Annotated in this window: 52 protein-coding genes and 3 pseudogenes (2 of these 55 running past the window's edge); 49 read left to right on the forward strand and 6 right to left on the reverse strand. The window is 48.5% G+C overall.

Annotated elements, in window-relative coordinates; all coding sequences use genetic code 11:
- The 9 genes and pseudogenes from EXW96_RS03065 to EXW96_RS03105 all read left to right on the forward strand — a co-directional run.
- Window positions 1-161, forward strand: the 3' portion of a protein-coding gene (locus EXW96_RS03065; protein WP_174349842.1) for an SDR family NAD(P)-dependent oxidoreductase. Its footprint begins 613 nt before the window's first position; 161 of the gene's 774 nt are visible here — the last part of the coding sequence; the start codon falls outside the window, past its left edge; the stop codon is at window positions 159-161.
- Between the two features lie 26 nt (window positions 162-187).
- Window positions 188-991: an inositol monophosphatase family protein gene (locus tag EXW96_RS03070; RefSeq protein ID WP_062408215.1), complete on the forward strand. Its 804-nt coding sequence runs from the start codon at window positions 188-190 to the stop codon at window positions 989-991.
- 312 nt (window positions 992-1,303) lie between these two features.
- Complete coding sequence (locus EXW96_RS03075; protein WP_174349843.1) at window positions 1,304-2,599, forward strand: FAD-binding oxidoreductase; 1,296 nt, start codon at window positions 1,304-1,306, stop codon at window positions 2,597-2,599.
- The gene (locus EXW96_RS03080) at window positions 2,583-3,905 is read left to right on the forward strand and encodes a (Fe-S)-binding protein (RefSeq protein ID WP_174349844.1); all 1,323 of its coding nucleotides are present in this window, start codon (window positions 2,583-2,585) and stop codon (window positions 3,903-3,905) included. Before EXW96_RS03075 ends, EXW96_RS03080 begins: the two co-directional genes overlap by 17 nt.
- Window positions 3,902-5,326: an FAD-binding oxidoreductase gene (locus EXW96_RS03085; RefSeq protein WP_174349845.1), complete on the forward strand. Its 1,425-nt coding sequence runs from the start codon at window positions 3,902-3,904 to the stop codon at window positions 5,324-5,326. Before EXW96_RS03080 ends, EXW96_RS03085 begins: the two co-directional genes overlap by 4 nt.
- A gap of 247 nt (window positions 5,327-5,573) precedes the next feature.
- Window positions 5,574-6,809, forward strand: coding sequence for an MFS transporter (locus EXW96_RS03090; protein ID WP_174349846.1), 1,236 nt, complete (start codon window positions 5,574-5,576; stop codon window positions 6,807-6,809).
- 191 nt (window positions 6,810-7,000) lie between these two features.
- Window positions 7,001-7,228, forward strand: coding sequence for a group-specific protein (locus EXW96_RS03095; protein WP_074728237.1), 228 nt, complete (start codon window positions 7,001-7,003; stop codon window positions 7,226-7,228).
- A gap of 174 nt (window positions 7,229-7,402) precedes the next feature.
- Window positions 7,403-8,166 (forward strand): annotated as a pseudogene (locus EXW96_RS03100) (MerR family transcriptional regulator).
- An 87-nt stretch (window positions 8,167-8,253) separates the two neighbouring features.
- Window positions 8,254-8,541: a hypothetical protein gene (locus EXW96_RS03105; protein ID WP_062408226.1), complete on the forward strand. Its 288-nt coding sequence runs from the start codon at window positions 8,254-8,256 to the stop codon at window positions 8,539-8,541.
- 79 nt (window positions 8,542-8,620) lie between these two features.
- Here EXW96_RS03105 and EXW96_RS03110 read toward each other — a convergent pair whose 3' ends face one another.
- Window positions 8,621-8,983, reverse strand: coding sequence for a DUF423 domain-containing protein (locus tag EXW96_RS03110; protein ID WP_054817221.1), 363 nt, complete (start codon window positions 8,981-8,983; stop codon window positions 8,621-8,623).
- 125 nt (window positions 8,984-9,108) lie between these two features.
- Here EXW96_RS03110 and EXW96_RS03115 point away from each other — a divergent pair, with 125 nt between their 5' ends.
- From EXW96_RS03115 to EXW96_RS03155, 10 genes are all read left to right on the forward strand, one after another.
- The gene (locus EXW96_RS03115; RefSeq protein WP_174349847.1) at window positions 9,109-9,666 is read left to right on the forward strand and encodes a nitroreductase family protein; all 558 of its coding nucleotides are present in this window, start codon (window positions 9,109-9,111) and stop codon (window positions 9,664-9,666) included.
- Window positions 9,667-10,105: 439 nt separating this feature from the next.
- Window positions 10,106-11,113: a glycosyltransferase family 4 protein gene (locus EXW96_RS03120; RefSeq protein ID WP_174349848.1), complete on the forward strand. Its 1,008-nt coding sequence runs from the start codon at window positions 10,106-10,108 to the stop codon at window positions 11,111-11,113.
- A 41-nt stretch (window positions 11,114-11,154) separates the two neighbouring features.
- Complete coding sequence (locus EXW96_RS03125; protein WP_174349849.1) at window positions 11,155-12,225, forward strand: glycosyltransferase; 1,071 nt, start codon at window positions 11,155-11,157, stop codon at window positions 12,223-12,225.
- Between the two features lie 30 nt (window positions 12,226-12,255).
- Window positions 12,256-13,038 (forward strand): glycosyltransferase family 2 protein, encoded by a 783-nt coding sequence (locus EXW96_RS03130; protein WP_309224998.1) that lies wholly within the window; start codon window positions 12,256-12,258, stop codon window positions 13,036-13,038.
- Complete coding sequence (locus EXW96_RS03135) at window positions 13,035-13,820, forward strand: glycosyltransferase family 2 protein (protein WP_174349850.1); 786 nt, start codon at window positions 13,035-13,037, stop codon at window positions 13,818-13,820. The genes EXW96_RS03130 and EXW96_RS03135 overlap by 4 nt, the downstream gene beginning before the upstream one ends.
- A 19-nt stretch (window positions 13,821-13,839) precedes the next feature.
- Window positions 13,840-14,622, forward strand: coding sequence for a glycosyltransferase family 2 protein (locus tag EXW96_RS03140; RefSeq protein WP_174349851.1), 783 nt, complete (start codon window positions 13,840-13,842; stop codon window positions 14,620-14,622).
- 190 nt (window positions 14,623-14,812) lie between these two features.
- Window positions 14,813-15,769 carry an alpha/beta hydrolase gene (locus EXW96_RS03145; protein WP_174349852.1) on the forward strand — a complete coding sequence of 319 codons (957 nt, stop codon included), beginning with the start codon at window positions 14,813-14,815 and terminating at the stop codon, window positions 15,767-15,769.
- A gap of 164 nt (window positions 15,770-15,933) precedes the next feature.
- The gene (locus EXW96_RS27205; RefSeq protein WP_309224999.1) at window positions 15,934-16,689 is read left to right on the forward strand and encodes an MFS transporter; all 756 of its coding nucleotides are present in this window, start codon (window positions 15,934-15,936) and stop codon (window positions 16,687-16,689) included.
- A 26-nt stretch (window positions 16,690-16,715) separates the two neighbouring features.
- Complete coding sequence (locus EXW96_RS27210) at window positions 16,716-17,420, forward strand: MFS transporter (RefSeq protein ID WP_254611194.1); 705 nt, start codon at window positions 16,716-16,718, stop codon at window positions 17,418-17,420.
- A 230-nt stretch (window positions 17,421-17,650) separates the two neighbouring features.
- The gene (locus EXW96_RS03155; protein WP_174349853.1) at window positions 17,651-18,802 is read left to right on the forward strand and encodes an alpha-hydroxy-acid oxidizing protein; all 1,152 of its coding nucleotides are present in this window, start codon (window positions 17,651-17,653) and stop codon (window positions 18,800-18,802) included.
- Between the two features lie 174 nt (window positions 18,803-18,976).
- Here the strand turns inward: EXW96_RS03155 and EXW96_RS03160 are convergent, their stop codons facing one another.
- Complete coding sequence (locus EXW96_RS03160; RefSeq protein ID WP_174349854.1) at window positions 18,977-20,533, reverse strand: ABC-F family ATP-binding cassette domain-containing protein; 1,557 nt, start codon at window positions 20,531-20,533, stop codon at window positions 18,977-18,979.
- Window positions 20,534-20,756: 223 nt separating this feature from the next.
- On the opposite strand from EXW96_RS03160, the gene EXW96_RS03165 reads away from it, so the two are divergent.
- Window positions 20,757-21,557, forward strand: a complete 801-nt coding sequence (locus EXW96_RS03165; RefSeq protein ID WP_174349855.1) for a helix-turn-helix domain-containing protein — start codon at window positions 20,757-20,759, stop codon at window positions 21,555-21,557.
- An 83-nt stretch (window positions 21,558-21,640) separates the two neighbouring features.
- Here EXW96_RS03165 and EXW96_RS03170 read toward each other — a convergent pair whose 3' ends face one another.
- Window positions 21,641-22,483 (reverse strand): aldo/keto reductase, encoded by an 843-nt coding sequence (locus EXW96_RS03170; RefSeq protein ID WP_174349856.1) that lies wholly within the window; start codon window positions 22,481-22,483, stop codon window positions 21,641-21,643.
- Between the two features lie 60 nt (window positions 22,484-22,543).
- Entirely contained in the window at window positions 22,544-23,758 is a 1,215-nt protein-coding gene (locus tag EXW96_RS03175) for an MFS transporter (RefSeq protein ID WP_174349857.1), read from the reverse strand.
- A 133-nt stretch (window positions 23,759-23,891) separates the two neighbouring features.
- On the opposite strand from EXW96_RS03175, the gene EXW96_RS03180 reads away from it, so the two are divergent.
- From EXW96_RS03180 to EXW96_RS03280, 21 genes and pseudogenes are all read left to right on the forward strand, one after another.
- Window positions 23,892-24,287, forward strand: a complete 396-nt coding sequence (locus EXW96_RS03180; protein WP_062408247.1) for a winged helix-turn-helix transcriptional regulator — start codon at window positions 23,892-23,894, stop codon at window positions 24,285-24,287.
- Window positions 24,288-24,547: 260 nt separating this feature from the next.
- On the forward strand, window positions 24,548-24,859 hold the full coding sequence (locus EXW96_RS03185) for a hypothetical protein (protein ID WP_174349858.1): 312 nt from the start codon (window positions 24,548-24,550) through the stop codon (window positions 24,857-24,859).
- Between the two features lie 17 nt (window positions 24,860-24,876).
- On the forward strand, window positions 24,877-26,469 hold the full coding sequence (locus tag EXW96_RS03190) for a DUF5050 domain-containing protein (protein ID WP_309225000.1): 1,593 nt from the start codon (window positions 24,877-24,879) through the stop codon (window positions 26,467-26,469).
- A 193-nt stretch (window positions 26,470-26,662) separates the two neighbouring features.
- Window positions 26,663-27,091, forward strand: a complete 429-nt coding sequence (locus tag EXW96_RS03195) for a hypothetical protein (RefSeq protein WP_174349859.1) — start codon at window positions 26,663-26,665, stop codon at window positions 27,089-27,091.
- A gap of 336 nt (window positions 27,092-27,427) precedes the next feature.
- Window positions 27,428-28,071: pseudogene (gene sleB, locus EXW96_RS03200) on the forward strand (spore cortex-lytic enzyme).
- 258 nt (window positions 28,072-28,329) lie between these two features.
- Window positions 28,330-29,106, forward strand: a complete 777-nt coding sequence (locus tag EXW96_RS03205; RefSeq protein ID WP_254611195.1) for an HpcH/HpaI aldolase family protein — start codon at window positions 28,330-28,332, stop codon at window positions 29,104-29,106.
- Between the two features lie 21 nt (window positions 29,107-29,127).
- Complete coding sequence (locus EXW96_RS03210; protein WP_054817236.1) at window positions 29,128-29,409, forward strand: YciI family protein; 282 nt, start codon at window positions 29,128-29,130, stop codon at window positions 29,407-29,409.
- Between the two features lie 84 nt (window positions 29,410-29,493).
- Window positions 29,494-30,366, forward strand: coding sequence for an NAD(P)-dependent oxidoreductase (locus tag EXW96_RS03215; protein WP_174349860.1), 873 nt, complete (start codon window positions 29,494-29,496; stop codon window positions 30,364-30,366).
- 323 nt (window positions 30,367-30,689) lie between these two features.
- The gene (locus EXW96_RS03220) at window positions 30,690-32,480 is read left to right on the forward strand and encodes a LytS/YhcK type 5TM receptor domain-containing protein (protein ID WP_174349861.1); all 1,791 of its coding nucleotides are present in this window, start codon (window positions 30,690-30,692) and stop codon (window positions 32,478-32,480) included.
- Entirely contained in the window at window positions 32,434-33,180 is a 747-nt protein-coding gene (locus EXW96_RS03225; RefSeq protein ID WP_174349862.1) for a LytR/AlgR family response regulator transcription factor, read from the forward strand. The genes EXW96_RS03220 and EXW96_RS03225 overlap by 47 nt, the downstream gene beginning before the upstream one ends.
- Before the next feature lie 100 nt (window positions 33,181-33,280).
- Window positions 33,281-33,712: a Bug family tripartite tricarboxylate transporter substrate binding protein gene (locus EXW96_RS03230; RefSeq protein ID WP_254611233.1), complete on the forward strand. Its 432-nt coding sequence runs from the start codon at window positions 33,281-33,283 to the stop codon at window positions 33,710-33,712.
- Window positions 33,713-33,871: 159 nt separating this feature from the next.
- Window positions 33,872-35,236 carry an ISNCY family transposase gene (locus tag EXW96_RS03235; protein WP_074730239.1) on the forward strand — a complete coding sequence of 455 codons (1,365 nt, stop codon included), beginning with the start codon at window positions 33,872-33,874 and terminating at the stop codon, window positions 35,234-35,236.
- Entirely contained in the window at window positions 35,170-35,904 is a 735-nt protein-coding gene (locus tag EXW96_RS03240; protein WP_174349864.1) for a Bug family tripartite tricarboxylate transporter substrate binding protein, read from the forward strand. The genes EXW96_RS03235 and EXW96_RS03240 overlap by 67 nt, the downstream gene beginning before the upstream one ends.
- Window positions 35,905-36,035: 131 nt before the next feature.
- Window positions 36,036-37,067: a Bug family tripartite tricarboxylate transporter substrate binding protein gene (locus tag EXW96_RS03245; RefSeq protein WP_054817243.1), complete on the forward strand. Its 1,032-nt coding sequence runs from the start codon at window positions 36,036-36,038 to the stop codon at window positions 37,065-37,067.
- A 72-nt stretch (window positions 37,068-37,139) separates the two neighbouring features.
- Entirely contained in the window at window positions 37,140-37,589 is a 450-nt protein-coding gene (locus EXW96_RS03250) for a tripartite tricarboxylate transporter TctB family protein (RefSeq protein WP_054817244.1), read from the forward strand.
- 4 nt (window positions 37,590-37,593) lie between these two features.
- Entirely contained in the window at window positions 37,594-39,099 is a 1,506-nt protein-coding gene (locus tag EXW96_RS03255; RefSeq protein WP_309225001.1) for a tripartite tricarboxylate transporter permease, read from the forward strand.
- Between the two features lie 25 nt (window positions 39,100-39,124).
- Window positions 39,125-40,108, forward strand: a complete 984-nt coding sequence (locus EXW96_RS03260; RefSeq protein WP_174349866.1) for a hydroxyacid dehydrogenase — start codon at window positions 39,125-39,127, stop codon at window positions 40,106-40,108.
- Between the two features lie 137 nt (window positions 40,109-40,245).
- The gene (locus tag EXW96_RS03265) at window positions 40,246-40,965 is read left to right on the forward strand and encodes a type 1 glutamine amidotransferase (RefSeq protein ID WP_174349867.1); all 720 of its coding nucleotides are present in this window, start codon (window positions 40,246-40,248) and stop codon (window positions 40,963-40,965) included.
- Between the two features lie 356 nt (window positions 40,966-41,321).
- A complete protein-coding gene (locus EXW96_RS03270; RefSeq protein ID WP_375256433.1) occupies window positions 41,322-41,987 on the forward strand; it encodes an ATP-binding cassette domain-containing protein in 666 nt (221 codons plus the stop codon).
- A 207-nt stretch (window positions 41,988-42,194) separates the two neighbouring features.
- The gene (locus tag EXW96_RS03275; RefSeq protein ID WP_174349869.1) at window positions 42,195-43,766 is read left to right on the forward strand and encodes a glycosyltransferase; all 1,572 of its coding nucleotides are present in this window, start codon (window positions 42,195-42,197) and stop codon (window positions 43,764-43,766) included.
- 21 nt (window positions 43,767-43,787) lie between these two features.
- A complete protein-coding gene (locus EXW96_RS03280; RefSeq protein WP_174349870.1) occupies window positions 43,788-46,292 on the forward strand; it encodes a glycosyltransferase in 2,505 nt (834 codons plus the stop codon).
- Between the two features lie 135 nt (window positions 46,293-46,427).
- Here the strand turns inward: EXW96_RS03280 and EXW96_RS03285 are convergent, their stop codons facing one another.
- Both EXW96_RS03285 and EXW96_RS03290 read right to left on the reverse strand, forming a co-directional pair.
- Window positions 46,428-47,525: a hypothetical protein gene (locus tag EXW96_RS03285; RefSeq protein ID WP_174349871.1), complete on the reverse strand. Its 1,098-nt coding sequence runs from the start codon at window positions 47,523-47,525 to the stop codon at window positions 46,428-46,430.
- Window positions 47,515-48,756 (reverse strand): glycosyltransferase family 4 protein, encoded by a 1,242-nt coding sequence (locus EXW96_RS03290; protein WP_174349872.1) that lies wholly within the window; start codon window positions 48,754-48,756, stop codon window positions 47,515-47,517. Before EXW96_RS03290 ends, EXW96_RS03285 begins: the two co-directional genes overlap by 11 nt.
- Window positions 48,757-49,272: 516 nt before the next feature.
- On the opposite strand from EXW96_RS03290, the gene EXW96_RS03295 reads away from it, so the two are divergent.
- The 8 genes and pseudogenes from EXW96_RS03295 to EXW96_RS03330 all read left to right on the forward strand — a co-directional run.
- The gene (locus tag EXW96_RS03295; protein WP_139170833.1) at window positions 49,273-50,553 is read left to right on the forward strand and encodes a nucleotide sugar dehydrogenase; all 1,281 of its coding nucleotides are present in this window, start codon (window positions 49,273-49,275) and stop codon (window positions 50,551-50,553) included.
- 18 nt (window positions 50,554-50,571) lie between these two features.
- Window positions 50,572-51,555 carry an NAD-dependent epimerase/dehydratase family protein gene (locus tag EXW96_RS03300; RefSeq protein ID WP_062408279.1) on the forward strand — a complete coding sequence of 328 codons (984 nt, stop codon included), beginning with the start codon at window positions 50,572-50,574 and terminating at the stop codon, window positions 51,553-51,555.
- Window positions 51,552-52,394: pseudogene (locus tag EXW96_RS03305) on the forward strand (NAD-dependent epimerase/dehydratase family protein); the annotation flags it as partial. The gene EXW96_RS03300 and the pseudogene EXW96_RS03305, both read left to right, overlap by 4 nt.
- A 326-nt stretch (window positions 52,395-52,720) precedes the next feature.
- Entirely contained in the window at window positions 52,721-53,521 is an 801-nt protein-coding gene (locus EXW96_RS03310; RefSeq protein ID WP_137670098.1) for a glycosyltransferase family 2 protein, read from the forward strand.
- A gap of 1 nt (window position 53,522) precedes the next feature.
- A complete protein-coding gene (locus EXW96_RS03315; RefSeq protein WP_137670099.1) occupies window positions 53,523-54,563 on the forward strand; it encodes a glycosyltransferase in 1,041 nt (346 codons plus the stop codon).
- 23 nt (window positions 54,564-54,586) lie between these two features.
- Window positions 54,587-55,354: a sulfotransferase domain-containing protein gene (locus tag EXW96_RS03320; protein ID WP_062408283.1), complete on the forward strand. Its 768-nt coding sequence runs from the start codon at window positions 54,587-54,589 to the stop codon at window positions 55,352-55,354.
- 20 nt (window positions 55,355-55,374) lie between these two features.
- Entirely contained in the window at window positions 55,375-56,421 is a 1,047-nt protein-coding gene (locus EXW96_RS03325) for a glycosyltransferase family 4 protein (RefSeq protein WP_309225003.1), read from the forward strand.
- A 111-nt stretch (window positions 56,422-56,532) separates the two neighbouring features.
- A protein-coding gene (locus EXW96_RS03330; RefSeq protein WP_027093557.1) for an IS1380 family transposase crosses the window boundary here: on the forward strand, window positions 56,533-57,671 show its 5' portion. It continues 199 nt past the right edge of the window; only the first 1,139 of its 1,338 coding nucleotides appear in the window; its start codon is at window positions 56,533-56,535; its stop codon lies beyond the right edge, outside the window.

Here is a 57,671-nt window from a genome sequence, read left to right on the forward strand (position 1 = left end):
CGAAAGTCATTATCCCCGTGGAGTACCCTGAGGGTAAATACCCTTTTGGCATAGGCCATGCCGTTCAAATTGCTGATCTGGTTACCTTTCTGGCTTCGGAGCAAGCGGCTTATATCTCCGGTACAGAAATTTATATTGATGGAGCAAGATCTCTAATATAAACAATCAGAATGGGAGAGAAGCAGACATGAGTTATTTAGAAATCGCTTGCAAGGCGGCAAAAGAAGCAGGCAGAATGATTCGTTCCCGAGCGGGAGGTGAACTGGCCGCAGAAGAGAAAAGCTCAAGCTTTGATGTGGTGACCGAATTTGATAAAAAAGCGGAGCAGCTGATCCGTGCTTCTATATTGGAGGCCTATCCCGATCACGCTTTTCTTGGCGAAGAAGAGACCTACCATTCCTCCCGTCCTCTGCACGAAGTTCTTGAAGCGGCGGTTGACGTTCCATTCTTATGGATTGTAGATCCGATCGACGGAACGACAAATTTTGTACATGGGATTCCGGGGTTTACAGTTTCCATTGGGCTGGCTTGCAAAGGGGAGCTTGTACTCGGTGTCGTATATGATCCAAGCCGGGATGAATTGTTCTGGGCAGAACAAGGCAAAGGGGCCTATCTTAACGGTAATCCGATAAAGGTATCGGCAGCGGAACATGCCGCTGAATGCGTAATCGCCACCGGGTTTATGCCGGCGTACAGGGAGCTGAATATTCCTAGCTTAGCCTCCTTCGGCAAGCAATTCCGGGGAATTCGGGTGCTTGGCTCGGCCGCTTTACATATGGCTTATGTGGCCTGCGGCAGACTCGGGGCATTCTGGCAGTACGGCTTAAATGCCTGGGATTTGGCTGGAGGTGTCGTGCTTGTGAGGGAGGCCGGCGGCATGGTGACCGACATCGGAGGAGGCGAGTTTGGCCTGTCTGTTCAACATATCATCTGCAGCAACGGGAAGGTGCATCCTGCCATGATCAGCTGCTTAAAGCAGAACGTACAATAAGGGTCGAATCAAAACTTAAAAAGACAAATGGACAGTCGGTATTTGACTGTCTTTTGTTTGTATTTTTTTCACAAACCGGTATCGCTTACCCCCATTTACAAAGTAAGGCTCATCGGCATGGCTATGATCCGATCGCTTCAAGGACGCCTGTTATGGGTCTTTTTTGCTCTTGTGAACCATAGAATATAGTAAACATGATTGGTGTGATTCATGGTCAATAGAAAAGGGCCGAGGCCGCTTTGGTTTGTCCCGGCCGCTTTACTTTGACTTATCCAAGCAAAAGAACCAGTTTATGCAAAGGTGAGGGATCGGATGACGAATTTCGATGTACAGCAGTTGATAGAATCGTGCAGGTTGACCAAGTGTACGGATCAAATGATCAAGAGTCTGGGACAGCCGGAGAATGCGGACATCCCGGTTGCTGAGCCCTGTAGTGAAGACGAGGCAGCCGGGATTTTGCTCCACGCCAGCGGCAGGGGGCTTGCCGTGATTCCCATGGGCAGCGGGAACCAGCTGCACATTGGAGAGAATCCGCGGAGAGTGGATTTTTTGCTATCCTCCAGGCAGCTTACAGGGATTGTGGAGCATTCGGCGGGGGATCTTACGATCACCGTACGGGCAGGGACTCCTTATTCCGAAATTCAGACTTATCTTAGAGAGCACAGCCAATTCATTCCCATCCAGCCGCCTACCGCAGATGATTCAACGGTTGGAGGGCTCGTGGCGACGGCCGCGAGCGGTCCGGAAAGAATATTATACGGATCCTGGAGGGACAATGTGCTTGGTCTCCGAGTGGTATACCCGAACGGAAACGTGATTCGCACGGGCGGCAAGGTGGTGAAGAATGTCGCGGGTTATGACATGAACAAATTGTTTGTCGGCTCATATGGATCTTTAGGCTTCATCAGTGAAATTACCTTGAGGGTACGCCCCTATCCGAAGCACAAGGAGATACTCATAGCACAAAGTGAGCGTCTGAAAGAGCTGACTGAACTTGCCGCTTTGGTGCTCGCTTCGGAATGTATTCCAAGCCGGCTGGAGCTGTCATCCAATTCTGCGGCAGGAGGGTATGAGCTCGCGATCGGCTGTGATGAAGTGGGAAGCGCTGCCAGTTATCAGGCGGAGCGGATTCGCGCTCTTGCCGGCACCCTGGGAGCTGCCGTTGAATTTACCCGTCTCATGAATGAACCGGTAGAGCCATATGAGCTTCAATACCGGACCCGATGGAAGGGGCTGGAGCCCGATTCTTTGCTGTTAAGAGCGGCTTGTCCGATCCCGGACATGACGGACCGGCTCTCTTTGTTCGAGAAGGAGGCGTCTGCACGGAACGTTTCAATGGAATATGCCGCAAGTCTGGGTGTCGGAACGCTCCGCATCCGCCTTCGTTCAACGGTTCCTTCTGCGTTGGTTGAGACTGCACTGCGGTTAAGAGAGCTGTCGGAAGAGCGAGGGGGCTACCTGGTCGTGGAATACGGGGAGGCCCCGCTTAAAAAGGAAATTGGAGTATGGGGTACGATCCAAAACGGATTTTCGATCATGAAAGGCATCAAACAAACCGTCGATCCGGCTTGCATTCTAAGTCCGGGACGGTATGCAGGAGGGCTGTAGCGTGAACAACCATTTCAAGTGGCCGGATCCGCCCGGTGCAGATAAATATTCCGTGTGTGTACATTGCGGGTTGTGCTTGCAGGCATGCCCCACTTATCTGGAAACAGGCAATGAGGCGCAATCACCCAGAGGACGCGTGGATTTAATTAAAGCGGTCTCCGAGGGGCGCATGGCGATCAATGAATCTTTTATCGATCCTGTATTTCGCTGTCTGGATTGCCGGGCTTGCGAAACGGCGTGTCCATCGGGGGTGCAGGTGGGGATCTTGATCGAGGAGGCACGGGGCCAAATCCGCCAGGCTGAGCCTCTGACAGGCTTGAAAGGGATGGTGAGCGGCGTTTTTCTGAAGGGCATATTCCCGAAACCCGGCCGATTGAAAGCCTTGGGCAAGCTGACCCGATTTTATCAAAAATCCGGAATGCGGAAGCTGGTCCGCGGTACCGGAGCCATCAAGCTGTTCCCCAAGCATTTGCAGGACATGGAAAGGGTCATGCCGGAGGTGTCCGCCCGCACTTCACGGGAAGCGCTTCCTGCGCTTCTTCCGGCGGTCGGAGTCAAACGGGGCACCGTCGGGCTGATCCTCGGCTGTGTGATGGATGTCCTTTATTCCGATATTAATCTGGCCACGGCTCGTGTGCTGGCGCGCAACGGATTTGATGTCATGGTCCCCCAGGACCAGACCTGCTGCGGAGCCCTTCAGGTACACGCGGGGGAACGGCCTACGGCCAAGATGATGGCTAAGCAGAACATCGACGCTTTCCTGAAAGCCGGAGTGGATTATATCATTATTAATGCGGCCGGCTGCGGCGCGATGTTGAAAGAGTATGAAGAATTGATGCACAGCGATCAGGAGTATGCCAGCAAAGCCGGGCAGTTTGTAAGCAAAGTCCGGGACATCGCCGAATTTCTGGTAGAGGTCGGTTTTGAACCACCAAAGGGTAAAATAGACGCAAAGGTTACCTATCATGACGCATGCCATCTCGCCCATGCCCAAAAGGTTCGAACCCAACCGCGCCAGCTGCTGCGTTCTATTCCGGGAGTGGAGCTGATCGAAATGCGGGATTCCGATGTGTGCTGCGGGTCTGCGGGGATTTACAACCTGACCCATCCAGACATGGCTGAACCTATCCTGGAGAAAAAAATGGCCAATGTCCCTCCGGAGGCCGCGTGCCTTGTCATGGGCAACCCGGGCTGTATGATGCAGATGTCCGTAGGTGTTCACCGGAAGGCCATGGATCAGGAAGTTGTGCATACGATTACCCTTATGGATCGGGCATATGAGGCGGAAAAGAGGACGGGAACATGAACCAGGAACAATTGGTTGCCGAACTGCAGAGAATCGTAGGTCCCAAGGAAGTGATCCATAAACCGGATGATCTTATTGCTTATGAATGTGACGGATTTACGATTGTTCGCTCCCGTCCGCGGGCCGTCGTTTTTCCTAATAATACCCAACAGGTTGCTGCCGTAGTGAAATTGCTTCACGATAACGGGATTCCGTTTATTCCCCGCGGTGCCGGAACAGGGCTCTCCGGAGGGGCTACGCCCATAAACGGCGAGGTATTGATCAGCCTCGTTAAGATGAACCGGCTGTTGAGCGTGGATTTCAAGAACCGGACGGCGGTGGTGGAGCCGGGACATGTCAATTTGAAGCTGACGAATGCCATAGCGCATGAAGGCTATTATTATGCTCCGGATCCCTCAAGCGGCATGTCCTGTACGATTGGCGGAAACGTAGGGGAGAATGCCGGCGGGCCGCATTGTCTGAAATACGGGGTCACCAGCAACCATGTCCTCGGTGTTGAAATGGTCATGCCCGACGGTGAAATTGTAACGTTAGGCGGCGCAGTACCCGACATGCCCGGCTATGATCTCACGGGCTTAATCGTAGGCTCGGAAGGCACAATGGGCATTGTCACCAAGATCGTCGTCCGGATTCTCAAGAAGCCGCAGGGCGTCAAAACCGTGGTTGCCCTGTATGATTCGGTGGACGATGCGAGCCAGACGGTCTCCGCTGTCATTGCAAGCGGTATCATCCCCGGAGCGCTCGAAATGATGGACCGCGTCGCCATTGAAGGGGTGGAAGCGGGAAATTACCCTGTCGGCTACCCGAAGGATCTGGCGGCCGTGCTCCTGATTGAATTGGATGGCCTTACCGCCGGTATGGAAGCGATGGCGGAGCAGATTGTCGACATTTGCAGGCAATATCACGTCCGTGAAGTGCGGGTGGCGCAATCGGACAAGGAAAGAACGCTTTGGTGGGCCAACCGCAAAACGGCATTTGGAGCGATGGGGAAAATCTCCCCGGATTACATGGTGCAGGACGGGGTCATTCCCCGCAGCCGGCTGCCAGAAGTGCTGCGGCGGATTTCGGATATCAGCAGGAGATCCGGGCTGCGTATCGCCAATGTATTCCACGCCGGAGATGGAAACCTGCACCCGCTTATTTTGTTTAATTCAGCCAACCCGGGAGAAACGGAGCTGGCCGTGAAGGTCGGCTCGGAAGTGCTGCAAGTGTGCGCCGACGTGGGAGGCACCATAACAGGCGAGCATGGGGTAGGAATCGAGAAGCAGAATGACATGCCCAAAATCTTCACGCAAGAAGAGATCGATGCCCAAGTGGAGATCATGCGGGTGTTCAATCCCCATAATCTGTGCAATCCGGATAAGCTGTTCCCCAAGCCTTCGCGCTGCGTAGAAGTGAAGAGAGCGGCGCATACGCATTGAAGCTGAGCGAGACGTCCGACGCTTCTGGTTGACGAGTTTACTCTATTTAAAGCGGGTGCTGAGGCAAGCGCCCGCTTTAAACATGAGAACGGCTTTTTTTTATATGAAGGGTGATTGACGTTTTGGCTTCCATCGGTTTAAAGTGATTCTGAAAGGCGTCTGCGTTTGAAGTCCTAATCTATGGAAATAATAAAAGAATTGGAAGATGCCGATGCACGATTAAACCAAGGGAAAAGGAAGCTTGAACATGAAAAACACAGCCTTACTTCGAGATCCGAAACAACGCAAATTGCTGTTCAGCGCCGGTCTAAGCTGGCTGTTCGATGCGATGGACGTGGGAATCATCTCGTTTATCGTGGCTGCATTGGCTGTCGAATGGAATCTGGCCGCACAGCAGATTGGACTGCTAACGGCCCTGAATTCGATCGGAATGGCTGTAGGAGCGGCCGTTGCGGGTTCTCTTGCGGACCGTTATGGACGCCGGTCCATTTTGATTTGGACGCTTCTTATTTTCTCTGCAGCCAGCGGGTTGTCCGCTTTGGCCACCAGCTTTGCCGTTTTATGTGTCCTGCGTTTTGTGACCGGATTCGGTCTTGGGGGCGAGCTTCCGGTTGCCTCGACGCTCGTTTCCGAGTCCGTACCAGCTCATGAGAGAGGCCGTGCGGTTGTGCTTCTCGAAAGCTTCTGGGCGGGCGGTTGGATCGTCGCGGCGCTGATTGCCTATTTTGTCATTCCGCATTACGGCTGGAGGACGGCCTTTATTATCGGTGCATTACCGGCTTTGTATGCTTTGTACCTCAGACGGGCTATTCAGGATTCTCCCCGCTATATCGGGCAGCGGAGCCGGAAGCTCTCGTTTATGGAACGGGCGGCATCCGTATGGTCGCCCAAACACCGCAGGTCAACCGTCACACTCTGGATTGTGTGGTTCACCGTGGTATTTTCCTATTACGGCATGTTTCTGTGGCTTCCGACGGTTATGGTCATGAAGGGCTTCGAGCTGGTGAAGAGCTTTCAATACGTCTTGATCATGACCCTCGCACAGCTGCCGGGATACTTTACCGCCGCTTACTTTATTGAAACTTTAGGCCGCAAGTTTGTGCTTGTTGCCTATTTGCTGCTGACGGCAGCAAGCGCCGCATGGTTCGGCAGCGCCGAAACGGAAGGCATGCTGATGGCGGCCGGAATTTGTCTTTCCTTCTTTAATCTTGGCGCGTGGGGAGGACTCTATGCCTACACGCCGGAATTGTACCCGACCTCGGTTCGCTCTACCGGTGTCGGACTTGCCTCCTCCTTCGGCCGGATCGGAGGCATCATCGGCCCATTCCTTGTAGGTATGCTATTGGCGCGAGGGCTTCCGATGACCTTTATATTTATGGTGTTTTTTGTTTCGATTGTCATCGGAGCATTAGTCGTACTGTTCTTAGGTAAAGAAACCAAAGGAACAGATCCGGATCAAGACACCGATGTTCGCATGGCCTAATGAAACGGTTGTCGCTATAAGCTTACATAACATTGGGGGCTCTTTATGCTTCATTGTGAAGAGGTCGCGATCCCCGCACATGACGGCTCTTGGAAATAGGGATTGTGCTCTTGACAGGATCGCTGTAGTATTACTTATCAGAAGGACTTTTTCCATATGCCGTAAATTAATGATGACGAGAGGTGATTTCAATGGGAAAATGCAGTATTGATCATTCTCATGAAGATGTGGCACAAAAGCTCGAAAGCCAAAAAGAGTTTTTACCCGAATCCTTAACTGCGGATCTGCAGCAGTTTTTGCTGAGAGAACATTCGCAGCAAACCTTAAACGAACTATTTCACCTGCTGAAAAAATATGATCTTGCGTCTAAAGAAGAGCGGGAAGAGAGAAACGTAAAATTAAAACAGCTTACGGGCTAAGAAAAGAACGAGAGCGCAGCATAGGCTCTCGTTTTTTATTCATGCTGCAGGTTTATTTAGAACATTAATGCAATGCTATGCTAAAGTGTGATCGGGTCCGCCTGTGATCTAAAAAAAGGGTTGACTTTGACGCTGCGTAAAGGTTTACCGTTATTTATGTCAGGGGGTGAACAGATGGAATATACCGTGCAAAAGCTTGGACAATTGGCAGGGATCAGCACCAGAGCGCTTCGCTATTATGATGAAATCGGCATCCTTAAGCCGGCAAGAATCAACTCATCAGGGTACCGGATCTATGGTCAGGCGGAAGTTGACAGACTGCAGCAGATTTTGTTTTACAGAGCATTGGGGTTCGGTTTGGAACAAATTAAAGAAATCATGACCGCCCCTTCCTTTAACAGAGCTAAAGCACTAAAAGAACATCGTGAAAAGCTCCTTGACAAAAGAAAGCAGTTGGATCTGTTGATCGCTAATGTTGAAAAAACCATTGCCTCAACCGAAGGGAGAATGATCATGACCGATAAAGAAAAGTTCGAAGGCTTTAAACAATCGATGATTGATGAGAATGAAAAAAAGTACGGTAAAGAAATTCGTGAAAATATGGAGAAGATTCCGTAAACCAATCCAATGAAATGCTTAAAAATATGACACAAGAAGAGTATGAAGAAGCAATGCGTCTGGCCAATGAAGTGACTGCAGTGTTAGCCGAGGCTTATAAACAAGGCGATCCTGCCGGCGAGCTGGCGCAAAAAGCGGCTGATTTGCATAAACAGTGGTTGACATATTATTGGAGCGAGTACAGTAAAGAAGCGCATGCGTCCCTTGCCCGGATGTATGTGGATGACGAGAGGTTTAGGGCTTATTATGATGAAAAACAACCAGGTACGGCAAAATTTTTGAGAGACGCCATTCACATTTATACAGGCTTTAAGAAATAAGGCGGCTGCCCCAGAGGGTTATACCACATTCGACTGCGGTATGGTAAACTTTAGATTCCGAATACAATCTGTCGAAGGGGGGAAATGATGAACTGGATTGCCAAACAGCTCTATTATAAGGTTCAAAGGCAGATGACAGGCATCTCACAAATAACGGAAGCGCAAGAGCGGTGGATGTATTTGTATGAAGACAAAGTTGTGACACACTATCGGGAATTTCCCATTCATGAAGTATTTGATATATCTTATCGAAAGTTGGGCGGTACGGAAGGGATTTTGTATTTGCATACTAAGCAGGGCGTTTATTCCTACATGGTCAAAGCAGATCCTTCTGAATTTGTCGAGGCTTTCAAGCAGCTGGAGTCCAGTTCCTGAAGCCCTCCGGAAAATGCAAAAATCCCCCGGGTTCTCCGGGGATTTGCGCTTTCCGCTTCGCAGCATATGCTTATGCTACTTATGCTACGGCAATCATTAGAATGATCCAACCCGCCAAGAAGGCAAGCCCTCCAAGCGGTGTTATCGCACCCAGCTTTCTAACGCCGGATAAACTTAAAGCATACAGGCTGCCGGAGAACAGAAATATCCCGGCGAACAGGACATAACCGGCCATGATGACGAGAGAAGAATTCTCTACGCTTTCCGAGATCGGTCCGAGCAAAAGCAGACCGAGCGCATGGGCGATATGGTATTGGATTCCCGTCTGGTACACCTTCATCATGTCTTCGGACAACCTTTTCTTTAAGGCATGCGCCCCAAAAGCGCCTAAAGCAACCGCGATGAACATATTCAAGCTTCCGAGCATAATTAACGTCTTCATGAACAACGCCTCCATACAAGATAGTACCGAACCGGAGGCTATTTCGTCAAATCCGCCCGTCCGCTAGAGGAGTCCGGATTTGCCGGTTAAACCCTATGAACCCTAGTAAAAAGGAGAAATGAAACATGTCTGTAATGAACATATTAAAAAGCCGCAGAGCAGTAAGAAACTATGAGCCGAAAGAAGTCGAAACCGAGAAAATCACCAGGCTGCTGGAAGCGGCTGTTTGGGCGCCCAATGATCGTTTGCGCGAGCCGTGGCATTTTTATGTGATCCGTGGGGAAGCCAAGACGCGATATGAGCAAATTGCCCGCGAATTTCTGGAAGAACGATTCCCGACAAAGCCTCATTTGGTCAAGGAATCGATCGCCGTGCTGGAATCAACGCCGCTTGTCATTGTAGTCACCTCGGATATCATTCCTGGTGATGAGGCGTCCTCGGAGGATAACGAATACGCCGTTGCATGTGCCATTCATTCCATGTGGCTTGCTGCACAGGAGCTTGGGCTGGGACTGGTGTGGCGGACAAGAGGAATCGGCCTTGCCAGAGACGAACGATTACATAAGCTGATCGGATCACCCGAGAATCGCAAAATTGTCGGCTCCGTCTTTGTGGGCTATCCGACCGCAGACAGTCCGGAAACCAAGCGGACGGCAATCGAAGACAAAACTACCTGGTTGTAAGACGGTCAGGCAACCCCGGTTCGGCACTCTTCCGAATTTATCCCAAATTTTCACTCCGGCCCGCGTGTTAACGCGGGTTCGACTGTTGAGCAGGGCTCAACAGTCTTTTTTTCAATATGAGTTTCTCGACTCCGCGGCAACTATCATTCCTGGAAATCGATGGAAAGTCTGAAAGAAGGGGGGATTTATTTGCGAGAGTTCATTTTTATAGATTACTAATTGATCTGTCTATACATATCAAAACTGAAGTGAATATAGTAATAGTCAATAGCTATTATTGAAAGGAGGGTCGGGATGTTATTTCAAAGAATCAAGGGACTGGTGAGAAACTATTTTCGCAGCTAGAAAGAGTGCTATATTATCGGGAATAATCCGAAAGTACTTGAATATTACCGCCTGCATCCAGGTTAAACGTCAGTACTTGAAAGGAGGCCGTATTTTGTTTAGATTCCGGTTTATTTTGGACTATTTTCAACTACCGTTTGCTACAGGACCCACTCTTGAAGCAAATATGAGAGCAAAATGGTTATCGCAATTGTGCCCGAAGGATTTGGAAATCGGATTTTCCCCATTTGCCGGACAAAAACCGATGTATCATTCAGACAAATTCCGGATCGTTCCCAAGGATGAGTCCGGCTGGTGGAATCATTATTATTTTAATTCCTGGCAAATGGAGCAGGAGACCCGCAACTGGAGCCTGGGACCCAACATCAATCCCCAAAAAAAAGCAACGCAGCACGTTCCGATTGTCGTCTATTCGCAATATCAGAAAAACCAGCTTTTGAAAAGCTGGACGGATTATCCGGATGACTTGATCAACATTATCCCCAATATGGTCGATCACGGGCTTTTTAAGCCGGGGAAGAAAAACAAGCGATTTACTGTTGGCTGGATCGGTTATGACTACCCGAGCCGGTCTACCAAAGGAGTGGAAGTCATTCCCTATCTTGCCCGGAGATTCCCGGATATTCAATTTCAGATGATTCATGCCAAACCCCCGGCGTATCGCCATCTTTGGCTGCCGGTCCCGCTCAAAAACCTCACCATCTACGAGCAGGTTCCTCACCACCAGATGAGGGATATGATCAGTCAATGGCATCTGCTAATATGCGGCAGCAAATGGGAGACCGGCGCAACGCACGTCAAGGAGGCGATGGCTTGCGGAGTACCCGTTATCGGGTGCGATGTAGGTGCGCTGCCGGAGGTGGCCGGAAGCCAAATTTTATTGAAACATATGAAATGGGAACCGGTCGAACCGGAGTGGGTTGTGTGGACGCAGGAGTCGCTGGAGCGCTTTGCGGCCGCTTTGGAAGAGGTATTGCTCGACTCCCGCCGCTATAAAAAGCTGGTTAAAGACGCTATTGCGGAAAGCCGGAAGTCCAATCCCAAAATTATAGCTTCGCACTGGTTTGATTTTATGTACAAATGCAGAGACTTTCAGCAATAAGCGGTTCATTTTAAGTTATAACATTTAAGGAGGTCCGATTCATGAGTAAAGTTACGGTATTGATTCCATTCTACAACCCGGGAAAATATTTGAAGGAAGCTGTCGAAAGCGTATTGATGCAGACGTATGAGAACTGGAAGCTCATTTTGATAGACGATGGTTCGACGCAGGAATATTTCTCCCAAATTCAATCCTATGTAACAGATAAGCGCATAACCTTAATACGCAACCCCAGAAATCTCGGTCAATCCAAAAGCCTGAATGAAGGCCTGAAATTAGTGGATACACCGTATACCGTCCAATTGGACAGTGACGATTGGTTCTATCCGCATACGCTCGAAGTGCTGGTGAGAGAAGCGGAAAAACAACCTGCTGATGTGGCCGTCGTAAGTGGCAATATCAACATCGTATTTGAGGATGCGTACGGAAATCGCATAGCCAATGACGTAATGAAGGGCAGGTCGTTTCAGGACCGATATGATTTTTTGCTGGCCAACCTTTCTTTATGGCCGCGGTTTTATCGCACCTCGTGCTTGCGGCATATCGGCGGCTGGCCGACGGATGATCCTTATGAAGGCAGACATTTGGAGGACAAGCGTGTATTGTACCGGTTGATTGAGCATTTCCGTTTTCACTGGGTCGATCACATGCTGTACAATTGCCGCCGGCACAACAATAACCAGACGAATCAGACTGCGGTCTATTCGGAAATGACAAAATGGGCCGTAAATGATGCTTTACGCAGGTGGGGAAGCCGGTATAAACCCGTTTTTTTAACTTACGGAGCAGGATGGACCAAGTTGGATCGACTCATTGAACAAGAAACAATTCCTAAGAAAACAAAATCACCTGTGAAAAAAACTGCAGCCAACGTACTCCCCAGTCCGGTTCTCCAGGTCCAAAATCAATCAACTCATCCCACATCCGCCACCGCCAGTACAAAACCAAATACCGGTTTCGGCACAGGCCCCAACACCGTTTCGGGAACAGCCTCCAACACCGGACTCGGCACGGGTCCCAACACGGGACCGGGAACAGCCCCCAACACCGGTCCAGGGACAGCCCCCAACACGGGACCGGGAACGGGTCCGGGAACCGGTCCGGGGACGTGATGACCTATTAACGATCTGGTAACGATCATCGTGCCGACATTCAATAAAGCCAGCTTTATTCAACAAACGCTTCTTTCCATTTATCAGCAATCGTATACCCAATGGCGCTTGCTCGTCATCGACGATGCTTCGACGGACCGGACGCCCGAATTGGTAAAATCCCTTTTGACCACACCCCGGGCCAAACTTGTTCAAAACAAAGTAAATCGGGGAATAGGCCACATTTTGAACCAGGCGTTGTCTATGGTGAATACGAAATATTTCATTCAGGTTGACGGAGACGACTGGATCGCTCCCGATACGCTCGAACGCCTTATTCACCGGATGGAGAAGGAGCCGGACTCGGTAGCCTTGGCCTATGCCAATACCATCCATTGGCATCAAATCGGCGGTGTGGACTATTACCATAAACTGGTTCGCCACCGTCCGTTTCGGGACCGCTATGATTTTGCCGCTTACGATCCGATGGTGCAGCCGCGATTTTATCGCACGGCATGCGTGCGACAGGTTGGAGGGTGGGAGGTGGATGATCCTACCCAAGGCCGGATGATGGAGGATCGAAGAATGCTCTTGCGGTTGCTTGACCGGTTTACATTCGCTTATGTAGACCGTCCCTTATACCATTTCCGCTACCATCATTCGAATTTAAGTTTGGACAGCAACGCCCATGTGTATAATCGTCTTCGAAAACTGTACACGGATCGAGCGCTTATTCGGTGGGGCGATCTTTATACGGCGGATTATGTCGGACCCGAACATCTGTGGCAATCCGTAAGGCTTGTTCCGAAGAGGAAGGGGGGATCCGCAATATGAAGGTTACCGTGGTAATTACATTGTACAATAAAGAAAAATTTATAGATCGGGCGATTCAAAGCGTACTGCATCAAACCCATTCGGACTGGACATTGATCATCATCAACGACGCTTCCACCGATCATTCGTTGGCTAAGATTGAGCCTTATTTGAAGGACCGACGGATTAAATGCATAACGCTGAAAAGAAATCTGGGCCAGGCGCATGCGCTAAACTATGCCCTGACCCTGATTGAAACTTCTCATTTTATTCAACTTGACGCGGATGATTGGCTGGATCAGGCAGCGCTCGGGCAAATGGTCGCTGCTGTGGGAGCTTTTGCCCATGCAGGATTAATCTATGCAAACAATATTGTATATTGGGAAAACGAGGCCGGTAAGGTCATAAAACAGGAACCTATTGTGCTCAGGCAGTATACAGACCGTTACGATTTATTAAAACATATGAATCATACCCTGCTGCCGAGATTTTACCTGACTCAAGCCGTGCGGGATATCGGAGGATGGTTGTCGCAGAAAAAAGAGGATATCTACTCGGAAGACGTCCAAATCTTATTGAGATTGTCCGCCAAGTATCCGATGGTATGGCTTAACCAGTTTTTATACCATAGACGCAAGTATGCCCAAAATATAAGAGCTTTTGAAACTAGCCGTCCGATGAGATGGAAATACCGCTATGATTTGTACAATCAGATGTTAAGAGAATGGGGAAATGAGTATCGGGCGATTTGGAAAAAGGATGGGGACGCTTATATTTTAGTTGACCTGGTTCCGAACAAATAAAGAAAGGATGAGCTCTAAAATGGACTATACCATTGTAATTCCGGTTTATAATATGGAGAATCAATTGCAGCATGCGATTACAAGTGCGATCAACCAGACTCATCCCCCTGCCGACATTCTAATATATGACGATGCTTCCTCTGATAATTCCATGACTGTGATCAACCGCTACGCCAACGATAAACGGATTCAGGTGGTCAGGATGAAGCAAAATTCGGGGATTTCCGTTGTCCTCAATGCCGCTCTGGCAAAGGTACGCACTTCTTATATGATCCAGCTGGACGGGGATGACTGGTTGGAACCGAATGCGGCCATATCATTAATCGAAGCTTTGGAACATCGGCCGGGTGCTGCTTTTTCCTATGGAAATCATCGTTTGTGGAGCATCAATGAACACAAACAATCCGTGCTATGGGATCAAGTGATACAGCCTTCTTTTAACTCCAAATACGACTTTCTCCTAAATCTGGGATATATGTTAAATCCAAGGTGCTACAGGGTTTCTTGTGTACGCAAAGTGGGCGGATGGATTACAGACGATCCCGATGACCCTTGGAAGGGCCGATATTATGAGGATGCCCGGATGATCCTGCGGCTGGTTGGGAAATTTGAATGGGTGCATGTACCGAAGTTTTTGCACAATGTCAGGTATGATCTGAATAAATCGGCAAGCAAGATCAAGATTTATAATCATCTGAGGAAAATGTTTTATGAGAAAATGTTGATCAGCTGGGGTAATGAATACAGGCCCGTATGGGAGATGAATGCAGCCGGCAGGATTGTACTCAAAAAGTTGGTTTAGAACAACGCCAACCAATCGATATCATACAGCCCACAAAACCTTATGGCGTTTTGAAGTGAGCCCTTAGCCATTTAGCGGCATGAAGCGTTTTTCAATGTCCGTTCCAAGGGGGATACGTCAGAGGTTGATGTGGGCTTTTTCTATATTCGCAATCCGATTTAAGTTATAATCAAAAAAAGGAGGCGTCTTGATGATCAGTGACATCTTCACATTCCATGATGCGGAAGGTGTGTCGATTACGGTTCACCGTTGGCTTCCGGAGGAAGGGACGCCGGTAAAGGCCGTTCTGCAAATTGCCCATGGCCTGGCGGAAAGAGCACAGCGATACGAACGGCTGGCGGTGCAGCTGACGCAATCGGGCTTTGCCGTTTATGCGAATGATCATCGCGGGCACGGTTTGACGGCGGGGACGTCCGAGCGGATTACGCATATTGGCCATGCCGGATTCGACAGGATGGTGGAGGCGCTGGCCCTGCTGACGGATCGCATCCGCTCCGAATACCCCGGGGTCCCTGTTTTCGTGTTGGGGCACAGTATGGGGTCGTTTTTGACGTTATTGTACATGGAGCGTTATCCCCATAAAGCGGACGGGATGATATTATCCGGGACGAAAGGGCGGCAAACCTTGCTGCACAGTCTTGGCTTCCTGCTTGGCAAGCTGTTCTCAACCCTGCAAGGAGAAAAGCACTGCAGCCGGTTGTTGAACTGGCTGGTAACAGGTCAGTACAACTTGTTTTTTCGTCCGAACCGCACCAGGTACGACTGGTTAAGCCGGGACGAAGCGGAGGTTGATGCCTATATGAAAGACCCCCTGTGCAATGCAGGGATCACGAACGAGTTCATTATGTATATGACCAAAGGTTTGTTGGAGGCCTACCGTTCCGATCGACTGGGGCGCATTCCGAAATCGCTGCCGGTTTACTTGTTTGCCGGGGATAAGGATCCGGTAGGCGGTATGGGAAAATCGTTCTTATGGCTTGTATACGAGCTTCAAAGACAAGGGGTGCACGATGTAACCTACAGGCTCTATTCCGGAGGGAGGCATGAGATGCTGAACGAAACGAATCGCGATGAAGTGACCGGGGATTTGCTGCAATGGCTTGAAGCCCGCGTGAACGCGACTGATGCTGTCAAAACGGAAATGTAATTCCATTCATGCATACATTGGTAAAGGGACTGGTTTGAAAGGGGGATAGAGCAATCGGTAAGAAGCCTCGACCCCTGCTGCATGTTAGAATAGAGAAGATATAAAATCAATCCTGACGTATAAAGAGTTCAGTCGGCGGCATTAGACATGAGAGGAGAAAGACTGTGGAAAATCAGTACGAATCAAATGCTGACGGAGGGACATTTGGGAGCAAAAGCAACTTTTTAGTGGTCATGGTTATGATCCTTGGCGTGTTCGCAGCCATATTGAATGAAACGCTCCTAAGTGTAGCTTTGTCCAAAATCATGGGAGACCTCGCGATTTCGCCTGGCTCCGCGCAATGGTTGACAACCGGTTATCTGTTGGTAATCGGTATGCTCATACCGGTCACCGCTTTTTTGATTCAGCGGTTTACAACAAGAAGCTTGTTCCTTTCAGCCATGTGCGTGTTTACAGCAGGTACATTCGTAGCGGCTATCGCACCGGGGTTCGCCCTGCTTTTCATCGGAAGGGTGCTTCAAGCCGCGGGAACCGGGGTGCTTTTTCCTTTATTGACCAATGTGGTATTCGCCACGGTGTCTATTGAAAAAAGAGGCTCGGCCATGGGGATGATCGGCATTGTGATCACATTTGCTCCCGCGATCGGCCCCACTTTATCCGGTATCATTGTCGAGCATTTCAGCTGGCGGGTTCTCTTTTACAGCGTTTTGCCGGTCGCTCTGTTTGTCATTGTTTTTGCATTTTTGAAGCTTAAAAATGTGACGGAGACGTCAAAGCCGAAGATTGACGCGGTGTCGCTTCTTCTTTCAACCGTAGGATTCGGGGGGATTGTGTACGGCTTCAGCAGTGCCGGTGAAGGACACGGGGGTGGTCAAGCAACGGGGTCCTTATTCCCATTGCCACCGGGATCGTTTCTTTAGGCCTGTTTATATGGAGGCAATTGACGATGTCAGAGCCCTTGCTGGATCTAAGAACATTTAAATACAGCATATTCAGGATGTCGACTCTGATTATGATCATCGTTATGATGGCGATGTTCTCCGCCATGCTGCTGCTGCCGATTTTTTTGCAGAACGCGTTGGCCTACAGTCCGTTGAAGGCAGGTCTGGTTATGCTGCCCGGAGGTATTGTCATGGGGATGATGTCGCCGATTACGGGCCGGTTATTTGATAAATTCGGCGCCAAGTGGCTTGCGGTCATCGGATTGGCGCTGATAGGCCATTCGCTGTGGCAGTTTGCCTTTATCACCTTGTCCACCTCATACAGCATGATCATGGTATGGAACACGCTGTTGATGCTGGGGATCTCGATGTTAATGATGCCGGTCATGACCAACGCTTTGAACGAGCTTCCGCCCCCGCTATATCCTCACGGTACGGCCATTATCAGCACGCTTCAGCAGGTGGCGGGCGCGATCGGTACCGCACTGCTGGTCACCGTGATGACCAATAGCTCCGAACGCTTTCTGGAACGTGCGGCGGCTGCGAAAGAAGCGGCCGGACTGCAAATTCCAGCCATGATGGCCGGAATGAAAAGCGCGTTCTTGCTTGCATTTGGGCTGGTCGCCATCGCTTGGACAATATCATTTTTTCTTAAACGAGCCGCGTCGCCGGAAGGGGATACGGAAGGCAAGCGAGTGTCTGCACACTAGGGCATGCGGATTCAATCGGATCGAAATACCTTAAAACAGAGCGGCTGCTCTGTTTTTTTGCTGCGGGATAGGCTGGACCCAACCAAGGGCATCCATCGAAGTTCACGTCGGATGGATTCACTTTGCAGGATTTAAGGGTTATTTGTAGAATAATCTACGATGCTGCATGAATTTAAACAGCTAGTTTGGGATAGCGGTATTCGCTAACCAGGGGAAGGGAAGAGTGCGTTGTGGCAGTAGCAAAGGACAATAAAGAAACTTATCTGTTCACAAGAGTGGACAAAAATACGAAATCACTTCCGGTCTCGTTTGAAGATTGGGCATTGAAGGCAAGAGAGATTCTGCCTGACGGTCCATTTGATTATATCATCGGCGGGTCGGGTGTGGAAGAGACGTTGGCAGCCAACATTAAAGCGTTTTCCCGGTGGGCGATTGTCCCGCGGATGTTGAGGGATGTCACCCATCGTTCGGCTCACATCACGCTCTTTGGCCAACAGCTGCGTACTCCGGTTCTATTGGCGCCGGTCGGCATGCAGGCCATTGCTCATCCGGATGGCGAGCTTGCGACGGCCAGAGCTGCAGCGGCGGCTGGAATTCCTTTTGTGGTCAGCACCGTTTCCTCTTATTCGTTGGAGCAGATCGCACAAACGATGGGAGATGCTCCCCGCTGGTTCCAGCTCTACTGGTCCAACGACCGCGAAGTGTCCGCAAGCATGGTAAGGCGGGCGGAAGCAGCGGGTTATTCTGCGATTGTACTGACGGTAGATACCATCATGCAAGGATGGAAACGCCGTGATTTACGCAACGGGTATTCTCCGCTTCGGGAAGGGAAGGGGCTGGCCAACTATATTCAGGACCCTGTGTTCCGCTCTCGTTTGACGGAAGTCACCCCGGAGAATGCAGTAGAAGAAATTATCCGTGGGATCTACCATCCGGCATTGAGCTGGGGCGACATTGCTTTTTTACGCGAGCATACCAGCCTGCCGATTTTGTTAAAAGGCATACTTCATCCGGAGGATGCGAAGCTTGCCTTGGAGCATGGAGCAGACGGCATCGTTGTGTCCAATCACGGCGGGCGCCAGCTCGACGGGGCTGTCTCCGCATTGGACGCACTGCCCGGGATTGCGGAAGCGGTGAACGGGCGGCTTCCCGTACTTCTGGATAGCGGCGTTCGCACGGGCTCGGACGTTGTCAAAGCGATGGCTTTAGGGGCCAATGCGGTCATGATCGGGCGTCCGTTTATGCTGGGCTTGGCTGTCGCGGGGGAACAAGGCGTTGCAAGCGTACTGGATACCTTGTTAGGCGAACTGGATGTGGCGATGGCTCTTTCAGGAAGCAATACCGTTGCTGACTTGAATCCAAGCATCCTTGTCCGTGTGTAAAAAAGATTGTCGCGGGGCCTCATCGCAATGGAGGATGGAGTCCTTCACATCAAGCAGTCCGAGACTTTGTTTTCAGGTCTTGGACTGCTTTTGTATGGAGGCAAATCGACATACTTCTGTTGTAAAAAAAGCATATCCGACCTAGCGCGGTTGGATATGCTTGGGAAACATCGTTTAAAACACTTTGGTCGTCCAGGATTCACAGTTCCATGTATCGGTAACGATATCGCGATAAAATTCCGGTTCGTGAGAAATCATCAGGATGCTGCCTTTGTAAGCCTTGAGGGCGCGCTTGAGCTCGTCCTTGGCATCCACATCCAGGTGGTTGGTCGGCTCGTCGAGAACAAGCAGGTTTGTTTCGCGGTTGATCAGCTTGCATAGCCGCACTTTTGCCTTTTCCCCGCCGCTAAGCACGGCAATTTTGCTTTCAATATGCTTGGTTGTGAGTCCGCACTTGGCCAGCGCCGCACGCACCTCGAACTGTGTAAAGGAAGGGAATTCGTTCCACACTTCCTCGATGCATGTATTGTAATTGGCCTCCTTCATTTCCTGCTCGAAGTAGCCGATGCTCAAGCTTTCTCCGAGCTGGACGGAACCGGACAGAGCCTGAATCTCCCCTAAAATACTGCGCATCAGCGTCGTCTTGCCGATCTCGTTCGCACCCACAAGCGCGATCTTCTGGCCGCGTTCCATGCGCAGGTTAAGGGGATTCGATAAAGGATGGTCATAACCGATGACAAGCTCCGCCGTTTCAAAAATCAGCTTACCGGAGGTTCTCGCTTCCTTGAAGTTGAACTGCGGCTTCGGTTTTTCCTTTGCCAGCTCGATGATTTCCATCTTGTCGAGCTTCTTTTGTCTGGACATCGCCATGTTTCTCGTCGCAACACTTGCTTTATTACGGGCTACGAAGTCTTTCAAGTCCGCAATTTCCTGCTGCTGGCGCTTATAGGCTGCTTCAAGCTGCTGCTTTTTCATTTCATAGACCTGCAGGAAATGGTTGTAATCGCCGACATAACGGGTCAATGCTTGATTTTCCATATGATAGATCAGGTTAACGACGCTGTTCAGGAACGGAATGTCGTGAGAAATTAAAATGAAGGCATTCTCGTAATCCTGCAGGTAGCGTTTCAACCAGTCGATATGCTGCTCATCGAGATAGTTCGTCGGCTCGTCGAGAAGCAGGATGTCCGGCTTTTCGAGCAGCAGCTTCGCGAGTAATACCTTTGTTCGCTGTCCGCCGCTAAGGTCATTGACGTCCTTATCCAGTCCGATATCCGTAAGTCCCAGTCCGCGGGCGGTTTCCTCGATCTTGGCATCGATCATGTAAAAATCCTGATTCGTCAATGTATCTTGAATCGTTCCGACATCCTCGAGCAGCTGCTCAAGCTCTTCCGGTGAAACATCGCCCATTTTCGCGTACATGTCGTTCATCTCCTGTTCCATGTCGAACAGGTATTGGAAGGCTCCCTTCAGGACATCGCGGATCGTCAAGCCCTTGCTAAGCACCGCATGCTGATCAAGATACCCGACGCGCATGCGTTTGGACCATTCGATCTTGCCGTTATCCGGCTGGAGTTTGCCCGTAATGATGTTCATGAAGGTAGATTTTCCTTCACCGTTGGCGCCAATGAGTCCGATGTGCTCGCCTTTGAGCAGCCGGAAGGATACGTCGTTGAAGATAGCGCGGTCTCCGAAGCCGTGACTTAGCCGTTCTACATTTAATATGCTCATAAATAACACCTTTTCTTTTAACTTTTTCTCGTCCTATTATAAGCTTTGAAGGGCGCATAACTCAATGCGGGAGACCATGCAAATAAATTTTGTACTACGGAAGGAAATGATTTACAACAGAACATATGTTTGATATAATTATTTTTGTAAAGCGCTTTAATCGTGTGGGGTATCCAAGTTGACTGGTCATCACCTAAAATACGGACGGAAGGAAGATGCAGGAATGCGGATTGACCGATATGCAGAAATAGACGAGGTAATCGCTTATATTCATCAGCATATGGACGAACCGCTTTCGCTCTCCCGACTGGCCGCTCATATCGCCTACAGTCCATACCATTTCACGCGCATTTTCAAAGAAAGAACGGGCATTCCGCCTTTATATTATGTTTCATCCCTCCGGCTGCAAAAGGCAAAAGAGCTGCTGCTGCGCACGAATTTGAGCGTTCGCGATATTGTATTGGAGATCGGACAGCAGAGTCTGGGAACCTTCACCACCCGATTTACCGAACGGGTAGGCATGACGCCGTCGGATTTTCGGAATTCCTCCTTGCTGCAAGCGGAGAGCCACTTCCATACACTGCGGACGCTTAAGCATTGGTACGAATCTCCTCCTGCTTCCAATCAACACGCCAGAATACAAGGGACCGTCCAAGCCGAGCAGCCTTTTGAAGGCGTCATTCTGATCGGCTTGTTTGCCAAACCGATTCCGGAAGGACTTCCCCTTTATGGCACACTGCTTTCTTCTTTAGGACATTTTTGTTTTACGGGTGTCAAACCGGGCACCTATTATCTGATGGCTACATCCATCTCCTGGGGGATGCAAACCATGGATGTTCTGCTTCCGCATACAACCTTACGCTTCCGGTCAAAACAGCCGATCGTAGTCGCACCCTATGGCTCCGTACCCCATCAGCATGTTATGCTTCACGTTCCCCGTCCGGATGATCCTCCTATCCTGATTTCGCTACCCTTGTTGATGAATAATTTCCTCACTCGGCTTTTTCAATACAGTCATCGTTAAGAAACGGATTAACCTTCTAAAAGGCTCAAAACGCCGTCCTTCCGCAAGGGAAGGGACGGCGTCCTGATCTGATCGGCTTCTAATTAAAAATCAAAGTTGTCCGGATCCGGGCCGACACGGCGATTTTGGTTTAACGCATCGATTTGATCCATTTCATCCTTCGTCAGCTCAAAATCGAAGATCGATGCATTTTCGATGATCCGGTGTTCTTTTGTTGTCTTCGGTATGGTGATAACCTCATGCTGCAGATCCCAGCGCAGAATGACTTGAGCGACAGATTTGCCGTGCTTGTCGGCAATTTCCTTGAGAACCGGATGATCCAGCAGCTGTCCTTGCATTAACGGCGACCAGGCTTCCAGCTGTATGTTATGCTTTTTCGTAAAGCTGAGCAGCTCTTTTTGCGTCAGGAACGGGTGGAATTCCACCTGGTTCACCATGGGTTTAATTTCCGCACCCTTCATTAGATCCTCCAGATGATGAATCTGGAAGTTGCTGACCCCGATCGCTTTAACCCGACCCTGTTGATAAAGGGTCTCCAAAGCTCTCCAAGCATCTTTATATTTGCCAGCCACCGGCCAGTGGATGAGGTAAAGATCCAAATATGCCAAGCCCAGCTTATTCAGGCTCGTCTCGTAAGCGGCTAGTGTGGATTCATAACCCAGGTCGACCGTCCATACTTTAGAAGTGACAAAGAGCTCTTCTCTGGCAAGATTGTTCTCGTGAAGAGCTTCGCGGATTCCTTGTCCGACACTGCTTTCATTGCCGTAAATCGCCGCTGTATCGATACTTCGGTAGCCGTGTCTTACCGCTGATGTAATGGCTTCGACGAGCTCCGAGCCTTCTTCTACTTTAAAAACGCCGATGCCCAGCCAGGGCATTTGAACTCCATTGTTCAGTGCAATTTTGCTTTGTAAATGTTGGGTCATAAGGACTGCCTCCAGATTTTATTATTTTATTTATGTCAGTATTTCATGCGGTTCAATGGTTCAATGTATTGATAAGCAGGTTCCCGCAGCTGCGGTTTTCTGTCTTCTTTCCAGAACCATGCTCCAGATTGTGAGGACCACGGCTGCCAATACCATGACTGCGCCGATCCAAGCCGTATGAATAAGCCCGATGGCATCCGTAACGATACCGCCCAGATAGGCTCCAATGGCAATGCCTGCGTTAAAGGCGGCAATATTAACGGCAGATGCGACATCGACGGCCCTGGGGGCGTAACGCTCTGCCAGCGTGACGACATAAACCTGAAGTCCGGGTACGTTCATAAAAGCCAGCAATCCCATGCCGAAGATGGTGATTAATCCCGGAATTTTATACGGGGCGGTGAATGTAAGAAGAAAGAGTATAAGAGCTTGTAAAACAAACATCCACAGCAAGGCCGTAAGCGGCTTTCGGTTCGCCGCCTTGCCCCCGATGACATTGCCGATGGCGATGGCGATTCCGTACAGCAGGAGAATGAAGGCTACCGTCGTTTCCTTAAATCCGGTGATGTCATGCAGTAACGGGGATAAATAAGTGAAAACGACAAAGGTTCCTCCATACCCGAGGGCGGTAATCATAAACGCAAGCAGCAGCCGTCCGTTAGTGACAAGTTTCATTTGATCGCGAATCTGTATCTTGCCGCCTTTGCGCAAATGGGAAGGGACAAGGATCATGTTGGCGATGAAAGCAACAATGCCAATGACGACAATTGAAATAAAGGCTGCGCGCCAGCCCAGCTGCTGGCCGATAAAGGTGCCAAGCGGCACACCGGTAACGGTGGCGACCGTCAGCCCGGAGAACATGATCGCAATAGCGCTGGCCCTTCGGTTCTCAGGTACGAGGTCGGCCGCGATGGTCGAACCGATCGACATGAAAACACCGTGAGAGAGCGCGGAGATGACGCGGGCTGTAAGCAGCATTACAATTCCGCTGGAAAGAGCGGCAAGGCTGTTGCCTATAATAAAAACAAGCATGATCCACACCAGCAGCGTTTTGCGGGGAATGCCCGATGTCACAGCTGTTAATACCGGCGCTCCGAAAGTAACGCCCAGGGCATATAACGTAACGGTTAACCCGGTTAAGGTAACGGAGATGTTTAAATCTTCAGCGATCAGGGGAAGGAGCCCCACACTGATAAACTCGGTTGTTCCAATCGCAAAGGCGCTTATGGCCAAGGCTAGAAGCGCCAACGTACTTCTATTTTTATCCAAAGACATTCGTTCCACTCCTATCTGGTAATTACCGGCCGGTAAATGTTATTATGTATCCAGCGGACAAAAATGAACAGTACGTACTTTAAAGTACCATAGGTACTCAAAAGTTCCTTTACACCAAGGAGGCAGATGAACGATGACTAAAAAGAAATACAACATCTCGGTTGAGGCTACCCTTGAGGTCATCGGGGGAAAATGGAAATGCGTCATCCTGTGCCATTTAACGCGCGGTAAAAAACGGACAAGCGATTTAAAACGCCTGATGCCCGGAATAACACAAAAAATGTTGACTCAGCAGCTCAGAGAATTGGAAGAGGATGGCATCGTGAACCGAATCGTCTATAACCAGGTCCCGCCCAAGGTAGAATATGAGCTCAGTGAATACGGATGGAGTCTCAAATCAATATTGGATGCCTTATGTGATTGGGGAGAAAAACATATCATCAAAGAATATGGCGATAAATATGCGGTGCTGGAGGATAATATATTAAATCAAAGTGATGCCGATCTGCAGAGCCTTACGAATAAGTAAGGCAGCCGGAAAATGTAAAAATGAAAGAAATGACCGCCAACTCCGGAAAGAAGGGGTATGAATGTTCACCTTATCTGAATTTCAAGAGGCAATAGACCAACAAATTGTTCACAATTACCAACAAATTGTTTACAATTGAAATAAAAGTCTTTTTATGAGTCGGCTAACGGTCAATTGGCATTAAATCCTTCTAAAAAAACTCCGGTTTAGTCCGTTACCTGAGGCGGAATAACGTTCAGGCCTATGGAATGGACAGAAACTTGGAGAAGACTTCAAATTTCTTATTTCAAATCAATTGGCTTGAATCTACTTTTCCTTCAAACACTTGGGGGACTGTCATTTCCCATATGGCTTTTTCAAACCATTTTACCCATCATCATTTAAAAACCGACGGGAAGTTCGAAGCCTACGCTCGAAAATATATGGAAATTCTAAACGCGTTAAAGGTTGGCGGAAGCTTTATTTATACACCGGGTCTTTCTTTTATTGAAGAATTATTAATCGCATCCAACGATTCGTTTGCAGTGGAAGCCGGAAAATATACGACAAAAGTAATTCTAAAGAAACGTTAGAGAGGACGACGATTCCTGTGAGAAAGAAGATGTTTTTATGGGCCGGTTCATTGACGCTTTGTTTGAGTTTGCTTCTGCCTTCCGGTAGAGGTCTCGCTGCGGAGCATCGTGTAAGCGTTACATTGCCAACATTTGAGGTAAAGCTTAACGGAAATAAAGTCGAAAATGAATACCGGGAATATCCGTTACTCGTGTATAGGGATATCACCTATGTTCCGATGACATGGTATGATTCCAGACTTTTGGGCTTGGAAACGGAATGGACGCAACAGGCCGGGCTTAACATTGCTAAAGGAAAAGTGACTTCATCTTATGTTCCTTACAAAACCGATCATAAACATTCGGGCGGCTACAAGGCAGCCATCCCTGCATTTAAGATTACTATCAACGGCAGGACGGTGGACAATTCCAAAGAAGAATATCCCCTTTTAAGCTTCAACAACGTGATCTATTTCCCTCTGACCTGGAAATTTGCACATGATGAATGGGGTTGGGAATATGTGTGGGACGATAACGAAGGTCTGAATATAAATTCCGGCAACCCTCAGGTGAAAACCGTGGATCTCCCAACCTTTGCAGGTGAGAATGATGTTGCCGTGTTTAAAGGATATTATTACTTTGCAGAAACCATAGGAAACACGAACCATGTATACAGAGCGCCTGTTCATAACACGTCAAATAAAGAACCGGTATATTCTTATGATGTGGATGCCTCATACAGCTTTAATAAGCGTTTGAATTTTGAGATCAGAGATGACGAACTCTGGTTCTCTTATCATGTTGGCGGAGCAATCATGGGCTACGATGTCTATTGCAAGGTAAACGACAATGGAAAGGCTGCCATAGAGCAACAAGGGTATCTCGATTTTAAACAGACTCCGAATGGAACCTTAACTATCCATCAATTCGTGCCGCCAGGAGGGAATAATCTATTGCTGGCTGCGGCCGGGCAAGAGAATCAACATGGCAAACGGATAGGGAATCCGAATCTGATCTACGGATGGCATGTAACGAATGACGGTACGTCCACAAGCTTTGGCTCAGATCGCTCCACTACCGTTCTCGGAGACGATGTCTATGTGCTGGCATCATCGTATCCTGTTGAACATGGGGATTTAAACAAGATTTACAAGATCAATATCAAGACAAATGAAACGGAAAAGATCATCCATGCGGAAGTGAGCCATTTTAAAATATTGAATCACAAGCTGTACTATGTAAAAGATGCGGATCATTCTTTATATTCAGCGAACCTGGATGGAACGGATGAGCAAAAATTATCCGATCTTCCCGTTGCCAATTGGTATGACGAAATCGACGGTCAGGTGTACTACACCGCTGCCAATGTAAAAGGGCAATTCCATCTTTACAGGGTGGAACCGTCCAAAGAAGATGCGCTTGTAATCAAAGAGCCGGTGGAAAGCGTCCAATTTGTGAATGATAAAATCATATGCAAGCTTGCAGCGGGAGAAGAATATGGCGTTAAGGTATTGGATCAATCCGGGGATCTTCATCTGGCCATTACGGATCAGGCGTCAGATGTTTTTGCATATCATGATTTCATTCTCATGGTGTCTGCAAAAGATCAATCGATAAAGGTGATTCAGTAGAAATGGCAAATGCGGTAAACGGATGACCCTCCATATAGCCAGCTTCAAGACCATTTTTTACTAGTGATATGAATACCCAGTTCGGATTTTGTTTCTCAACATATACTAAATTTACAATAAAATAATATTTTGATAAAATACGCAGCTCCCGAAGTGATGATTCAACATAGGGTTGGAAAGGAGGGAGTCGACCTTGATTAAATTGGACAGGTACATGAAAAAGAAAATAAAAGGAAAGAAATTCATTGGGGCCGGCAGAACGCGAATCGTATACGATTTAGGCAAACGCCGTGTGTTTAAAGTAGCCAAATCCAAAAAGGGAATCCGGTCTAATCAAACGGAAGTCATCATGTATAAGTCATCCGAGAGACCGATAAAAAAACACCTTGCCCGAATTATCGATTACGACACGTCATATCGCTGGGTAACCATGAAAAAGTATAATAAAAAATTCCCCAATATTCCTAAATATAGAAAAAAACTTAAGAAATTTCATAAAAATGGAATCCTTCCCTCAAGGAGTGTACGCGATTATCATACACCCTATACGCCTAACCTGCGTTTAAAACGGAATAATCGGGTCGTGGTTATCGATTATGGGAACTTTAAATATAAACGATAAATAAAAACAAAAGAAATATGGAGCGCATTGCCGTGAAGGATTATAGGGAATGATGCATTTTCGAGGAAAATGAAGGATGTAAATGGAGCTATCGGCAGCGCGGCTCCTTTGTTGTTTATGGCGATCATGAAGACCTGTAACCTTAGGAGAAATCTGGAGAAAAGTGAATTACATAGAAGAAGTGCAGTTGGGAGCACAACCGTAACACTCTTTCATGTAAGCAAGCCCCGGGATGAGGCTTGCTTATTTTTTTCCAAATTAATGCCAATAATTGCGGGTTGTGACCCGATACCGTCACCCGGTACAATGAAAAAGGATGAAAGGAGAGATCATACCATGAAAAAATGGACGATGGCCATCCTTTTCTCATTCCTTTTATTTTTTTCATTTGCGGTATATGCGGATCACGCAAACGCCGCACCAACGCTCAAGATGGGCAGTTCCAATGGGGATGTATGGGATGTGCAGTACCGGCTGAAGGTTTTGGGTTACTACCAGCAGCCCCTAGACGGTAAATACGGAGCACACACAGCCTCCGCCGTACGCAGCTTTCAAAAAAATTACGGCCTCACGGCGGACGGCATTGTTGGGGACCGCACGTGGGCTATGCTTAAAAATACAGCTTAAATCAGGCGGAAATCGATATCCTGGCCCGCGTTATACACAGCGAAGCACGCGGTGAGCCTTACATGGGCAAGGTGGCCGTAGGAGCTGTCGTCATGAATCGGATACAGTCGCCTTTATTCCCGAATACAATTCAAGGCGTAGTTTTCCAGCCAAGAGCCTTTACTGCAGTAGATGACGGACAGTATTGGTTAACACCCGACCGCAGCGCCTATCTGGCAGCCTTCGACGCCGTACGCGGTTGGGATCCGACGAAAAACTCGCTTTATTACTTTAATCCCGACACGGCAACGAGCGCATGGATTTGGACGCGTCCGCAAGTGTTGAAAATCGGTAAGCATATTTTTGCGCGTTAATCCGTTGGAGGATGCATAATCACAACCTTTAACCAGTACCCTTATGAGGGTGCTGGTTTTTATTTTAACTTTTATTGGCACCTTTTATAACTTTTATAAAGACAAATTTTGAAAACAGTTTGTCGTCTTTTACATATATTTAGTCACTTTAAATTAGCGGTTTGTCCTGAAAATAGGCCGCTGCCTCTTTCATCAAGTATGATGGCATTACAGAACAAATTAGAGAAGCTGACTATTATGCATTGAGGGAGGGCATGAATGATGCCGAACATGGTGAAACAGAAATTGAAAAACGGACAGTGTGCCACGGGCTGCTTTATCGGGTTTCATTCTCCATCAGTAGTAGAAATACTCGGACATACAGGTTTTGATTTTGTCGTTATTGACAACGAGCATGGCCCGTTTAGCTGGGGAGAAGTCGAAGAGATGATACGCGCCGCGGAATTGGCCGGAACCGTTCCGATTGTACGGGTGGCTTACGATAAATCCGATATTCAAAAAGCGCTTGACCGCGGTGCGATGGGACTTCATGTTCCGATGGTCAATACGAAGGAAGAAGCGGAAGAAGTTGTGCAAAAAGCAAAATATCCTCCGGTTGGCAGAAGAGGCACGGCCTATTCATGCAGGTCGGCTCAATACGGTAAAGGAGGCGGCGCTGCCTATTTGCAGCAGTCCAATGAAGAAATCCTGATCGCCGTGCATATTGAAACGCCGGAAGCCGTCGACCATATTGATGAGATTATGAGTGTGCCGGGAATTGACATTTGCTATATCGGTCCAACGGATTTGTCGGTCACAATGGGGTACAGTGCTGAAGGACCGGAGCACCCGGAGGTGCAACAAGCGATGGACCGCGTGATGGCGGCAGGACGGAAGCATGGGGTTACGGTGGGGATTCAGGTGGCGAGCGCGCCGGCTGTGACCCAAAAACAGCAGTGGGGAGCTCCTTATATCGGTATTGCGATTACACCCGTGCTGTATAATGCACTCGGAGAAGTCGTAAAAGCCGGTAATCCGTTAAGCCGATCAAAATAATCCGGAAGGAGATGAGGATGATTGAAATATTTTGCTGTCTTTTTACCGATGCTTAGTCCGGAAAAGAGCCAGGAATACCGTCCGCAGCACCTTGATTATCTGGCGATCAGGCGCAAGGAAGGAAAAATTTTTGCCAATGGCAGATTCTTGGACGGAGCCGGAGGTCTGGTCATTTATAAAGCCGATTCGGAAGAGGAAGTCAGGCATATCGTCCAACAGGACCCTTATGTGATTCACCAGGCAAGAGGTTATGAGATCCATGAATGGGAAATGGTAACGGAGGCGATTCTTCCCGAATCGTAAAAGCTTCTCGCAAGGTCCTATGAACTCCGGTTTATAGGACCCTTTACGTAAGCGTATTCTGAACAAACCACAGGAGGGAAACATATGAAGGTTGCTTTCATCGGGCTCGGGAATATGGGATTGCCCATGTCCAAAAACTTGGTTAAGGCTAATTATGAAGTGTATGGGCTGAATCGCAGCAAGGGCCGCGAGCAGCTCTTTGCCGAGGCCGGGGGGAAGACGGGCTATTCGCTTCCCGAGTTAGCGCGAATTGCTGATGTGATGATGACCTGTTTGCCTTTTCCCGCTGATGTGGAGGAGGTTTTCCTCGGCTCCGACGGGATCGTAGCCAACGGACATGCCGGACAAATCCTGATCGATTTCAGCACGGTATCTCCGGACCTGAACCATAAAATAGAGAAGGAAGCCGCGAAGAAGGGGATAGAGTTTTTGGACGCGCCTGTAAGCGGAGGGAATTTCGGAGCAGAGAGCGGAACATTAAGCATAATGGTCGGCGGGAAAAAGGAAGTATTCCATAAGGTATATCCTTTGTTTGAAGTGCTGGGGAAACAAATTTATCATACCGGACCTGTAGGCAGCGGAACGATTATCAAATTGATCATTCAATACATGGTCGGCGTTCATACGCAAGCAGCCAGCGAAGCGTTCATCATTGGAGAAAAAATGGGCATCGACGGGCCATTGATGTTCGACATCTTAAATGCAAGCTATGCGCAGAGCCGGATTTTTGAGAGACACTACACGAATTTCATTGCCCAAAATCAATTTCAAGCGGGGTTTGCTTTGAAGCTGCTGTTTAAAGATTTGACGCTGGTACAAAAAATGGCCGAAGACAATGATATAAACCTGCCTGTAGGGAAGCCAATCACATCTTTGTTTCAACAGGCAAAAGAAAGCTCACATGGAGATAAGGATATGTCGGCAATGGTTTTATATGTCAAGGAACTCCAGAAGTAATGGAGCATATGGCATTCACTTAACGGATTCTTGTGTTGTTGATGAAGTGCAAGAAAATATCCCCTGAACAGCCCACGTGCCATCGTGGGTTATTTGTTTATTATAAAATCGTTATTGACATCGCACGATCATTAGAATTAATATGAATTCAGATATATCAGTTAAATATCTGATTGACATCTATAAATTTGTAAATTATAGTTCCTCGTAAAGGGACGATCGTTTCCGGAGTTACCTCCACCGTAAATGAGAAATGCTTAGCAGGTTTTATGGAAGCGCTTTATAGAATTCCGATTGGTTACTAGCTAAGGAGGTGATTCATCATGTGGGAATTACTGCGTCAGCTAGCGGAAAACATGGCGATGATTGTAACCATTGCCTTTCTGTTGACCCGGATCAAATCCTTTCACCTTATTTTTCAAAAGGGTTTAAATCAACAAAGTAAACTGATCATTTTTTTGGTATTTTCCTTATTTGGAATTGTAAGCCATTACATAGGAATCCATATCATGACGGATCATCTCGCGCTTACCGCATGGAATTGGGGAACCAGCAATGGTCACTCTTCCATCGCCAACACCAGCCCCGTAGCCACGATCATGGGGGGGCTATTAGGAGGTCCCGTGATCGGTTTGGGAATTGCCCTGGTCATTGGAGGATATCGTTTTCTATATGGCGGATTCGCCGATTGGGCTACGCTGGGTTCATTCCTTATATTAGGGTTACTGGCTGGTTGGGCCGGCGCATATTTGAAGAGAAAAGGTAAAGTGACTCCTTTATCGGCCTTATGGGTGGCGTTGTTCTTAGAGCTGATTCATATGGCCATCCTTTTGTTTCTCCCCGAGCCGGATATATTAGCGTTTCAATTGGTACGTTTAATCGCCATTCCCATGATCGTCATTAATTCACTAGGGGTTTGGATTTTTGCGCAAATATTGGAGACCGTTCTAAAGGAAGATGCGAAAGCACGCGCTTTTGAAACGCATAAAGCCTTGTTTATTGCAGACAAAACGCTTCCCTATTTCCGTCAGGGACTTCATGCTTCCTCATGTAGAGAAGCGGCGAAAATCATCCATAGGCAAAGCGGCGCCGACGCTATTGGTATTACGAACCGGTTGGAAATCATTGCCTATGTTGGCGGCGGCGAGGAAGAACTATACGTGTCCCAGCGGATGCATCAATCCTTAATTCGAAACGCGTTGGTGTCCGGCCAGAGGGTCGTTTTTAAGCGCCGGAACAAACAGGAGGAGCAGACATTCCCCTTTGCCATGGTCATCGTTTTGCCTCTTGTGGTCAGCGGAGAACCGATCGCCGCCCTCTTGCTGTACTACAGAAAGGCGCATTCCATGAGTGCTGCGGAGGAAGAGCTGGCTGAAGGATTGAGTAAGCTGTTCTCTACCCAGTTGGAACTGGGTGAGGTAGAGCGGCAGAAAAAGCTGCTTGCCGATGCGGAGATCAAGGCTCTTCAGGCACAGGTTAATCCGCATTTTCTCTTTAATTCCATTAATACGTTAGTTTCCATATGCAGAACCGATGCCATGCTGGCAAGAAAACTGTTGTTGGATTTGGGGACGTTTTTTCGCAGTAATTTACAGGGCGCCAGGCAGTTATTCATTCCGCTGTCGAAAGAACTGGAGCATGTCCAGGCCTATTTAGCCTTAGAACAGGCCCGTTTTCCGGGACGCTATCGTTTAAATATACAAGTTGAACCCGGACTCGAGGAAACCTTAATTCCTCCTTTCACTCTGCAGCCGCTGGTGGAAAATTCAATCAGCCATGGATTTGCAGGCAGAAGGAAAGGAGGAATGGTGAATATTCAAGTTTACAATGACCAAGGTCATGTAGTGATTGAGGTCAAAGACAACGGAAAAGGAATGGATAAGGAAAGACTGAACCTATTGGGGAAAAAAGCGGTTGATTCTCATAAAGGCACAGGCACTGCATTACATAATATCCATGAACGCCTGCATGGGCTCTACGGAGCCAATGTTTCCATGAAGATTAGCAGTGAGAAGGATAAAGGAACTCAAATTGAACTGCGGTTTCTACGAACAGATGGAGGGGAGTATGGGGATGCTGAGAGCCTACTTGATAGAGGACGAGCCATTTGCTAGGGATGAACTTAAATATTTGCTTGCCAGATTGAGAGAAGTCAAGGTCATAGGAGAATCGGATACGATGGAGGAAGCCGTTTCCGATATTAAACAATTAGAGCCGGATGTGATTTTTTTGGATATATGCCTTGCGGATGGAAGCGGCCTGGAGGTTGCAAAGCAAATTAACAGGCTAAAACGTCCTCCATGGGTTGTGTTTGCTACGGCTTTTCATCAGCATGCATTGGAAGCATTTGAATTGAATGCGATTGATTATATCACCAAGCCATTTATGGAGGATCGGATCGAGCAAACCATTGAGAAAGTCAAAAAGCTGACGGAGCAGCAGAAAGCGGAGGGATCTCTAACCCATTCTAAACCATCTGAAAAGCGTAAAAACAAGCTTGCCGTCTCGCAAGGAGAGCGAATCATTATGGTTGACATGGACAAAATCGTATATATTGGAACAGAAGACCGACAGGTTGTACTGAAATCGGTGGACGCCAGGTTCAAGATTGATGCTCCGTTATATGAGATGACCCATAAGCTGGGAAGCTTCCCTTTTTTGCGTACCCATAGGGGGTATATCGTGAATGCGGACTTTGTAGAAGAAGTGGAACCTTGGTTTAACGGGACGTATAACCTTTTATTGAGTGACGGTTCCAAAGTTCCGGTCAGTCGTTCCTATATCAAGGAAATACGTGAATACTTAGACTTCTAAGCCGGCTATCCCAAAAAAGTTGCACATTGGAGATAGCCTTTTTTCTTAACATTCAGGGATTTCACATAGCAAATATGCGGGAGGGATGTACATCGTGCAAATGGGTAAAAGCTTTCGATCATCTTTGCTTATTCCTGTACTGCTATTAGGGACAACGGCCTGCTCACAAGCTCCGAAGCCTGTGAATGAAATGGTTAAACCGGTTTATCCGCTTAAAAATATAGAAATGGTTGTCGGATATACCGCGGGCGGAGGCACGGATGTCGTGGCTCGTATCGTGGCGAAGACTGCAGAAAAGTATATGCCAAACGGTAAAACCATAAGAGTAACCAATAAACCGGGCGATAGCGGAACGAATGCCCTTGTCGACATTATGCAAGCGAATCCAGATGGATATAAGTTAGGGTCTGTATCCGCAGGCAGCTTGGCGATCCAGCCGAACTACGGTAAAACCCCGTTTGCATCCGACAGCTTTATTCCGATCGCACAGTTTAACTCCGCGCCAAATATCCTTGTAGTTAGTTTCCCCTGAAAAAGTCAGGGTGTTTTGAGCATAATTAAAAGGAATTCAGCACCTCAAAATGGAAATTGTTATTGTCGAGATAACAAAGTTCCACACCCCGAGGGAAGAATTCCTTTGCTATAGGAGTTCAACAGAAGCCCTCGGGAATCCTTCCAAGAGGTGAAGAAAATGTTGAAACTTCGAGACGAGCAATTGACCATCTGGGATGCCATTCTCCCGGAATCTGTTAGAAAGTTGCCGGTCGAGCTTGCAATCATAGATCAATTACTGGACGACGACCGTTTTCTTCAACCGTTTACTGAGTTGCACCCGAAAGGCAAGAAAAGCGGCCGTCCTACGCTTGCAATTGAAAAGTACATCCGTCTTATGGTCCTGAAGCATAAATACAATTTGGGCTACGAGTCACTCGTGAAGGAAGTCGGTGACAGCATCACATGGCGAATGTTCTGCCGGTTTGCCATCGACGAACCGATGCCCGACCCGTCTACGCTCATCTATGCCCGCAAACGCTACGGCGACAAGATCGTCGAAGACATCAATGCCGCACTCGTAAAGCAGTGTGAGGAAAAAGCCGTTCTGAAAACCCGCAAATTGCGCACGGATACGACGGTTGTGGAATCCGATATCCATCACCCGACAGACGCTACGCTGTTGCAAGATGGCGTAAAAGTCATCACTCGAACGATTCAGAAAATCCGGAAAGTCGCCTCCCACACTGTTCAAGGCTTTGAAGATCGTACGGCAGAAATCAAGGAAAAGATTCTGTCCATCGCGAAAGTTCTACGTCGCCGCACCCGTGAATCTTGGGAAGAAGTTGACCGGATCACTGGGAGCGTAATCGAAGTAGCCGAGAACGTTGTGAACAAGGCGCAAACCGTTATCGAGAAACTGCAAGACAAGGGCAAAGCTGCTCTTCGACAAAGTAAAACCAAACTGACCGAGGCGGTCACGCTAACCGGCAAGTTGTTGGAACAAGCCAAACAGGTCGTTTCCGGCAATCGAATCATCGCAGATCGGATCGTCAGTTTCTTTGACCCGGAAGCAAGACCGATTAAGAAAGGTAAGCTGGCCAAAGGAACTGAGTTCGGCTACAAGGTGCGAATCGACGAGACGGAAAGCGGCTTTGTGACCGGCTACGCTGTCTACGAGGGGAACCCCTCGGATGATGAACTGCTCGTTCCCGCTGTACAGGCGCATATCAAGCAATTCGGCAAAGCGCCGCAAGCTGTAGCGACCGACCGCGGTTTCTCAAGCAAGAAGAACGAAACGGCCATTACCGAACTTGGTGTGAAGCGAGCTAGCTTGCCGCGAAAGGGCAAAAAAGGCATTGCCCGATCCGAGTACGAAAACGAATTATGGTTCAAAGACTTGCAGCGTTACCGTGCAGCTGGAGAAGCGAAGATTAGTCTTCTCAAGCGGAAGTACGGTTTGAACCGCAGCAGGTATCGGGGCTTTGTCGGCTCAAAATGCTGGGTCGGCTTCGGGATTCTGACCCACAACCTGCAAAGAGCGGCAAAAATGCTCCAAAACTAACATGGAAACCGATCATTAGGGAAAGTTCCCCCTCACAACCCAGCCAGCAACCCGAAACTATTTTTGAAAATCGACTTTTTCAGGAGCAACTAGTTAGGGCCGATGCCCCGTGGAAAAGCTACGATGAATGGTTAGCCTGGGTAATGAAGCATCCCGGCCAGTTTACCTATGGATCAAGCGGAGCAGGCAATACCCAGCACCTGGCGATGGAAGCTGTTAACATCCTGGAAAGCATCCAAACCAAGCATGTACCCTATGACGGCGCAGCGCTTTCGATCAAAGCTTTGTTGGACGGATATGTGCAGGGAGTGATCGTTCTGTCGCAAGAAGCCAAGCCGCATGTGGATGCCGGCTCGCTGCGCGTACTGGCGAACTTGGGGACGTCCCCGACGAAAGCCTACCCGGATGCCGTGTTTTTGAGGGAAAGAGGATTTATCGGCCTGGACACCTGGTCGGGCGTGGTTGTGGCGAAAGGCACCCCGCAAGAGATCGTGGATACGCTTCGGGATGTGTTTAGGAAAGCGATGAATGATCCGCTGCTCAAAGAAGAATTCAATAACATCGGCCTCGAACCGGCTTATGCGGACAGCAAAGAATTTGCTGAAATCATTGCCCGAACAAGCAAGTTAACCAGAGACGTAGCTAAAGTCATCGGTTTAGTCAAATAGTGGTGATTTTGTCGCCATAATGAATCGTTTAGTTATTTCATATCAACAGTTCGTCTTGAAAATGTGTTGTTACCGCTTTCATTAAGTATGATAAGCCTATAGAGTCTACTACACCATTGAGGAGGGTTTATATGCAAATCGGGAAAAGCTTTTTATTCACGCTGCTCACAGGCGCGCTGGTTTTGGGGTCTGCAGGCTGTTCCAATGCTCCTGAAACAAAACCAACGGGTGCTGAGCAAGCTGCGGAAACACAGAACAAAGAGACCAAAACCGATTTTCCGAAAAAGGATATCGAACTCGTGGTTGGCTTTGCCGCAGGCGGCGGCACAGACGCCGTTGCGCGAATCGTTGCAAACGTTGCCAACAAATACATGCCGGGTGGCAGATCGATTGTCGTATCCAATAAAACGGGAGGCAGCGGAACGATAGCTCTGGCCGATATCCTGCAGTCGAATGCTGACGGGTATAAGATCGGTTCCGTAACGACCGGTAACCTGGCGATTCAACCCAATTACGGCAAAACTCCATTTCAAATAGACGACTTCATTCCTGTTGCGCGATTTAATTCCGCACAAAACCTGTTGGTGGTCAAGGCTGACGCTCCTTGGAAAACGTATGACGAGTGGCTGGATTGGGTGAAGAAAAATCCGGGCAAATTTACCTACGGGACGCCAGGGGCAGGCAATACTCAGCATTTAACGATGGAAGGCATCAATATTCTGGAAGGCATCCAAACCAAGCATGTACCTTTTGACGGTGCGGCGCCTGCACTTACGGCTTTGTTAGGCGGTCATGTGCAGGGGGCGGTCGTTCTGACACAGGAAGCCAAACCGCATGTGGACTCCGGTACGGTGCGCGTACTCGCTAACGCCGGCACAAGCAAAATTGAGGCCTTCAAGGATGCGGTATTCTTAAAGGATAAAGGATTTGTAGGTTTGGACACCTGGTCCGGCGTCGTTGTTCACAAAGACACACCGAAAGAAGTCGTCGATATTCTTCGTGAGGTGTTCAAGAAGGCGATGGCAGATCCATCGATCAAAGAGGAATTCAACCGGATTGGTCTTGAACCAGCCTACGCGGATAGCAAAGAATTTGCCGACATCATTGCTCAAACGAACAAGACGACCGGCGATGTGGCAAAGTCCATTGGTCTAATCAAGTAATTTTCTTAAAGGGCATGTCTGTGCTGCGTGCTGATATGCCCTTATCATCGGCAAAGGAGGTGGTTGATTTTGATGAGACAAAATGCCGGTGTTTGGGCGGCGATCTTCATTTTTCTGTTCGGCTTGATGTTCTTTTGGATGTCTCTTTCGTTTGATTATATGGGGCCGGAGGGGCCTGGACCGGGCCTTCTTCCTTTGTGGCTAAGCGGGCTTCTCATCATTCTCTCGGTGGTTTACATGATGAATTCCATAAAGCATATTACCAGGTTCAAGGATATTTTGCCGAGAGGGAAGGGTTTCATCAATATCGTAACCATCATCGGGTCATTTCTTCTCTTTCTACTAACCGTTAAATCGATTGGCTTTGTGATGGCCGGGACCCTTTTTCTTTTCATTCTGCTGGCAAGAGAGTACCAATGGTACGCCGGCCTTGGGATTTCCATTGGAATTTCGATTATTCTGTTCTGGGTGTTCTGTAAACTGCTGTCTGTGCCGATACCGGTTAATGCCTGGGGGTGGTGATGCCGTGGAACTATTTTCGAATTTGTTCGTTGGTTTTGAACATGCGATTTCCGGATGGAATTTGTTATATTGCTTGGTCGGCGTCACGATAGGGATGCTTGTCGGAGTTATGCCGGGCTTAGGCCCGACGGCAGGTACGGCCATCCTGATTCCGCTTACCTTCGGGTTGGACCCGATGTCGGCGATTATCATGCTTTCCGGAATTTTTTACGGCGCGATGTACGGGGGGACTATCACCTCCGTATTAATTAACACCCCCGGGGAAGCGGCGTCGGTGATTACCTGTCTTGATGGTCATCAAATGGCTAAACAGGGAAGAGCAGGCGTTGCGCTCGGAGTGGCCGGCATAGGCTCCTTTATCGGGGGGACGGCGGCGATTCTGGGACTTGCTTTTGTCGGTCCGCCACTTGCTCATTTCGCGCTGCGTTTCGGTCCGCCTGAATTTTTTGCTTTGATGATGGCAGGATTGTTAATGCTCATCGGTTTGATGGGAAGATCGCTGGTCAAAGGTATGATTGCGGCGATTATTGGACTTCTCCTCTCCCTGATCGGAATGGATCCTGTCTCCGCATCGATTCGCTTTACCTTTGACCAAATGGAATTGTTGAATGGTTTTGATTTTGTTGCCATTGCGATGGGGCTTTTTGGGATTTCGGAGATTTTGCTAAACGCCGAAAACGCCATGAAAGTGGATAAGCCGCCGAAGGTCAAGGGACTGTTCCCAAATAAAGAGGAATGGGCGCCGACGATGAAAGCGATCGGGCGCGGTACAGGGTTAGGTTTTATATTGGGCTTGATCCCGGGCGCTAATGCGGTCATAGCGTCACTGATGTCGTATTCCCTGGAGAAGAAAATGGCGAAAGACCCCACCCGTTTTGGAAAAGGAGCCATTGAGGGTGTGGCAGGACCGGAAACCGCGAACAATGCCTATAGCGGTGCGGCCCTGATTCCGCTCTTTACGCTGGGGATCCCAAGCTCGCCAACAGTTGCCGTCATTTTAGGCGCTTTTATCCTCCACGGCTTGACGCCGGGTCCCCAATTATTCCAGAACAACCCGGATTTCGTCTGGGGAGTCATCGCGAGTATGTTTATAGGTAACCTGATCCTGCTATTTATGAATCTTCCGATGGCCGGAATGTGGGCCAAAATCGCTTTGGTTCCTTATAAGTTATTGTTCCCGATCATTTTGATCATTTCTATTCTGGGTGTGTACAGCGTTAACAACAGCTTATGGGATGTCGGGGTCATGTTTATGTTCGGAATCATCGGCTACTTTATGAAAAAGCTGGATATTCCCATCGCGGCAACCGTATTGACCTTCGTACTCGGAGCGCTGATCGAAACCTCCTTACTTCAATCCCTGGCGATGTCGGAAGGTTCGTTAATGATTTTCTTTGAACGACCGATATCCGCGGTTCTTATGATCGTGGCCCTGGTCGTTCTGGCTGGAAGTATCATCAGTGTGGTGAAGAAGAAAAGGGGAATGCTTGCCAGCGATGTAGAGATGTAAATGAGCAGAGAGGATTTGATAACCCATGAAACGTTATAAAGTGATGGTGGCCCAACCGATCGCCAAGGAAGGATTGGAAAGATTGGAGCAAGCGGGTCTGGAAGTGATTTATCCGGAGCAGCCTATCGATGACCGCTTGTTGGAGGTTCCGGAAGACTGCGATGCGATTCTCATAAGGACTGCGCAAATTGGCCGTCAGGTGATCGAGCAATGTCCTCAGCTGAAGGTGATTGCCAGACACGGGATCGGGGTGGATAACATCGATATGGCGGCTGCCTCGGAGAAAGGGATATTTGTTACGAACGTTCCCAGGTCTAATACCAACTCTGTAGCCGAGCATGTGGTCGGAATGATGATTGCCCTTGCCCACCATATCGTTAAAGCCGATAAAGAGCTTAGAAAAGGGCGTTTTGAGGTTCGTAACCTTTTTATCGGATCCGAGCTTGCGGGAAAGACGTTAGGATTGATTGGTTACGGCAATATCGGAAGGCTGGTCGTGAACAAATGCACCTCAGGTTTAGGCATGAACGCCATCGTTTATGATCCGTATGTAAAAGAGGTTCATTTGGATGGCGTTCGTCTGGTCGATTCCATTGAGACGATTTTAACGGAATCGGATTTTGTCTCACTTCACCTTCCTTACTTGCCGGAGATGCACCATTTTATTAATGCGGAAGCGTTGAAGAAAATGAAGAATTCAGCTTATCTCATTAACTGTGCAAGAGGCGGACTGGTGGATGAGGAAGCCCTCTATCATGCCATCCAATCGGGTGACATCGCGGGCGCCGGGCTGGATGTATTCGAAGACGAACCTGCGCCGAAGCAGCACCTGTTATGGGAATTGGAGCAAGTGATCGTCACTCCTCATATGGCCGCTCATACGAAAGACGCTTTAATTCGAATGGCTGTAGGAGCCGCAGACGAAATCATTGCCGTATTAAACGGCAAAGAACCGGCCCATTGTGTGAACCGGCATCAACTCAATAGAACAGGTGCTATAAACCAATAAATGACAATACGGCCCGGACGCAGCAAATGATTTAGTAGAATGAGAGGGGAAAACGGGTAGTTATGTCGAAGGATAGATATCTAACTTTTTTAGTGTTATAATACATAACGTAAAATGCACTAAAAAGGGGCGGTTCTATGCGTTTGCTTCTGCTGAAACATTTTTCTTTTGACGATGAGTCATGTTTTGTGACATGGTCATCGACTTATCACGGTTACGTTGAAACTTTTGTGCCCTCTGAAGGCCGCCGTTTCCCCGATGTTTCTTCGTTTGATTTATTAGTTATCCTTGGCGGTCCGATGAGTGCTTATCATGAGCAAAGACATCCCTGGATATCCGCGGAAAAAGCTTTTATCCAAAAAGCTGTTCATCTGAAAAAAATGGTACTGGGTATATGCCTTGGAGCCCAGCTGTTAGCGGAGGTTCTGGGGGGCAAAGTATATAAAAACGAACAAAAAGAAATTGGTTGGCATCCGGTTTTTCGGACAGGTCAATCCCACTTTCTGATGAAGGACTTGCCCGATCGCTTCTATTCCTTTCAATGGCATGGCGATACATTTGAGCTTTCTTCTGAATTACTGCACCTCGCTTATTCGGAGGCATGTCAGAACCAGGCATTTGCTTACGGCGACCGTGTACTTGGTTTACAGTTTCATCTTGAATCCACGCCGAAATGTATTGAAACCATGGTATCGGAATGGTCTTCTGAATTAATAGACGCTCAGTATATTCAAAATAAGGAGCAGATCAGTCTGCAAACGTACCGGCATAAAGACTCCGAGGCTATGCTTCACAGCATATTGGATAATTTTCATAAGCTTTACTTATTGGAAATGCCGGTTTCAACGACATTATAGTCGCGTGAAGTTTGGGGTGATCGTAAACGGCAGCAGGATGACCGGGTGGCCAAGCCGGAGTCTTTCGGCATCAAAACATACGGGAAGCGAGAGTGGAGCAGTATGCCCCGGCAGCTGCTCCGCTTTTTAAACATAAAAGGGACGGTGTGCGGGAGAAGCCTGGCATTGTGATTATATCAGCTCCTATCCCAACATCGTTTAGTATATTGACAAAAAAGATAAGAACCCGCATGCTCTTTATGCGTAATAATTACTATTAATTGAGATTTCAGTCTCTTCATAAAATGAAGTATAGGAGGTGTCCGATATGCATAATTATTACGTTTTATAATCGTAATAATTACATAAATATCTTTGTGTTAAAGGTAGCGGCTTTACATCAAGTTTCCCTGCAAATAGGAGAAGGGGAGTGTCTTGGCGTGGTCGGCGAAAGCGGCAGCGGTAAAAGTACACTGGGAAGGCTGCTGCTTGCTTTGGACAAACCCGACCGCGGAGATATCCGATTCCAGGGGGTATCCCTTGCCGGTCTTCAAGGAAAAGCCATGCGCAGGATGAGAAAGCATATTCAAGTCGTGTTTCAGGACCCGACGGCTTCGCTGAACCCGCGGCTTCCCGTCTGGCGTTCCATCATGGAGCCGCTTGATAATTTCCCTGAGGTGATCCCGCCGTTTCTGGCCGATGTAAGGCACTCCGGACCAGAAACGGCGGCCAAGCTGTTGGAGATGGTCGGTCAGCCTGGATGTATCTGTACAAGCCCAAAAATCTTGAAGCTGCTGAAAAGCTTGCAAACCAGGCTCGGCATGTCCATTTTGTTTATTTCCCACGATCTCACGGCCGTCCGCATGATCAGTAACACGAAGAGCGGCATGAATACACGAAGCTGTTCATTCGCGCTGCGGGTTAGCAGAAAAAACCGTCGTCGTCGTCGGCAGATGAAAAACGGCGTTTTCGTTTCCTCTTCTGGGCGGAGATGCCGGATAGGATGGCCGCAGCTGGAGGAGTATGAATTGTCCCGGTTGTAACGCAAACCAATTTTAGAAAAACTCAGCCGCTATCTATAGCATGTCTTCACCTGCAATCATAGTCTGTTCTATGAGGCCAATTCTATTCTATGTCGATGCGCGCTAGATCGTAATGCCGGAAAGATCAGGAAACGGAAAGAAACGTTTGGATTGCCTAGATGGCAAAAATCACTCCGCCAACGGTACGGCGAGGGGAGAAACTGTGATATGAAAATATTAATCGCGACATACTGGCATCTGCCGCATGTCGGCGGAGTATCCACATATGTGACCATCCTTGCCAAATGTCTTGAACAAGCCGGTCATGAAGTGGACATCCTTGCCCAGCATCCTGATATGACTCATTACTATTTTTTGAACAATAGTCTAACCTTCAAAAAAAGCTCTCTCATCCGGCAGGCTCAGCCTATCGTTTTGAGCCATTACGAGGAAAGCCCGGCGATGCTTACCCCATGGATGTTTCGGCGGGAATGCGAGAAATATGCGTTCCAGCTGGCGTGCCTGCAAACCCGGCTTGACCATTATGACGTGATTCATACGCAGGATATTTATTCGACGCTTGTCCTGAGCAGAGTAAAGCCGGCCAACATCCCTCTGGTCGCGACGATTCACGGCTGCCTGGCGACCGAGTGGGTAGAAAATAACGAGGCCCGTTATCTTTCGATGATCGAGCGGGAGTATTTGGCTTTAGAAGAGTATTTTGGCTGCATGTCTCCGGATTCCTTGATCTTGCCGAGCCGCTGGCTTGTTGACCGACTGTCCTCGTTCCACATTTCCCATGCGAATACGCATATCATCCCTTATGGTATTGATCAACATGCCTTTCAACGTTCTCAGCCTGCCCGTTTGAAAATAAATGTCACATCCAGGGAACCTCAACCCATCATTATCGCCTGTCCCGCCCGCTTAGTTGCCATTAAAGGTCAAACATATCTCCTCGAGGCGATGGCCTTGCTTGTGCGCAAACGGAAAGGCGTCGTCTGCTGGCTCATTGGAGACGGCCTCATGAAGGAGGATTTGGAGAAACAGATCCATCAACTCGGCATTCATGAACATGTAAAGCTCCTGGGCAAGCGTTCCGATGTGCCGGAGCTCCTGGCATCCGCCGACATTGTCGTGCTTCCTTCATTGCAGGATAATCTCCCGTTTTCCATTATAGAGGCGCAAAGTGCAGGGAAGCCGGTGGTGGCCTCCAGAGTAGGCGGCATCGCAGAAATGATTGAAGACGGCAATAACGGATTTTTCGTGAGCCCCCGGAATGCGCAAGAACTGTATGAAAAGCTTCTTCTTCTGGTAGAAGACGGCGCTTTACGTGAGCGATTGTCGAACGCAGCCAAAGCATTTGCTCATAAGGTATGGAATGATCAGGTGATGACCGAACGTACGTTCCAAGTGTATCAAGAAGCGATCGGTAACCAGAAAGCAATGGAATGGAAAGAGGATTTTGTCAACCGATTAACCGTCCGTTTCTGGGAGTTATTCGATACGGAGCGGGAGCTACCGGTTCCATCCGTTACGGCCGTGAAAGGAAACGTTGTTGTTCAAACCGATCCTCTCCGCGGAGTTCCTGGCGCCCATGTCCATTTGATCGATATGTCCGGGGTTGTTCTCTGCAGCGCTCAAACCAATCACAACGGACATTTTTGGTTTCCTGACGTACAACCGGGCAATTATGCATTGGTTTGCTCTGCGGCAAATCTTGGCAGCAGAACGGTAAAAACAGCCGTTTCGGCCGAGGAGCCGATTTCGGTCGAAATCGTACTTCCGGGTAAACCATAACTACATTTGGAGGGATAGGGGTTGAGCAATCAGAAGCCATTTTATTTATGGAAGCAGTTAGAAGGTGAAAGAGAGCATGACCGATTCGGACATCGGATCGTTTCGGGAGATATTAACGGAGACGGCCACGATGAATGGATCATTGCGGCAAGCACGGCGACACATATCGAAGATGAATACGGAGTGAATCCGATCCCCCATTATTATACGGGAAAGCTGTACGTGTACTCGCAGGAATTAAGGCTTTTGTTTATTTTAAAAGGGGAGAAGTACGGGGAGTGCTTCGGCTCTTCTGTTGCGTTGGCGGACATGAATGGCGACGGCATATGCGAGATTATTGTCGGCGCGCCGCGGTCAAGCTCCGGTTCCCGGATCGAGTGCGGTACGGTATCGGTTTTTTCCGGCAGAACGGGAGAATTGCTTGACCGATGGGATGGCCAAGAAGATTACGCCAGGCTCGGAACGGCCATCACGATTCTGGATTGGAACGGCGATGGGGTGCCGGATATCGCAGTCTCGTCCCATTACATGGATCCCGACGGCTTGGAACGAAACGGGAGGGTTACGATATTTTCAGGTGCCGACAAGAGCGTTCTGGCGCAATTTACAGGAGTGGAGCGGGAGGGCTTGGGCTTTGCGCTCGCATCAGGAGACGTTAACGGAGATGGGAGGGACGAGATCGTGATCGGCGCCCCCCGCTTTTCAAAAGCCGGAGCGGAGCGAACGGGAAGAGTTCTTATCTATTCCCAGGACAAGGGTTTACTGTACGAGTCCGCGGGGCGACGCTTCTATGATGAATTCGGATACTACGTTTCCGTATACGATATGGATGGAGACGGAGCGCAAGAGGTGATCGTGGGTTCGCCCAAGGCAAGCGGTGAAGAAGTAAGATGCGGAACGATCACGATAATTTCCGTCTATCAAAACAAAATACTTTTGGAAAAGGAAGGCTGGTTCGGGCTTCAGGAACTGGGATCAAGCGTTTTTCCTCTAGTCGATCGAACAACCGGCACTCCGATGGTACTGGCCGGAGCCCGAGCCGGGAGTAGCTATGTATTGAATATGGGCGGAGAGGTCGTTCATGAGTTTAACGGCAGCGAAGCCGAAGTATTTGGTTATTCGGTTTCGAGCACACGCAATCATGAAGGGGCTTGGATCGCAATCGGCGCCATTTCCGGTATGAATCAAAAAAAATTTATGTCAGGCTGCGTTTATTTCATGTCTTCCGTACCTCCCATTGAACCGAGCCGGGAAGCTCCAATCCTCGTTCCGGTGACTCCGACATCCAATAGCTCCGGGGATCAAGCCGGGAAAAAAATATTATTGGCCACGTACTGGTATCTGCCCCATGTGGGGGGAGTAGACGTGTACGTTCGACTATTGAAGGAACAATTAGAGCGGGCAGGTCATCAGGTGGACGTGCTGGCGCATCATCCGGATATGGCGCATTATTACCTGGTGAATGGAGGGGAAATGGTTGAAAAATGGCCGATTAAATCGGTCATTTACGATAAGGTGATGCGATTCTTCCAACGTTTCCTGTCCCATGTAGACCCCTGGATCCGCTATCGTGAAATTGAGCGTTACTGCTTCGAGGTGGCGGCATCGCTGTTTGATTTAAAGCAGTATGACGTGATTCATACGCAGGATATCATTTCAACTCGTGCGTTATCCAGAGTTAAACCGCCCTCAACCGCTTTGGTGGCTACGATTCACGGTCTGCTGGCCAAGGAGCATTTGATATCGGGTGAAATCAGAAGTAAAGAAAGTTTAGCCTGGAAATATGCATCGGATGAAGAGTATTACGGGTGCATCTCTGCGGATTCCACGATTGTACCTACACATTGGCTGCGCAGGGAATTGGCTCAATTCGGCGTACCGCCGCAAATGCTGACGGTCATCCCCTACGGGATGGATACTCAAGCGTTCGAAGACCGGCTCAAGCAGCCTTTTACCGGGCAGGCGGACAAGAAGGGGGCGTTTACGATCAGCTGTATAGCAAGGCTTGTTCCTGTGAAAGGGCACCGTATACTGCTGGGCGCTTTGCGCAGATTAACTTCGGATCCGTCCTGGCATTGCTGGCTCATCGGAGACGGACCATTGCACAATGATATTCAACAGTTGATTATAGACTACGCATTGACGGAGCGGGTAACGCTGCTTGGAGATCAGACCAACGTACCTTATCTCCTGAACCAATCGGACCTTATGGTGCTGCCTTCCCTTCAGGATAATTTGCCGTTTTCCATAATGGAGGCGCAGTTGTCAGGCGTTCCCATCGTGGCTTCCAATGCCGGCGGTATTCCGGAAATGATCCAACATGAAAAAACAGGACTGTTATTCGAGGTGGATCAAGAAGAGGAGCTGGCCCACCGGTTGGTAAGCATGATGAACGATCCGCTATTGAGGGAGAGTCTTGCTGCGCAAGCAAAAGAATGGGCGCTGAAGCAATGGTCTTCCGTTACCTTAATCGAACGGACAATGGCGGTATACGATGAAGCCCTGAAGAAGGTGAAGAAATCATGATTTTTTCTTTTGACTTCTATGATCATGATAACCCGCAGCTATGGTCGAAGTTGGAAGAAACACTGCCTGCAGATTATACTTTGCTGGATCCCTCGTTCCTCCAATCGCTCGAACCGACGATGCCGGTCGAATCTTTCATCGAAAACTGCGGCATTCCCGGGCCGTGGGACGGGGAGGAGACTTTCTGGATATCTGTTTTGGAGAGGCTCCCGCAAACCTACTCCATTCCCGACCTGACCCTTTTAAAAAGGTTGTTTGAAAGTTAGCGGAAATCAAGCCGGATATGTTCACAGAATATCCGGCTTGATTTCTGTTTTGGGCAAATAATGCCGATCTTGCTGAACCCTCTTTGCCTCGTAAACCGTTATTTGTCTGCATCATTTTTTGTTCATTTGCTCCGCCGGCGGCAGCGGAGGGTAGATCCACTGCGGTCGATATTGGCCCCTCTGAAAGTAAGTCAATTAAAGGAGGTTCCACCATTCCTTCCACAGAGACATCATTTTCTATCGCTGTCGTTCGTAAGGAAGACTGCTTCTCCGCAGAACTGATCTGCTCCGCCGGCAGGGACAATCTTTTAACAAAATCAGAATCCGGAATCGAATAGTTGCTAGGCATGTTTGCGACGATCGAATCCCACAATTCGTGGTTTACCTGGATATTGTTCGAGGTGTCTACCTCAAACGAAAACAGGGAGCTGTATTGATCCGCGGGTGCGAGCGCACCGGATGAAAACTCTTCGGCCGGCCAGACCGGAGAAACGGGGATGCTTACCGTGTCTCCTGCAACTAACTGAAGATCTTTGCCCGGCTGCCTGCTGAATAATTTCCTTTTCTTCATCTGTCTTTTTCTCGCCGCTTTTCGGAGCAATCTCATTTTCGTCGTCCATTTTCTTTGTTTAACACGTTTGGAGCCCAACTTTTTTCTGGCCGCTAATTTTTTCTTGAGCCGCAAGATTTTACGTTTATTTCGTATTTTCTTGTTTTCTGCTGCCGAACTTTTCCTCAATTTTGTCACCGTGTTCAGCTTACGTTTTCTTAGTAATATCTTTTTCACATCTGCTATTTTTTTCCTCGATAGGAGTTTGGCTTTGCGTCTTTTTGAGACGGATACTTTATACACCGAGGCTTTATTTTTCAGTTCCTTCAAAATTTTCATCAGCCTGTTTTGACTGATGATGGCTTTGAGCTTTCTGCTTAACAGATTCCGGTGACTTACTCTCACTTTATCGCCCAATATGAGTACCTCCTCGCCGTACAATTCTTTTGGATACTATGGATTCGTAAGCATCGAATGTCTGCTCCATCATCTTTTCTATAGACCAGTGATACAACGCCCATTGTTTGGCCTGTTCGCCCAACCGCCTCCGGATCAGATCATCCTCAAGAACGCGTAAAAGGTTTCGATACATAGCTTGGCTTTGGCCTGCGGGGGAAACTAAACCGGTTTTACCGTGTTCGACCATTTCCGGAATGCCGCCGGCATCGGAAACAACAACGGCTTTTCCTGCAACCTGAGCTTCCATGACCGAGAAAGGCAGGTTATCCTGCAAGCTGGGAAGAACAAAAATTTGCGACTGTTTAAGCAGAGCAGGCACATCGGATCTTGCTCCCAAAAACAGAACGTGCTCCTGCAAATTCAAGTTTAGGCACTGCTGCATCAAATCGCCGCGCAGCTCTCCATCCCCCACAAGCCAGCATACCCAATCGCTTCTTTTCTGTTTCAGTAGGGACAGTGCTTCGAGCAAATGCTTGTGCCCTTTCACGGGAACGAGTCGGGCGGGGCATATGAGCACTTTTTTATCCGGCGGGTTTTTTAAGGTTGTTCCTTCTTCCATCTTTCCCTGAAATGCGCGAATATCCATACCGTACGGGATGACCTTCATATGATTTTTCGGAACCTTGAACTCCGAAATGTTCAAATTTCTGAGCCATCTGGTTGGAACGATCGTCATATCGCTCGAGACGGCTCCATAATATTCCTCAGCGGATGCGTATTTCCATGGCAGCGTGTTTTTTCCGGTAACTTCCCCGGAATAAATAAACTCTTTAGCGAGGCACCCGTGAATCGTTGCAATCAAAGGAGTGCCTTTGGGTTTGACTCGCCACAGCGCTTTGGTCGATACGATATCCTGCGTATGGATCAGATCGTATTTTTTTAGACCAAAGGAAACGGCTGCCGTTTCAAAGCAATATCTCTCGATTTCTCTCCAGCGGATCCAGGGATCGACGTGGGCCATGTTTTGCTCATAATAGGTGTACACTTTTTCGTAAACAAACTCTTTAATTTTAAATTTCTCCAGCGTTCGGCCATTATTCGGCATATAATACTTTTCCATGTCAGGATAGTGAGCGAATACGTCCACTTCGTGCCCCATCTTTTCCAGCTCATTCTTTAAAATATCCACATAAGTGGAAACACCACCTACGTGAGGTAAATAAAAATAGGTGCTTAACAGTATTTTCATATCCTCATCCCTTCCTTATCGGCCCTCGGATTCATTGTATGCTCCGTCTCGCAATGCTGTAAGGTATAAACAACCATTTTAATAGGCTATCAACCTCATGCATGATCTGCTTTTAGGTAGATTGGAAGCCTATAACAGGCGGTTTTAGGGGTATTCTACTATATTTCGGCAATCTGGATATTAATCTATGACACATCAAAGATCCTAAACTCACGATAGGGCAACCAGCGGGAAAAGGGGATTGGACAATAAAAAAAGCGGGAGTTCATTCGGTCCATGGTCATTCTACTATTTTTCTCCTTATGGGGTATCAATCTATGACGCATAAAAGATCTCCAGCGTATGATATGGTAACTTAGCAGAAAAGGAGGGAGGACAATGAAAAAAACAGGAAACCATCCGATCCATAGTCATTCTACTATTTTTCCTCATATGGGATATCACTCTATAACGTTTAAAAAATCTCAAGCGTACAATAAAATTATTCACGATTTACGATAAAAGGGGGTGGAGAGAGTGAATGCAGCGGGAAAGCATACCATTGCGATTCTTGGTTTGGGATATGTCGGACTTCCGCTCGCCCAATTATTTCTTCAGAATGGACATGTTGTCTATGGAATTGATGTGGATGCGAGAAAGGTTCATAAGCTTGTCAACAGGCAGAGCTACTTATCCGATTTTACAACAAAAGATATTAGAACCATGTTTTCTGCCAATAAATTCCATGTCAGCACTTCCTTTAGCGAGGTAAGTCATGCCGATGCCATTATTATTTGTGTCCCTACTCCTTTGGATAAAGACTTCAATCCGGATTTGACCTATGTCAGGGAGGCCATCAATGGAATACTGCCGCATTTGCATGAAGGACAGCTGATCGTATTGGAAAGCTCGACCTTTCCGGGGACTACGGAAGAAGAACTTCAACCGTTAATTGAATCAACGGGGCTGAAGGTCGGAAAGCATGTGTATCTGGCCTATTCTCCCGAACGTATCGATCCGGGCGCCCAAAGGATGCAGATGCGTGAAATACCGAAGGTTCTCGGAGGGGTTTCCGAGAAATGCACGGCTTTGGGCAAAGCGGTGTATGAGAGCATATTCGACCGTGTCGTGATCGTTTCCTCGCCCAAGGTAGCCGAATTAACCAAAATACTCGAAAACTGTCAGCGTTTGATTAATATTTCTTTTATGAACGAATTGGCCATGATGTCCGAGAAGCTGGGGATCAATCTCTGGGAGGCCATCGAAGCCGCAAGCACGAAGCCGTACGGCTTTACCCCGTATTATCCGGGTCCGGGGATTGGCGGACACTGTATACCCGTAGACCCGCTTTATTTGAAATGGAGAGCGAAGCAATTCGATGTCGATTTGAGATTTATTGATTTGGCCCATCAGATTAACGAACACATGCCGGCGTATGTCGTACAGCGAGTGCAGCAATGTTTGTCTGCCAAGAAGCCCCTTCACGAAAATAAAGTTCTTGTTCTCGGCGTCACGTATAAAAAAGACGTTAATGATCTTCGCGAGTCTACTGCGATTCCCATCATACAGCAGCTTTTGGAGCTTGGGATAAAAGTAAACTTCCATGATCCGTATATCGATGAAATTCAAGCAGGCGACCACAGGCTCAAACGGGTTTCGCTTACGAAGAGAAACATTCAGCAGCATGACTGCGTGCTCATCCTTACGGATCACTCCCGCATTCCTTACGAGACGTTGGCGGCCAATGCGTGGCTTGTGATCGATACGCGCAACGCTACCAAACAGGTAAAGGATCGCGACAATATCGTTTTAATCTAAGGTCCAAGGAGGTACCAAATGAACATTCTTGTAACAGGAGGAGCCGGTTTTATCGGATCCCATCTGGTGGAGCGGCTTATTGCATCGGGGCACCGCTTGTGGACCTTGGATGATATGTCCGCCGGTCAGAGCGGATTTCTGGATAAGGCTGCGGAGAGCGGCCAACATACGATGGTGCACGGTTCAGTGACGGATAAAGACCTGCTTCGGGAGCTCATGCGGCATTGCGATACGGTGTTCCATCTGGCGGCCGTCCTCGGTGTGAAAAATACGGTCGAAAATCCGCTCAAGGTCATCGAAGGCAATATCGACGGAACCCGCAACGTCCTGGAGCTTGCTCATGAAAAAAAAATGAAGGTGGTGTTTGCGTCCACCTCGGAAATTTACGGCAAAAACGATAACCTCCCTTTCCGGGAAGATTCGGATCGTGTCCTCGGATCTCCGTCGATTCACCGTTGGTGTTATGCGACCGCTAAAGCGATCGACGAGCATCTGTGCTTTGCTTATGCGGAAATGGGACTTCCGGTTGCGGTGGTAAGGTATTTTAACGCGTATGGACCCAGGCAGGTCTCCTCGCAATATGGCGGGGTCGTACCGCGTTTTATCAAGGCGGCGTTAACCAACAGCCCCATCAAGGTGTACGGTGACGGAAAGCAAACGCGCTGCTTCACCTACGTCGGGGATACGGTTGCCGGAACGATCGCAGCTATGGATTCCAAGGCCGACGGGTTGGCATTTAATCTCGGCTCCGCAAATCCCATTTCCATTCTGGACTTGGCGCACAAAATCCGCGATCTGGCGGGTTCATCCTCGCCGATACTATTCGAGTCCTATGAGAAGGCGTACGGCGTCGGCTATGAAGATATGCGGGCACGGATTCCCGATCTGACTCGCTCCAAACGCATTCTCCGGTATGAGCCAACGGTTACGCTGGATGAAGGGCTGCGGCTTACCATCGATTGGTATAGACAACAACAAGACAAAGCCGTGAACGGGACATGAAGGCTCTCGTCACCGGCGGTGCCGGATTCATCGGATCTCATCTGGCTGAAGCTCTTGCAGCGAAAGGAATCACCGTGCATGTGATCGACAACTTGTCCACGGGAAACTCGCAATATGTCCCGGACGGAGCGATATGGCATCAGGTGGATATCATAAGCAAGGAAGCCGAACAACTCATCCTTAGAGAGCGTCCGGATATCGTGTTCCATCAAGCCGCTCAGGTTGATGTGCAGCGTTCCGTAGCCGATCCCGGCTACGATGCCTCCATCAATATTGCAGGAACGGCCAATATCCTGCAGGCCTGCGCGAAAGCATCGGTGAAGAAAGTCGTCTATGCTTCATCCTGTGCGGTGTACGGAGATTTGAATGTATCCTTGATCGATGAGAATCACCCTGCGCAGCCCATTTCCTTCTACGGCATTTCCAAATGGGCACCCGAATTGTATCTTCAAGTATTTCATCAGCTGTACGGATTAAAGTACACGATTTTAAGATACGCGAACGTCTACGGTCCCAGGCAAACCCCCAAAGGGGAAGGAGGCGTAGTAGCGATATTTTTGATCGGATTAAACGGGGATTGCCCCTGAACATTTTTGGGGATGGAGAGCAGACGCGCGACTTTGTTTATGTGAAGGATGTTGTCAGTGCCAATCTTGCAGCCATAGAAAGAGGCGACCGGCAAATCATTCATGTCGGCACCTCTGTCCCCACCTCAATAAACGAGCTGGTCTTCATGCTGCGTAAAATCCACCACGAGAAGTTTTCGGTCGTTTATACGCACGAGAGGGCGGGGGATATCAAGCACAGCTGCCTGAACCATGCGAAGGCGGGAAGCCTGCTGAATTGGAAGCCCCTCTACGATCTTTTTCAAGGACTTTATGAGACTTATCAACTGAGTAAGGATGAATCGGTCTGAGGAAAAGCCCGGCAAACCTCTTATTGTAATGGCCAGGCGACAGCAAACTAAATAAGAACATTTGTTCTTGTTATCAGATTCACCAATCCATCAAACACCTCTATCAGCAGAGGTGTTATTTTTTTACCTGCGATAGGGGTTGCCCAAAAAGAGCTTTTCTAAACAAAAGCCCTTCTCACGATGGAAGAAAATTCATAGGATATGGAAAGTACAGGTTATCCTTTAGCACAAAGGAGCTGAAACCTAGTGATGAAGCAGACGACTGCGAACAAACCGAAATCAAAGCGGCCGGTGAAAACATTCTTTCATAACAGCGAGGCGCCCAAGGTTTCCGTTATCATTCCCGTGATGAACGAAATCAAGACGCTCGGCCATGTTATCCGGGCAGCCAGCCGGGTTCACTCCAAAACGGAAGTTATCGTGGTAGCTAATGGATCGACGGACGGCTCTGAAGAGCTGGCAGAGCTGTCAGGGGCAAGAGTCATCAGTTTCAAGCAGCCGTTAGGGCATGATGTCGGCAGAGCGATCGGGGCGATGGAAGCGAAGGGGGATATTTTAGTATTTACGGACGGCGATATCAAGGTTTCAACGTCAATGCTCACTCCTTTGGTGGCGGCGATTAAGAATGGGGCGGATATCGCCCTGAATAACCATTCAGGTCCAATATATAAAAAAGAGGTACACAGTGTTGTACTTGCTAAATACGCATTGAACGTCATGTTGTCCCGTTCCGATCTCAAAGGAGCGTCCATGACGACGATTCCTCATGCCATGGCAAGAAAAGCGCTTGCGATGATTGGAGCCGGAGCGTTAGCCGTTCCGCCTTTAGCCATGGCCATAGCCGTGCAGAAAGGGCTTAAAATCAGGCGGGTGAATCGTGTGCCGGTAGGGAAGATGAACCGGAAACGGAACAGGATCAAAAACGGTTTTGATCCATTGGCGGAATTGATCATTGGCGACCATCTGGAAGCTATGGAAAGGGTGATTCAAGCCACAGACGCCAGGGGCGGCATACCTGATCTACCCAATAAGAGGCATTTGGTGAGGTGAGATGATGATGCGTAAGGTAACGGCAAAAAGAAAGAGGGTATTCAAAAAAACGCTCGGCCGCTCGGCCCAAACCCGGCCAACCACCTTGGCGAAATGGAGGGTACGCTGCTTTAAAGTCGGTTGGGGGGATGCCATAACCCAACCGATAAACGGAGAGGCCTATCCTCAAAAAGCCTTGAATGAGCTGTGGATTCGTCACTGCGAAAGACTTTTTCCCGGAAAAATCAATTGGAAAAAATACAAGGCAGCGGTACAAGGTTATATGGACGGATATTGTCAAAGCTCCGGCTTATCCTTAAAAGAAGGACTGTTGATACCCGTCCAAGGTTCCGTATCCGCCGTTATTATGGCCATGAATGAGGAAGACACCGTCGTTAACTGGATTGAGCAATTAAACCGGCTTCCGTTAGATGAAATTATTGTGATGGTCCATGATGTAAACCAATCCTTGCTGAGCAAGGTTGGCAAACACTCCAAAGCGATTATTGTCCATGATAAGAAGCAGTCGGGAGATGATGCGGGACGGGCTCTGGGCTCCCAAATGACCGATTCGGATATTGTGCTGTTTCTGGACGGGGATATCCCCATGAAAGCTGAACAATTGCTTCCCTTTATTCATGCGGTAGGCGAAGGGATGGATATAGCTTTAAACGATATTACTCCCTATCTCCCCGTATTTGCTCATTGGGACCAACCTACGATCATGAAATATTTTCTGAATTGCTGCCTGAAAAGACAGGAACTGGGGGCCAATTCGCTGAACACGTTTCCCCACGCCTTGTCGCGAAGAGCCCTGGAAGCGGTAGGTCGGGCATTATCTGTCCCGCCGAAGGCTCAAGCCATGGCCATCCTGCAGGGGCTTCGAGTAGGAACGGCGGCAAGCATTAATGTGATTGCCAAAACGAACAAGGCAATGGATCATCAAGTGCGGCAATTGATCATAGGCGACCATATTGAAGCCGTCAATTTGGCTATAAGCATGGGAGGCAGCCGGCTTTCATTTTCCGATAATTACCGGAAGCGAAATCTCCTCAACGCCTGAAACTTCAGCCGGAGAAAGAGGTGATGACGATCAAGATGCCGAAAGTAGTACTGCTTGGGGTGCCCGACAGCGGTATTCACATTTTAAATGAACTGGTTTCGGGGATGCCTCCGTTACGTCCGGGCGGTTGGATCAACCAATGGGAGGAAGATGTATATGCAAGACTGAAAACCATAAGGGATGGAGAGGTGTGGGCCGGTTATCTCGATTACAGCCGGGAAATGAAGCAATGGCTGGACGACCATCGGATTCGCAGAATCTTTATTTATCGCGATCCCAGAGATGTCCTATTAGACCAGCTTTCTTTTATTCTCAACGAAGACAACAAACATCTGTATTATCCATATTTCACAAGACATATGAAATCCTTGGATGAACGGCTAATGAAGATGATTACCGGGTTTTACGATACGAGAGCTAACGCCCGGCGTTACGGTCTTCAACATATAGGATATAGTAATATAAACCATGTATTTATCCCTTATTTGCGCTGGCTGCAAGATCCGAACCTATGTACGATCCCGTATGAAAATTTGGTAAATGCCCCATCCGGTTATTTGGCTGAGATGCATCGGATAGCGGACTATTTATGGAAAGATACCCGGCTCTCGGAACGTTCAAAGACGGAATATCTTCAGCGTTTGCAGGACGCTCCGGTGTCTCAGGCGCTTCAGCATGCCACAACGGGGGAGTGGAAACGGTATTTTACGGATGAAATTAAACGTGTATTCAAACAGACGGCCGGAGAACTGTTAATTTATTTGGGATATGAATCGGATGACCATTGGTAACACGAGACGACTTAAAGCAGGTGAGCCCTTTGAAAATCTTGTTGGCCACATTTTGGCCGTTTCCACATTCCGGCGGAATCATTACGTACGTTTCAGTGGTAAGGAACACTCTTGAGAGCCAAGGTCATCAAGTGGATATTTTAGCCTCCCATCCCGATTCCCATCACCTGTACTTCATTAGTAAAGATCCGAAATGGAATGGAAAGTCAGTGAACAAAACAAAAATCCGGGATTTTATTGATCATGTCTTGAACCGGTATTTTAATAAGCATTTTCCGCATGTTGATCCATGGGTGATTTGGCAGGAAGCGGAACGGTATACATTTGAATTGGCTGCATCTTTATTCGATTTTGCTTCATATGATCTGATTCATACGCAGGATGTGATCAGCACACGCGCATTATCCAGAATTAAACCGCGGCACGTTCCCATCGTTACCACCGTTCACGGTTTTTATTCTAAAGAATTGCTGCAGGATGAAGATATTTACAATGAAAATCGCAGATTGGCCAAAAAATGGTGGAAGTATCTTTGTGTAAAAGAATCTCTTGGAGCGGCTGCGGCAGAACAGATCATTATTCCCTCACAATGGCTCGCTAAGGAATTAAGCAAAGAAATTGCCATCCCTTATCCAAGAATGAATATTATCCCTTATGGCATCGATATGTCTTCTTTGCAACATAATCAACCTTTAGCCAACGATCATTCCGGGAAAATCGTGATCTCATGTATTGGTCGGCTCGTGCTTTTGAAAGGGCATGAAATACTGATCAATGCTTTAGGGCTATTGAAAGAACAACGTCATGATTTCATTTGTTGGATGATAGGAGACGGCATGCTCAAGACTGAGCTTGAGGTGTATGCAGGGCAAAAAGGATTGTCCGACCATATCATTTTCATGGGAGAGCGTAATGATGTTTCCACCCTGTTAAAAGAGACCGATATTGTTGTCGTCCCGTCTTTACATGATAATTTGCCGTTTGTTGTGATAGAAGCACAGTTGGCCGGTAAACCCGTTATTGCATCTCATGTCGGAGGCATACCTGAAATGATCAGGCATACCTGAATCCGTGATAGTTCTTCTGTGAAAAAGAAGAAAAAGAAAGGAAATCGCATCTCCGATGGTGAATTTTAAAGGAACCATGAATGATCCACTTTCACCTGCGAGGTGCTACATATGAGAATCCAATTCACCCAATCTAAGGAAATTCTGTTGACTACGCATGCTGGCCTGGCCACCGTCGGCGCCTTGCTTTCCCATACCCGATTGCCGCAGCGTCTCAATCGCTCCACCGTGAAAGGAATGGAGAACCCGATTCACAGTCATGGCGATGTCATGACCAGCTATCTTGGCTTGCTTTGCCAAGGCAAAAGCGACTTCGACCACATCGAACCTTTCCGAAAAGATCCCGTATTCCAAACCTGCCTCGGTGTCCGCAAGGTGCCGTCAAGCCCGACGCTCCGTCAGCGTCTGGATGCCGCAGCTCAAACGATGAATGCCAACTGGAACGAGATCCTGCTTCAAGAATCCGCCGATCTGATTCGAAACGTAAAAGCACCTGTAACCGGACTGACAGCAGGCGAGCATACGGTGATTCCGCTGGATATCGATGTCTCTCCGTTCGATAACTCCGGTACGAAAAAAGAGGGTGTTTCGTTGACCTACAAAGGCACGTTCGGCTACGCCCCCATTTTCGCCTACCTCGGACAGGAGGGGTATAGCGTGAATGTGCAGCTTCGGGAAGGCAGCACGCACAGTCAGAAGGATGGCGCTGATTTTCTGCGCGAAAGCATCCAGTATGCCCGGCGCATCACGAAAGAGCGCCTTCTCGTGCGGATGGATTCCGCTCACGACAGTCTGGAAAATCTGCAGGTGTGTCATGCTGAGCCAGAGGTCGATTATATCATCAAGGTCAATCTGCGCAATACATCCAAGGAAAGTTGGCTACGGATCGCCGAAGACAAGGGCATGGCCTGTGAGCAGCGCCCCGGCAAGACGGAATACATGGGCGTGATCGCCTTTCCCGAAAAAGGCTTCGATCAAGCCCTTCGTCAAGTGTTTCAAGTGATCGTACGGACGATCGACCGTGAAGGTCAGATGCTCCTGTTCCCGGAAATTGAAGTGAACGTCTATTGGACTTCTCTTACCTGCTCGCCGTGGCGTGTCATCGAGTTGTATCGCGATCACGGCACGAGCGAACAATTTCATAGTGAGCTGAAGACGGATCTGGATTTGGAGCGACTGCCCGCCGGCAAATTCGATACCAACGATCTGGTTTTGCACGCGGGGGTGTTCGCTTACAACCTGCTCCGCAT

The organism is Paenibacillus sp. JMULE4 (assembly GCF_013337105.1).
GTDB lineage: Bacteria > Bacillota > Bacilli > Paenibacillales > NBRC-103111 > Paenibacillus_G > Paenibacillus_G naphthalenovorans.

Coding starts and splice junctions, on each gene's coding strand:
- EXW96_RS03070 (WP_062408215.1), top strand. CDS start 188: ATGAGTTATTTAGAAATCGCTTGCAAGGCGGCAAAAGAAGCAGGCAGA.
- EXW96_RS03075 (WP_174349843.1), top strand. CDS start 1,304: ATGACGAATTTCGATGTACAGCAGTTGATAGAATCGTGCAGGTTGACC.
- EXW96_RS03080 (WP_174349844.1), top strand. CDS start 2,583: ATGCAGGAGGGCTGTAGCGTGAACAACCATTTCAAGTGGCCGGATCCG.
- EXW96_RS03085 (WP_174349845.1), top strand. CDS start 3,902: ATGAACCAGGAACAATTGGTTGCCGAACTGCAGAGAATCGTAGGTCCC.
- EXW96_RS03090 (WP_174349846.1), top strand. CDS start 5,574: ATGAAAAACACAGCCTTACTTCGAGATCCGAAACAACGCAAATTGCTG.
- EXW96_RS03095 (WP_074728237.1), top strand. CDS start 7,001: ATGGGAAAATGCAGTATTGATCATTCTCATGAAGATGTGGCACAAAAG.
- EXW96_RS03105 (WP_062408226.1), top strand. CDS start 8,254: ATGAACTGGATTGCCAAACAGCTCTATTATAAGGTTCAAAGGCAGATG.
- EXW96_RS03110 (WP_054817221.1), bottom strand. CDS start 8,983: ATGAAGACGTTAATTATGCTCGGAAGCTTGAATATGTTCATCGCGGTT.
- EXW96_RS03115 (WP_174349847.1), top strand. CDS start 9,109: ATGTCTGTAATGAACATATTAAAAAGCCGCAGAGCAGTAAGAAACTAT.
- EXW96_RS03125 (WP_174349849.1), top strand. CDS start 11,155: ATGAGTAAAGTTACGGTATTGATTCCATTCTACAACCCGGGAAAATAT.
- EXW96_RS03135 (WP_174349850.1), top strand. CDS start 13,035: ATGAAGGTTACCGTGGTAATTACATTGTACAATAAAGAAAAATTTATA.
- EXW96_RS03140 (WP_174349851.1), top strand. CDS start 13,840: ATGGACTATACCATTGTAATTCCGGTTTATAATATGGAGAATCAATTG.
- EXW96_RS03145 (WP_174349852.1), top strand. CDS start 14,813: ATGATCAGTGACATCTTCACATTCCATGATGCGGAAGGTGTGTCGATT.
- EXW96_RS27210 (WP_254611194.1), top strand. CDS start 16,716: ATGTCAGAGCCCTTGCTGGATCTAAGAACATTTAAATACAGCATATTC.
- EXW96_RS03160 (WP_174349854.1), bottom strand. CDS start 20,533: ATGAGCATATTAAATGTAGAACGGCTAAGTCACGGCTTCGGAGACCGC.
- EXW96_RS03165 (WP_174349855.1), top strand. CDS start 20,757: ATGCGGATTGACCGATATGCAGAAATAGACGAGGTAATCGCTTATATT.
- EXW96_RS03170 (WP_174349856.1), bottom strand. CDS start 22,483: ATGACCCAACATTTACAAAGCAAAATTGCACTGAACAATGGAGTTCAA.
- EXW96_RS03175 (WP_174349857.1), bottom strand. CDS start 23,758: ATGTCTTTGGATAAAAATAGAAGTACGTTGGCGCTTCTAGCCTTGGCC.
- EXW96_RS03180 (WP_062408247.1), top strand. CDS start 23,892: ATGACTAAAAAGAAATACAACATCTCGGTTGAGGCTACCCTTGAGGTC.
- EXW96_RS03205 (WP_254611195.1), top strand. CDS start 28,330: ATGATGCCGAACATGGTGAAACAGAAATTGAAAAACGGACAGTGTGCC.
- EXW96_RS03215 (WP_174349860.1), top strand. CDS start 29,494: ATGAAGGTTGCTTTCATCGGGCTCGGGAATATGGGATTGCCCATGTCC.
- EXW96_RS03220 (WP_174349861.1), top strand. CDS start 30,690: ATGTGGGAATTACTGCGTCAGCTAGCGGAAAACATGGCGATGATTGTA.
- EXW96_RS03225 (WP_174349862.1), top strand. CDS start 32,434: ATGGGGATGCTGAGAGCCTACTTGATAGAGGACGAGCCATTTGCTAGG.
- EXW96_RS03230 (WP_254611233.1), top strand. CDS start 33,281: ATGGGTAAAAGCTTTCGATCATCTTTGCTTATTCCTGTACTGCTATTA.
- EXW96_RS03235 (WP_074730239.1), top strand. CDS start 33,872: ATGTTGAAACTTCGAGACGAGCAATTGACCATCTGGGATGCCATTCTC.
- EXW96_RS03240 (WP_174349864.1), top strand. CDS start 35,170: ATGCTGGGTCGGCTTCGGGATTCTGACCCACAACCTGCAAAGAGCGGC.
- EXW96_RS03245 (WP_054817243.1), top strand. CDS start 36,036: ATGCAAATCGGGAAAAGCTTTTTATTCACGCTGCTCACAGGCGCGCTG.
- EXW96_RS03250 (WP_054817244.1), top strand. CDS start 37,140: ATGAGACAAAATGCCGGTGTTTGGGCGGCGATCTTCATTTTTCTGTTC.
- EXW96_RS03260 (WP_174349866.1), top strand. CDS start 39,125: ATGAAACGTTATAAAGTGATGGTGGCCCAACCGATCGCCAAGGAAGGA.
- EXW96_RS03265 (WP_174349867.1), top strand. CDS start 40,246: ATGCGTTTGCTTCTGCTGAAACATTTTTCTTTTGACGATGAGTCATGT.
- EXW96_RS03275 (WP_174349869.1), top strand. CDS start 42,195: ATGAAAATATTAATCGCGACATACTGGCATCTGCCGCATGTCGGCGGA.
- EXW96_RS03290 (WP_174349872.1), bottom strand. CDS start 48,756: ATGAAAATACTGTTAAGCACCTATTTTTATTTACCTCACGTAGGTGGT.
- EXW96_RS03300 (WP_062408279.1), top strand. CDS start 50,572: ATGAACATTCTTGTAACAGGAGGAGCCGGTTTTATCGGATCCCATCTG.
- EXW96_RS03310 (WP_137670098.1), top strand. CDS start 52,721: ATGAAGCAGACGACTGCGAACAAACCGAAATCAAAGCGGCCGGTGAAA.
- EXW96_RS03315 (WP_137670099.1), top strand. CDS start 53,523: ATGATGATGCGTAAGGTAACGGCAAAAAGAAAGAGGGTATTCAAAAAA.
- EXW96_RS03320 (WP_062408283.1), top strand. CDS start 54,587: ATGACGATCAAGATGCCGAAAGTAGTACTGCTTGGGGTGCCCGACAGC.